The organism is Nonomuraea sp. NPDC005692, from assembly GCF_040631115.1.
In the GTDB taxonomy this organism is placed as follows: domain Bacteria; phylum Actinomycetota; class Actinomycetes; order Streptosporangiales; family Streptosporangiaceae; genus Nonomuraea.
Genome location: NZ_JBEXYU010000048.1, coordinates 1 through 54,996, shown reverse-complemented (window position 1 = coordinate 54,996; position 54,996 = coordinate 1). Strand labels below are relative to the sequence as shown.

The following is a 54,996-nucleotide window of genomic DNA, read 5'->3' as shown; positions in this document are numbered from 1 at the left end:
ACCCCCGCCTCACCCTCCTGGACGTGATCGCCGAGCCGCTCCGCGCCGCCCGCCGCCCTCTGGACCGGGCCTACGAGCTGGCCGAGGAGATGGGCCTGACCGGCGAGCTGTTCACCCGCCGCCCGCACGAGGTGTCCGACGGTCAGCTCCAGCGCGCCTGCGTCGCCCGCGCTCTCACCCTCGAACCCCGCTACCTCATCTGCGACGAGATGACCACCATGCTCGACGCCTCCACCCAGGCCCACCTCGTCGCCAGGATCGAGGCCTACCGCGAGCGCACAGGCGCCGGCGTCCTGGCCATCAGCCACGACGCCGTACTGCTCGACCGCTGGACAGGCGGAAACGTCCGCACCTGGCGGCAGCATCCGGAAGCGACGGTGAGCGAAACCGGCGGCCGGCCCGGAGTCGCCTCCCAGGACGCCCGCGATCCGCAGACCGCCGGCGAGCCGGGCCACACAGGCTGAAGGCAGCCAAGAAGATCGTCACCCTCAGGACCGAAACGCGCGAGTTTCCTTCAGCGATACGTCGAACCTCATGGTGGTTCGCCTCGTAACTGTCGACATAAGGGTTCTGGGGAATGGGGTTCGGGGGGCGAAGGCCCGTCGATTCTCCGACGGGCCTGCTCTCTTGTCGTCAGCCGTCAGCGCACAGGTCGTGCAGCCAATCGATCCCCTCCCCGCGCCGTGAAACGGGGCGAGCGGATGGCAGCGAGAAGCAGCGGATCTTCTGAGTTGACGGTGGGCGGCTGAACGATATACCGGGTTACACGGCCCGTACACAGAGCAATCAGCGAGCAACCAGCCGTGATCCAAAACGGGATCCGAGGCTGGCGAGAACCGAGAAATCCCAGGTCGGGCGCGGTTTTGAAGAGTAGGGCGGGTGGGACTTGAACCCACGACCCACGGATTATGAGTCCGATGCTCTGACCGGCTGAGCTACCGCCCCTGGATTCAGTTGTGACATGCGGTGTGCGGCAGGTGGATCTTGGTGAGGCTCGCGCATGTCAAGGCTAGAGCATCGGATCCGGGAGTGCCGCACGGCCGGATGGGGACGGGGTCCCGCGGACATCATTCCATGCCGGGCAAGGTTGGTGGAGTCGTGTCGATCATATTCGGGTCTCGGTTGGGGGTTGTGTTTGCTGTGGGCGGAATGGGAGGGCTTGGGAGGGGAGGTACGGTGCCGATATGGCGATCAAGGTGGTGTACGAGACCCACTCCATCACTGTGGACAACGAGATCGGTGTCGCCACGGGATGGCTGCCCGGGGAGTTGTCCGAGCGGGGGCGGGAGCTGGCCGCCGAGCTCGGGGTGCGGAGGCGGGGGGTGGACGTCGTCTACTGCTCGGATCTGCGCAGGGCGGTCGAGACGGTGGAGGTGGCGTTCGGGGGTGGGAAGGAGGTCCGGCTCGACGCGCGGCTCAGGGAGTGCGACTACGGCAGCTACAACGGACGGCCGGTGAGCGAGGTCGCGGCCCTGCGCAGGCGGCACATCGACACTCCGTGGCCGGGCGGGCAGAGCTATCGGCAGGTCGTGGCGGGAACGGTCGAGTTCCTTGAGGATCTGCGGGAGGAGTGGCAGGGGGCCACGGTGCTGGTGGTGTCCCATTCGGCCAATCGGTGGGCGTTGCAGCACCTGCTGGACGGCACTCCGATCGAGGACCTGGTGGACGCGCCGTTCGAGTGGCGCCCCGGGTGGGAGTACGAGGTGGCGTAGCACCTTGCCTGGAGGCGGGTGCGGGGTCAGGGTGGGGTGGGGCCCGGATGGTCCTGGCGGTCCCGGGGTCCTGGCGGTCCCGGGGTCCTCGCGGTCCTCGCGGTTCCGGCGGTCGTGGTGGCGGGTGGCGGGCCGCGGACATGGCTGATGCGCCGATCGCGTCCGCGATCAGCGCCGGCGGTGGAGCTGGGTTGTCTCCTGCCGCTGGGGGTGCCGTCACGGTAACGGCGGGCCCACGGGGCGAGGAGTTATTACTTCACTCCTATCAGGGTGTTATGGCGCGGTGCCGTACACCGGGTTGCGTACGAGCCAATCGGAGTAGACCGGACTGCGGCGTACGGCCTCGGTGTGCGCCTGTTTGGCCTGGGCGACCACCCAGGTGGCGTCGGGGGCGGTGGGGTGGCGGCCGAGGAGCTGCCGCCAGCGCAGCGGCGCGCCGGAGAGCGGGACCATGGCCAGCCCCGGCAGGGCCTGGTGGGTCGCCTGGCAGAGCACCACGGCGCGGCCCACCTGGGCGAGGTGGGTGCAGGTCGGGACGTCCGTCTCGTAGATCGTTCCGGGGGTGAAGCCGGCTCGGGCGCACGCCATGGCGAAGCAGTCGGCGAAGCAGCCGTCGCCGGGTGTGACGGCCCATTGTTCGCCGGCCAGGTCGGCCAGCTCCACCTCCTTCTCCTTGGCGAGCGGATGGTCCTCGCCGACGAGGGCGAAGACCGGGTCGACACTGATCGTCTCCCACAGGAGCGTTCCCGTGGGGGTGCCGGAGTCGCCGCAGGCGCCGGTCAGCACGTAGTCGAGGCGGCCGAGCTCGACCATGTTGATCAGCTCGTGCGTTGACCACGACGTGAACGTGGTGACCGTGCGCTCCGCGGCCAGCCGGTCGACCAGGCCGCCGAGTATCGGGCCGTTGGTGGCGCCGATGCGGAAGCCGGGGGAGGGGGTGTGGGCGAATCGTACGGCCTCGTCCTGCAATTCCTTGGCCGCGGGGAGCAGCACGCGCGCCCGGGCGAGCACCAGCTCGCCGAGCCGCGTGGGGCGCGCCCCGTGCCGGTCACGTTCGAACAGGGCGCCGCCGAGCACCCTCTCGATCCGTTTGAGCTGGGCGGTGAGGGCCGGCTGTGCCAGCCCGAGCAGGGACGCGGCCTTGCTCACACTTCCCGCGTCCGCTACCGCGCGGACGATCCTGAGGTGCCTGAGCTCGAGGTCCATACCGGGAAGGTAAGGCGACGAATCGCTCCCAAACAATGGCTATATGTCAGGAATTGTGACAGATATTGTCGGGGGTGTCTGGGGTAGGGGGAACCCATGACGACGATGGGAATAGATCCGGCCCAGCTCAGCGACGAGGATGTGGTACGCGAGCTGCGGCAACTCCATGCCACTCGTAGTGACACATTCTTCCATGGATCAGACGATGCTCTGGCACGTCACACTTCCCGTACCAATGAGCTAGAGGCGGAATACCTTCGCAGGTTCCCCGACCGCGAGGTCGATCCGGCCAGGCTGAGGGAGGGGGCGAGGCAACGTTGATGTCCGAGGGGCATGACGTGCAGGAGCTGTCGGACGTCGACATCCACGTCTACGAGGCGGTGGCCTCGCAGGCGGTGTCCGGCGGCGTGGCCGGCCTGGAGGCGGTGATCCGGGCGACCGGCCTGGAGGATGACGAGGTGCGCGACAGCCTGGCCGTCCTCGCGAACCAGGGGTACGTCGTCCCGCGGGGCGACGGGTACGGCCTCGGTCCCCACACCTTCGAGGTCGAGTACTGAACGGGCGCGGGCGGCTCCGCGCCGCCGCCGCAGCGGTGCCGGCGCGGAGCCCACAGGACGGACGCGGAGCCCACAGGACGGACGCGGAGCCCACAGGACGGACGCGGAGCCCACAGGACTGATGGGGAGCCCGCAGGCTGGGCGTACGGCCTGCGGGCTGTGGGGTGGATCGAGGGCGGCGCGGTCAGGGCTTGAGGGGCCGGAGGCGGGCCCACAGGACGAAGGCGGCGCCGAAGACGGCCATCGGCAGGCCCGTCCACAGGTTCACCGCGTCCCCCAGCAGGCCGGCCACGACGAGGATCACGCCGTACAGCAGGAACAGCCCGCCGATCACCATCCGGATGTCGCTCACAGGATCACTCCGTACAACAGGGCGGCCAGGATCACGGCGCCGGTGCCGAGCAGCACCGGCGAGCGGTACCAGCGTTTGTCGCCGGCGAGGGCGTCGTCCTCCAGGTCCGCGGCGCTCAGGCCGTGGACCAGGCCGCGCAGTTCCTGCTCCGGCTTGGGCGTGGTGACCAGCGTGACGATCACCGACACCAGCACGTCCACGGCGAAGGCGACGCCCGCGCCCCAGAAGCTGGCGTTCAGCTCGGTGCCGAAGTCCACCAGGCCGGCCTTGTAGGCGAAGTACGACGCGAAGGCGCTCAGCGTCCCCGCCAGCAGCCCCCAGAACCCGGCCCACGGCGTCATCCGCCGCCAGAACAGCCCGACGACGAACGTCGCGAACAGCGGCGCGTTGAAGAAGCTGAACAACGCCTGCAGGTAGTTCATGATGTTGGAGTAGCCGGCCGCGATGAACGCCGTGCCCACGCCGAGCGCCACACCGGCGACGGTGGCGATGCGTCCGACCTTCAGGTAGTAGCCGTCCGGCCGGTCGGGCCGTACGTGCGACTGCCAGATGTCGTTGGTGAACACCGTGTTGAACCCGCTGATGTTGGCCGCCATCCCCGCCATGAACGAGGCCAGCAGCCCGGTCACCGCGACGCCGAGCACGCCGTTCGGCAGCAGGTCGCGCATGAGCAGCGGGATCGCGTCGTTGTAGTCCCGGCCCTTGCCCAGGTCGCCGAAGAGCACCAGCGCGATCATCCCCGGCAGCACCGTGACCAGCGGGATCAGCAGCTTGGGAAAGGCCGCGATGATCGGCGTCATCCGGGCCGCGTTGGTGTTCCTGGCCGACAGGGCGCGCTGCACCTCGGCGAAGTTCGTCGTCCAGTAGCCGAAGGAGAGCACGAACCCCAGCCCGAAGACGATCCCGATCCAGTGGGCCTGCATCGGGTTGGAGCCGGCGGTCCCGGCCCAGGTGTGCAGGCCGCCCTCGCCGAGCGCGCTCTGCCGTACCTTGTCGAACAGCCCGGCCACGCCGCCGACCTTGGCCAGGCCGAGCACGGTCAGCGGGATCAGCCCCGCGAGGATCACGAAGAACTGCAGCACCTCGTTGTAGATGGCCGAGGACAGGCCGCCGAGCGTGATGTAGGAGAGCACGATCAGCGCCGAGACCACCACCGACACCGGCAGCGGCCAGCCCAGCAGGGCCTCCATGACCAGGGCGAGCGCGTACAGGTTCACCCCGGCGATGAGGATCTGCGCGACCGCGAACATGAGGGCGTTCAGCAGCTGGGTGGCGCCGTTGAAGCGCCTGCGCAGGAACTCCGGGACGCTGCGCACCTTCGAGCGGTAGTAGAAGGGCATCATCACGATGCCGAGGAACACCATCGCGGGGACGGCGCCGACCCAGTAGTAGTGCACGGTCATCGCGCCGTACTGGGCGCCGTTGGCCGCCATGCCGAGGATCTCGATCGCGCCCAGGTTGGCCGACACGAACGCCAGCCCGGTGATCCAGGCGGGCAGTCCGCGGCCCGCGAGGAAGAAGTCGAGGCTGGAGCTGATCCGGCGGCGGGCGGCGAACCCGATGGCGAGCACGGTGGCGAAGTAGACCGCGATGAGCAGGTAGTCGAGGAGGTTGACGTCTAATCGCACAACCGGCCCGCTACCCGGAAAACACCGCGATAGCCCCACGGCCGGCTGCCGTGGTGAGGTGCGTTGTGGACCGTGCGGGCCGGTCGCCATAGTGTCGAGAGGTGGACGTCGCCACCTTGACCCCCGCGCAGGCGCGGGCCCGCTTCCGCGTCGGCGAACGGGTGCCCACCGCGGGCTGGTGCCGCGGTTGGACGCAGGCCAACCTGATCGCCGTGCCCGCCGCGCTGCGGTACGAGCTGCTGCTGTTCGCCCACCGCAACCCCAAGGCCTGCCCCGTCCTGGACGTGGGCGAGCCGGGCGCCTGGTCGACCGCCCTGTTCCGCGGCGACCTGCGCACCGACCTGCCCGGTTACCGCCTCTACCGCGACGGCGAGCCCGTGGCCGACCTGGACGAGGTGACCGGGCAGTGGCGGGCCGACCTCGTGCCGTTCCTCATCGGCTGCAGCTTCACCTTCGAGGCGGCGCTGCTGGCCGCCGGCGTCCCGGTACGGCACCTGGAGCAGGGCAGGAACGTGCCGATGTTCCGCACGAACGTGCCGTGCGAGTCCACCGCCTCGCTGTCGGGGCCGCTGGTCGTCTCGATGCGGCCGGTCCCGGAGGAGCTGGTGCGCAGGGCCGTCGAGGTGAGCGGCAGGTATCCGCGGGTGCACGGCGCGCCGGTGCACGTGGGGGACCCGGCCGCGATCGGCGTGCTCGACCTGGGGCGTCCCGACTTCGGTGACCCGGTGGAGCTGCGGCCGGGCGACGTGCCGCTGTTCTGGGCCTGCGGGGTGACGCCGCAGGCGGCGGTCATGGCGAGCGGCGTGGAGTACGCGATCGGTCATCTGCCCGGTCACATGGCCGTGCTGGACGTCCGGGACGACGACTATCGAGTGACTTGACCAGATATTTCGCGGTATAGGTGGATGCTTCGGTCAGTTCGGCCGGGGTGCCTTCGAAGATCACCTCGCCGCCGTGCCGGCCCGCCTCGGGGCCGAGGTCGATGACCCAGTCGGCGTGCTTGACCACGTCGAGGTCGTGCTCGACGACGATGACCGTGTCGCCGCCGTCCACCAGCCGGTCGAGCAGGGCCAGCAGCGTGTCCACGTCGGCCATGTGCAGCCCGGTCGTCGGCTCGTCGAAGACGTACACCTGGCCGCGCTCGCGCATCCGGTGCGCCAGCTTGAGCCGCTGCCGCTCCCCGCCGGACAGCGTGCTGAGCGGCTGCCCGAGGGTCAGGTAGCCGAGCCCGAGCGCGCCGAGCCCGCCGATGCCCGGCAGGTCGAACAGGCCCGCGGCCTCCTCGGCCGTCATCGCCAGCACGTCCGCGATCGTGCGGCCCTCCACCGTGTACGACAGCGCCTCCGCGCTGTACCGGCTGCCCCCGCAGGCGTCGCACACCCGGGTCACCGGGTCCATGAACGCCAGGTCCGTCCTGATCTCGCCGCGCCCCTTGCACACTGGGCACGCCCCCGTCGAGTTGAAGCTGAACAGGCCCGGCCGCACCCCGTTCGCCCCGGCGAACAGCCTGCGCAGGGGGTCCATGGCGTCGAGGTAGGTCGCCGGGGTCGAGCGCGGCGAGCCGCCGATGGCCGACTGGTCGATGAGTACGACGTGCGGATGCCGGGCGACCAGCTCCTGGCGCATCAGCGTGCTCTTGCCCGACCCGGCCACGCCGGTGACCGCGGTGAGCACGCCGAGCGGCACGCGTACGGTGACGTCCTTGAGGTTGTGGGCGTTCGCGCCCTCGACGGTCAGCCAGCCGGCCGGGGCGCGCACGGCGTCCTTGAGCCCGGTGACCCGCCGCAGCATGCGGCCGGTCAGCGTGCCGCCGGACGTCAGCGCCGCCACCGTGCCCTCGAACACGACCCGGCCGCCCCGCGTGCCCGCGCCCGGCCCCATGTCCACCACGTGGTCGGCCAGCTCGATCAGGTCGCGGTCGTGCTCGACGACCAGCACCGTGTTGCCCTTGTCGCGCAGCTCGACCAGCAGGTCGCCGAGCCGGTGGACGTCGCGCGGGTGCAGCCCCACGCTGGGCTCGTCGAAGATGTACGTCATGCCGGTGAGGCTGCTGCCCAGGTTCCGCACGGTCTTGAGCCGCTGCGCCTCGCCGCCCGACAAGGTCGGCGTCCCGCGGTCGAGGCTGAGGTAGCCGAGGCCGATGGCGTCGATCCGGCGCAACGACTCCACCGCCGCCTCCGCCACCGGGTCGCCCAGGCCCTCCAGCACGCCGATGAGGTCGGTCACCTCCGTCGCGCAGTGGTCGGCGATGGACAGGCCGTCGATGCGCGAGGCCAGCGCGGCCGCGTTGAGCCGCCGGCCGCCGCACTCCGGGCACGTGGCCTGCCGCACGTACGGCGCCGCGGCCTTGTCGAGCTGGTCGAGGTCGCGTTTGAGGTAGACACGCTCGAACCGGGCGACCAGCCCCTCGTAGGTGTTGGTGTACTCGCCCCGGTTGACCTTGAAGCCGCCGCCGTACAGCAGCAGGTCGCGCTCCTGCGGCGTGAAGGCGCGCAGCGGCTTGCCGGGGTCGAACAGCCCGGACCTGGCGTAGAGCTGCCACACGTACGAACCCGGCGGGGCCATCCGGATCGCGCCCTCGTCCAGCGACAGGTCCTCGTCGAGCAGCTTGCCGACGTCGGCCTCCACCTTCTTCCCCAGGCCGTCGCAGACCGGGCACATGCCCTGCGGGTCGTTGAACGAGTACGCCGTCGCGGGCCCCGCCGACGGCTCGCCACGCCGCGAGAACAGCACCCGCAGGATCGCGTGCACCTCGGTCATCGTGCCCACGGTCGAGCGGGCGCCGCCGCCGACCGGCTTCTGGTCCACGATCACGGCGGCGGTCAGGCCGGACATGCGCTCGGCGCGCGGCCGCTCGTGCTTGGGCAGCCGGTTCCTGACGAACGCGCTGAAGGTCTCGTTGAGCTGCCGCTGCGACTCCGTGGCGATGGTGCCGAACACGATCGAGGACTTGCCCGACCCCGATACGCCGGTGAACACCGTCAGCCGCTCCTTGGGCAGCCGCAGCGAGACGTCCTTGAGATTGTTCTGCCGCAGGCCGATCAGCTCGATGTCGCGCGACACGTGCCACACCCCCAATAGCTTTGGCTACTACCTATAGCTTAAGCTAATTCATGTGGCTGACATTCCCGACCGGCGAGCACGACGGCGAGCCGAGACACAGGCCGAGATCCTCGGCATCGCCCTCGACGTGATGGCGGAGGAGGGCGTCGCGGGGCTGAGCCTGGCGACCGTGGCCAGGCGGCTCGGCATCCAGCCGCCGTCGCTGTACAAGTACTTCCCGTCCCGGCACGCGGTCTACGACGCCCTGTTCAGGCGCGGGCAGGAGGGCTACCTGGAGGCCGTGCGGCGGGGGGCCGAGCCGCATGAGCCGGGGCTGGCGGCCATGGGGCCGTCCCTGGAGGCCGGAGCGCGGTGGATCATGGAGAACCAGGTGCTGGCCCAGTTGATGTTCTGGCGGCCGGTGCCGGGGTTCGCGCCCTCGCCCGAGGCGTACGCGCCCGCGCTGGCCGTCCACGAGCACTTCGCCGAGCTGATCAGGGCCGCCGTCGAGCGCGGCGAGCTGCATCCCGACGCCGCGGGCGAGGAGGGGCTCGCCCTGGCCGCCAGCCTGATCGCCGGGCCCGTCTCCCAGCAGCTCAGCAACGAGCCGGGCGCCTCCTACGAGGAGGGGCGGTTCACCCGGCTCGTCCCCCGGCTGCCGGCCGTGTTCGCGGCGGTGTACCCGCCGCCGTGAGCTGGTCGCCGACCGGCGGCGCGCCCCGCCGGTTGTCGATCTCCAGATGCGGCACGACGGGCGGCTCGTCCACCCGGATGTTCCTCAGGTAGTCGGCGAAGGCCGCCAGCTTGCCGGCGTCCCTGGCCAGGCCGCGCGCCTCCAGCCGGGCGCGCAGCGTCGGCCCGTCCGAACGCACCCACAGCAGGCGTACGGGCGGGCCGCCCAGCTCCGCCACCCACCGCGCCCACCGGGCCGCGTCGTGCACCTGCGTGGTGAACGGGCCGTCGAGCAGCACCGGGCAGCCGTGGCCGCGGATCTGCGCGGCGATCCTGGTCAGGCCGGTGTACTCGTGCCGCTTGACGTGCCGGTCGTACCAGGGGCCCTCGCGCTCGCCCTGGTCGCGGCCGTGGGCCCGCAGGACCTCCGCGACGAGGTCGCCGTAGACGGTGTCCTTGTCGAGCAGGGCGGGCACCGGCGACAGGCGGGCCAGCAGCTCGGCCGCCACCGTGGACTTGCCCGCCCCCGGCGGCCCGCTGATCACCCACACGGTCGTCATGCGCCCAACCTACGCGGATCTGCGTACACGGGTGCCTCGCCTGGGCGGACGACGCGAGGCGCGCCCGCGGACAGACTTCCTGCTCATGCTGACCGTCTTCGCCAGAGCGTTCCGGGTGCCGGAGCTGCGCAGGAAACTGCTGTTCACCTTGGGGCTGATCGTGCTGTTCCGCCTCGGCCAGATCATGCCCGCGCCCGGCGTGGACGTCGTGGCCGTGCGGCAGTGCGTGGGCTCGGCGAGCGGCGGCGTCTTCGACATGATGCAGATGCTCAGCGGCGGCGCGATGCTCCAGCTGTCGGTGTTCGCGCTGGGCGTCATGCCCTACATCACGGCCAGCATCATCCTGCAGCTGTCCGCCGTCGTGGTGCCGCGGCTCGACGCCCTCAGGAAGGAGGGGTCCAACGGGCAGGCGCGGATCACCCAGTACACCCGTTACCTGACCGTCGGCCTCGCCGTCCTGAACGCCACCACCGTCGTCACCCTGGCCCGCTCGGGGAACCTGCTGCCCGGCTGCGCCCGTCCGCTGCTGCGCGACCAGGGGCTGCTCGCGGTGTCGGTGATCGTGATGACGATGGTCGCGGGCACCTGCGTGGTCATGTGGATGGGCGAGCTGATCACCGACCGGGGGATCGGGAACGGCATGTCGATCCTGATGTTCACGCAGGTCGTGGCGGTGTTCCCGGGGTACATGGCGAAGATCTTCGTGCTCACGCCGTTCGGGTTCGCGGTGATGCTGGCGTCCGGGCTGTGCCTGGTGGCGGCGGTGGTGTTCGTCGAGCAGGCCCAGCGGCGGGTGCCCGTCCAGTACGCCAAGCGCATGGTGGGGCGGCGCATGTACGGCGGGAGCAGCACGTACATCCCGCTCAAGGTCAACCAGGCGGGGATCGTGCCGGTGATCTTCACCTCGTCGCTGCTCTACGTGCCGACGCTGGCCGCGCCGCTGCTCGGCGCGGAGGCGGGCGCCTGGGTCTCGCGCAACCTGACCGCCGGCACCCATCCGCTCTACATGAGCGTGTACGTGCTGCTGATCGTCTCCTTCGCCTACTTCTACGTCGCGATCACCTTCAATCCCGTCGAGGTGGCCGACAACATGCGGCGGTTCGGCGGGTTCGTACCGGGGATCCGGCCGGGCGCGCCGACGGCCCGCTACCTGGCGTACGTGTTGTCGCGGCTGACCGCGCCCGGAGCCGTCTACCTCGGCGTGCTGGCGCTGCTGCCGCTGGTGGCGTTCGCGATCCTGCGCGACCCCGGCACGCAGCAGAACTTCCCGTTCGGCGGGACCAGCGTGCTCATCATGGTCGGCGTCGGGCTGGACACGGTCAAGCAGATCGAGGCCCAGCTCCAGCAGCGCAACTACGAGGGCTTCCTGCGGTAGGCCGGGGGCCCGGCTCGGACCGGCGGCACGAGGACTGTCTCAGGTGGGCCGCGAGCCCGGCTCAGACCGGCGGCGCGAGCCCGGCCCGCATGGCGAACACCACGAGCTGGGCCCGGTCGCGGGCGCGCAGCTTGACCATGGCCCGGCTGACGTGCGTGCGCACGGTGTCGGGGCTGATCACCAGCTCCCTGGCGATCTCGTCGTTGGACCGGCCCGTCGCCACCCACGCCACCAGCTCGCGCTCGCGCGGGGTGAGCGTGCCCAGGCCCTCGACGGGCTCGGCGCCGCCGCGGCCGAACAGGCCGATGACCTTCCTGGTGATGGACGGCGACAGCAGCGCCTCGCCCGCCGCCACCACGCGCACGGCGTTGACCAGCTCGTCGGGAGCGCTGTCCTTCAGCACGAAGCCGCTCGCCCCGGCCTGGAGGGCGGCGAAGACGTACTCGTCGACGGCGAACGTGGTCACCACGACGATCCGGGTGCCGGCCAGCGTGGGATCGGCGGCCACGGCGCGCAACGCGGACAGGCCGTCGGTGCCGGGCATGCGGATGTCGAGCAGCAGCACGTCGGGACGGGTATGGCGGATCAGGTCGAGCGCCGCCGCGCCGTCGGCCGCCTCGCCCACGCACTCCATCCCGGGCTCCCGCTCCAGCAGCGCCCGCAGCCCCATCCGCACGACCGCCTGATCGTCGGCGATCGCCACCCTGATCGCCCGGCCCTCGGCATCGTTCCCGGCCAGGTCCGCGGGGGCGTGCGCGTCCGGGCCCGGGTGGGGGCCGGGGGCGGTCATGCCTCGGACCGGGGGAAGCGGGCGGTCACCTGGAAGCCGCCGCCTACGCGGGGCCCGGCGGTGAGCCGGCCGCCCGCCTCGGTGACGTGGGCGCGCATCCCGGCCAGCCCGCGGCCCTCGGCGGCGCCGTTCCAGCCCGCGCCGCGGTCGGCCACCTCCAGGACGAAGGCGCACGGGCCGTCCGCCAGGCGCACCGACGCCCTGGTCGGGCCGGCGTGCCGGAGCACGTTCGTGAGTGACTCGCGGACCACCCGGTAGACGGCGGCCCTGAGGTGGGCGGGCACGGCGGGATCGGCAGGCTCGACGTCGACCGGCAGGCCCGCGGCGCGTACGCCCGCGATGAGACCGGGCAGGTCGGCGGCCGGCGGGTCGATGCCGTCGAGCGCGGCGCGCAACTGGGCCAGGGCGGTGGTGCTGGTCTCCCTGATCGCCCGGAGCGAGGCCCGCGCCTGCTCGGGGTCGTCGTCGAGGGCGACGAGCGCGAGCCCGGCCTGCATGGCGATGGCGGCGAGCCCGTGACCGGCGGCGTCGTGCACCTCCCCGGCGATCCGCGCCCGCTCGGACGCCACCACCTCGCCCCCACCGATGGCCGCCTCCGGCCACCCGAGCACGGTGTCCACCTGCCCGAGCGCGGCCTCCGTCCGCTCGTGCACGGCCTCCGCCGTGTGCGGGACGGCCTCGGCGGTGTGCGGGACGGCCTCCGCTGTGTGCGGGGCGGCGGTCGCTGCGTGTGGGGCCAAGGTCGCGAAGGCGTCGGCGGTGGCGACGGGGCGGGCGGGACGAACGGTGGCGGCGGGGCGGGCGACCGCGGGCGCCGGGATCCCCCAGGCCGCACCCGCCGGCCGGCCCCCGAGCCCCGGAGCCGCACCCCCGGCCACCAGGCCGCACAGCGCCCCACCCTCAGCAACGGGCGCGGCCGAGCCGAACGCGGACGGCGGCGTGCTGTGCGAGGCGAGCGCGGTTTGGGAGGCGAGCGCGGACGAAGGCGTGCCGTGGGAGGCGAGCCCTGACGGCGGTGGGGCGGTGTCGGAGGCGTGGGACGAGGGCGGGGGCTCGGCGGCGGCCGCCGCTGCCGCGGCCCTGGCCTGCGCGAGACCGTTGAACGACCACGGGACGGCCAGCCACCCGGCCCAGGCCAGCATGACCACGACCGGGATGTCACCCACCCGGCTCAGGCGCGACAGCGCCGCGAACGGCCTGCGCAGGCGCCCGCCGCGTTGCGTGTGCTCGCTCACCATCCCCCACCCGGCCAGGCTCGTGTCGCCCCTGATCCTAGCGAGTTCTGGGCGGCACGGTCCGGTCACCGCCCGCCCGTCCGCCCCGAGACGATCTTGACGGCAGGGCCCGGATCAGAGCCCCGGGCATGCGCATGCCGCTCGACGGCGAAGCGCATGCCGGCCAGGAGCAGCACATCCCGTTGGCCAGCCGGCGCAGGGATGCCGGCCGGAGTCAGGACATCCCGTCGGTCAGCGGGCGCGGGCCGGGGTCAGCGCATGCCGTCGGTCAGCCAGCGCAGGGGGTTGTCGTGGGTGATCTGGCGGATGACGTCCTCGCCGGTGCCGGCCTCGCGCAGGCGGGGGAGCAGGCTGTGGAACAGGTGGGCGTAGCCGCAGCCGCCGTAGCGCTGGACCTGGGCCACGCGGCTCAGCCCGGTGCTGAGGAGCAGGCGGTCGGCGTGGCCGTCCTCGATGAGGCCGAGCGCGATCCTGGCCGCCTGGTCGGGGCCGAGCGTCAGGACGCTGAGGCTGACGTACGCGCCCGCCTCGGCGATCTTGCGTGCGCCGCCCAGGTCGCCGGAGTAGCCGGCGGCCACGCGGGAGCCGGGCAGGTTCTCGCCGAGCAGGATCTCCAGCAGCGCGGGGGCGTTCTGGCCGTGGGTGGCGACGGGCAGGCGCGACTGCCGGGAGGCGCGGGCGGCGGCGCGCAGGCAGCGCTCCTCGCGGGCGGTGGGCTCGGGGCCCCAGCTGCCGACCTCGCCGATCACGCCGGGGAAGACGCCGGTGCCGTCCACGCCGCTGGAGATCTCGGTCATCAGGCGCCGGGTGAGCTGCTCGACGTCCTCGTCGCCGACGTCGGTGAACGGCTGGGCGAAGAAGCCGGTCGAGGCGATCACCGGCACCCGGCTGCCCGCCGCGATGCGGGCCAGGGCGGCGGCGTCGCGGCCCATGCCGAGACAGGTCAGCTCGACCACCAGGTTGAGCTCGTCGGACTGGCGCAGCTCGCGGAGCTCCGCGGTGACAGTGGTCTCCTCGTCGAGCCAGCGGTGGGGGTCGGAGTCGATGCCGACCGCCCAGCGCATGTCGTTGCGCAGGTGCTCGTGGGGGAGTACGGCGCCGTTCACCGCGGCCGCGCGAATCGGGCCGGTGACGGTGCGAAGGATGACCTCGGGCATAGCAGACATTAACCGATAGTTGCCGGAATCCCCTTCCTTCTGGCGGGAAATTTTACTCTTCGTCCTGTTTGGCGAACTGCTAGTGGTCTGCAAGTGTTCCTGCCGATGTGAGCCGTATCCTGAAAGGCAGCCGACGACACGGGGGAGACGTGCCGATCCAGAACTCCGAGACGGGCGACGCCGACGTGATGAAGGACGAGGCCGCCGACCGCTCCGCCATGCCCGCCCGCCGCAGCGGCCTGAGAGGCCGGCTCGACGGCATACGGTCCACCCGCGCGGGCGCGCTGACACTGAAGATCGTGGTCGGCGTCATCGGCGCGGTGATGGTGGTCGGTGGCCTGATCATGGTGCCGTTCCCCGGGCCCGGCTGGCTCGTGGTGTTCGCCGGGCTGGCGGTGCTGGCCACCGAGTTCCACTGGGCCCATCGGGTGCTGGAGTTCGGCAAGCAGACGCTGCACGCCTGGACGCAGTGGTACAAGCGGCAGGGCTGGACGGTGCGCATCCTCGTGCTGCTGGTCACCGTGGCCGCCGCCGCGGTGATCGTCTACTTCGGCATGCTGACGCTCGGCATCGACCTGCTGGAGATCGCGCAGCGTTTCGTCTAGTCCGGGAGGGGCTTTCAGACCGGGTCGTTATCGTTCCCGGAATCGCCGCCTTTCCCTGCCTATTCTGCGGGCGTGCTCGCTCACCTCGCCGTCGCGCTGTCGCTGACGTTCCTCGCCCCGGCCGCCGCTCGGGCCGACCTGGTGTTGCCGGAAACCGGTGGCATGAAATATCAGGAGAAATCGGGAGACCCGGTACGGCTCAGCGCGTACGGCCTCGGCACCGGCCGCACGTACCTGCGCGCCGCCACCGGCGACGCCTTCACCCGGCAGAAGGGCCTGTCGGAGGTGGCGGTCTCGCCCGACGGCCGCCTGACGGCCGGGGTGCCGTCCTCGTACCGGGCGGGCCACGACTCCGTGGTCGTCACCGACCGGGCCACCGGCAAGACCGCGCGGATCCGTACCGTCAAGAAGCCCATGACGGCCGCCTACGCCTCCTGGTCCAGGGACGGCAGGAAGGTCGCGCTCACCGTCGAGCAGAAGAGCGGCGGGACGTGGCGGGTGCTCGGCTTCACGGTGGTGGACGTGCGCGCGGGCACCGCGAGCACGGTCCGCGTCGCGGGCCTCGCCCGGCGGGCCGGCTTCTGGTGGAGCCCCGACGGCAACCTCGTCAGCATGTACGGCACCGGCCTGCGCGTCTACCGCCCCACGGACGGCGCGGTGCTGCGCACGTACGCGGACGTGGGCCTGCCGACCGGCCCCGAGGACTCCTACGCGCCCTCGGGCAAACGGCTGACGACGTGGTGCCCCTCGCGGTTCAAGGAGCAGGTGTGCCTGGTCGACCTGGCCACCGGCACGATCGCCCAGCGCGTGGCCGTCAAGCCGGCGGCCCTGTTCGGCTGGTGGGACGACACCCATCTGATCGCCGTCACGACGGCCGGGAAGGGCCGCCGCCTGTCGGTGCTCGACCTGACCGGCCGGACGACGCGGGTGCTCGCGGACGTGCCCGCCGCCACCTGGGACGCCGAGCTGTGGGTCAACTTCGCCAGGACCCGCGTGTCATAGGTACAGGCCCGTGCCGTGGTCGGTCTCCTGGGTGGCCACCGCGTGCAGGTCGCGCTCGCGCATGACGAGGTAGACCCGGGCGTGCACCTCGACCTCGAACTGGTCTTCCGGGTTGAACAGCACCTTGTCGCCCACCTTGACCGCACGCACGTTCGTGCCGACGCCGCAGACCTCGCCCCACGACAGCCGGTTGGCCATCTTGACCGTCGCGGGGATGACGATCCCGGAGCCGCTGCGCCGCTCCTCGGCCTCCTGCTCCAGCCGGATCATCACTCGGTCGTGCAGCATCTGAATCTCGAACTTGGGCGCTTCCACGGGTCACAGTTTACGAGCCGCCGCAGCTCCGGAATCCCGCGATCGTCCCAGGTCCCGCCTTCCCCCAGCGCCGGGTCACGAGAGCGGGGTCACGGGAGCAGGAGCTCGGCGTACACCGGACGGTGGTCGCTGCCGACCGGCGCGAGCACCCGGAAGTCCCGCACCGCCATGCGGTCGCCGGCCAGCACGTGGTCGATCGCCACGCCGGGCAGCGGCCCCCAGCCGCCCCACGTCGTCGACAGGCCCCGGCCCATGGCGTCGGCCGCGTCGCGGTAGCCGGCGGCCAGCAGCTCGCGGAGCGGAAGGTGGTCGAGGGTGGCGTTGAAGTCGCCGGCCAGCACGCGCAGCCGTCCGCCGCCGCGCGGCAGGCGGTCCAGCCCCGCCAGCCAGCACGGCAGCCTGCCCATCCGCTTGGGGGCACACGGATGCACCGAGACGATCTCCACCCGGGCCCCGCCGGGGTGCTTCAGCACGGCCGTGGCCTGGCCGAAACCGCCCGACTCGATCAGCTCACCGGCGGCGAGGGGATGGCGGGCGTACACGGCCGAGCCGCCCGCGCCCTCGGTGGGCCGGGTCACCGCGTACGGCAGCAGCTCGCGCAGCCCCGCCGCCTCCAGCCGCCGCTCGGCGAGGGGCGTGAACTCCTGCAACGTCAGCACGTCCGGCCGCAGCGACCTGACCAGCCCCGCCAGGTCCGTCGCGTCGGCCCTGCCCACCAGCAGGTTGGCGGCCAGCACGCGCAGCGGCGCGCCGCGGCCGGACGGCGCGGGATCGGGCAGCGCGCGGGGCAGCACCGCGAAGCCCAGCGCCAGCACCGTGACCAGCGCGACCGCCCCCGCCGCCCACCGCCGCAGCAGCCCGGCGAGTGCCAGGGCCAGCGCCGCCCCCACCGCCGCGTGCGGCGTGAACGCGACCACCGGCACCCACGGCCAGTCCGGCTCGAACCCGCTCAGGCGCACCGCCGCCCAGACGGCGAACGGCGTCACCGCGATCCAGCTCATCCAGCTCATCCAGCTACGCACGTCTTGTATCGCCATATGTCGTGAAAGGCGTTCACGGCGTGAGAAAGTGTGCTGCATGCGCGACGTGGAAGCCCGGGTCCTGGACGCCATCGACGAGGCGGAGACCGTCGGCCTGCTGGCCGAGACGGTACGCGTCCCGAGCGTCACGGGGACCGACGCCGAGTCCGATCTCCAGCACCGCTTCGCCCGCCTGCTCACCGAGGCCGGCCTGGACGTGGACGTCTGGAAACTCGACCTCGCCGACCTCACCGCGCGCGCCGGTTTCCCCGGCACCGAGGCCCCCAGGCAGGAAGGCTACGGCGTCGTCGCCGTGACCGAGGGCGAGGGCGTGCCGGCGCTGGCCCTCCAGGGCCACGTGGACGTCGTCCCGACCGGTGACCTGGCCAAATGGGAGGGCAGCGACCCGTTCGCCGCCCGGATCACCGGCGACGTGCTGCACGGCAGGGGCGCCTGCGACATGAAGGCCGGCCTGGTGGCCAACCTGGCCGTCGTGCGGGCGCTGAAGCGGGCGGGGGTGCGCCTGGCCAGGCCCCTCGCGGTGCACTGCGTGATCAGCGAGGAGGACGGCGGCCTCGGCGCGTTCGCCACCCTGGCCAGGGGGCACACGGCGGAGGCCGCGGTGATCACCGAGCCCACCAGCGGCGCGGTCATCACCGCCAACGCCGGCGCGCAGACCTTCCGGCTGGAGGTCGCCGGCCGCGCCGCGCACGGCGCCACGCGGTACGAGGGCGTCAACGCGATCGAGGTCTTCTGGCCGGTGTTCGAGGCGATCAGGCGCCTGGAGGCCGAACGCAACCGGGACGTGCCCGAGCTCTTCGGCGGCAACCCGATGCCGTACCCCATCGAGGTCGGCACCGTGCGGGCGGGCGACTGGGCGAGCACCGTGCCCGACCTGCTGGTCGCCGAAGGGCGCCTCGGCGTGCGGCTGGAGGAGGACCCGGCCGCGGCGCGGGCGGCCTTCGAAGAGGCCGTCGCCTCGACCGGCCATCCGTGGCTGCGGGCCAACCCGCCCACGGTGACCTGGCCCGGCGGCCAGTTCGCCAGCGGCCGGCTGCCCGCCGGGCACGAGCTGCTCGGCGCGGTCAACGAGGCCGTCGCCGACGTCGCGGGCCGCCGTCCGGCCGAGGCGGCCGCGCCGTACGGGAGCGACCTGCGCCTGTACGCGGCGGGTGGCGTCCCGACCCTGCACTACGGCCCGGGAGACGTGCGGTTCGCACACGCCCCCAGGGAGCAGGTCGAGCTGGCCGAGCTGCGCGAGGTCACCCGCGCGCTGGCGCTGCTCGCGGTGCGCCGCTGCGGCACTCTCTGAGGGACCCCCAAAGGACGGTCACAGGGACGACTCGACCGGCAGGCCGGCCCCGACCCAGTCCTCGATGCCCTCGGCGTACCGGCGCACGTCGGTGTAGCCGAGCGCGGTCAGCCGGTTGGCCACGGCCTTGCTGTTGCCGCAGGCGGGGTTGGAGCAGTAGGTGACGATGGTGGCGTCCTTGTCGGGCAGCAGCTCGGCGGCGCGCTCGGCGACCTCGCTCTCGACCAGGGCGATCGCCCCGGGCAGGTGCTGCTGGGCGTAGTAGGAGCCGCCGAGCGTGTCGAGCACGGTCACGCTGCCCAGACGGGCGTGCAGCTCCTCGCGGGTGATGGTCATTGTGGCCTCCAAGCGAAATGGACTAAAGTCCGGATGTGTGGATGGCCAGGAAACTAACGGACCACAGTCCGGTTCGTCAAGCGAGCCGCTGGAGCTGCTGACCGGCAAACCGGTCAGGGAACGCGCGGACGCGGCGCGCAACAGGGAGAAGGTGCTCGCGGCCGCCGCGCGGCTGTTCGCCGAGAAGGGCGTGGAGGCCGTGTCGATGGACGCGGTCGCCGCCGAGGCCGGCGTCGGCAAGGGCACGCTGTTCCGCAGGTTCGGCGACAAGTCGGGGCTGGCGGTGGCGCTGCTGGACGCCCGCGAACGCGACCTGCAACAGCGCGTGTTGTCCGGGCCGCCACCCGTCGGCCCCGGCGCGCCGGCCGCCGAGCGCCTGACCGCCTTCACGGCCGCCTACCTCGACTACCTCTACGCCCACCTCGACCTGGTGCGGATGTCCGAGACGGCCAGCCCGGGGGCCCGCTACCGCATCGGCGCCTACCGCTTCTGGCACCGTCACGTGGCGATCCTGCTGGCGCAGGCCCGGCCCGGCGCCGACGCCGACGTGCTCGCCCACACCCTGCTGGCAGCGATGGGCGCGGAGGCGGCCGGGGTGCTGCGCGAGGAGTACGGCCGCGAGCGCGCCGCCGCGGGCGTCACCGCCCTGGCCGCCGCCCTCGCCCGGCCGGTCTAGCGCAGACGGTCCGGCTCAGGCGGGGGCGGCCACCCGCCGCCGCGCCTCGGGCACGATCATCGGCGTGCCCGACTGCGGGTCCTGGATGATCTCGCACCGCAGGTCGAACACCCGGTGGACCAGCTCGGGCGTGACGACCTCGGCCGGCACGCCCTCGGCCACGACCTCGCCGGCCCGCATGACGATCAGGTGGGTGGCGTACCGGCACGCCTGGTTGAGGTCGTGCAGCACGGCGACCATGGTCCGGCCGGCCTCGTGCAGGTCGGCGCAGAGGTCGAGCACCTCGATCTGATGGGAGATGTCCAGGAACGTGGTGGGCTCGTCCAGCAGCAGGATCGGCGTCTCCTGGGCCAGCGCCATGGCCAGCCACACCCGCTGCCGCTGCCCGCCGGACAGCTCGTCCACGATCCGGTCGGCCAGCCCGGCGACGTCGGTCGCGCGCATGGCCTCGGCCACGGCCGCCTCGTCGGCCCTCGACCACTGGCGCATGAGCCGCTGGTGCGGGTAGCGGCCGCGGGCCACCAGGTCGGCCACGCTGATCCCGTCGGGCACGATCGAGCTCTGCGGCAGCAGGCCCAGCCGCCGGGCCACCTCCTTCGACGGCAGCGCGGTGATCACGCTGCCGTCCAGGTGCACGGCGCCCTTCCTGGGCTTGAGCATCCTGGCCAGCGCGCGCAGCAGGGTGGACTTGCCGCACGCGTTCGGGCCGATGATCACGGTGAAGGACTCGTCCGGGATCGCCACGCTGAGCTCGGTGGCCACGACGCGCTGGTCGTAGGCGAGGGTGAGGCCGGTGCCCGACAGGCGGTGGTCAACCATCAGTGACGGTCCTTTCGCAGGAGCAGGGCGAGGTACGTGCCGCCGACGGCGGCGGTGACCACGCCGACGGGAAGCTGGGTCGGGGCGAGCAGCCGCTGGGCGACCAGGTCGGAGGCGGTCAGCAGCACCGCGCCCATGAGCGCCGAGGCGCCCATGGTGACGCCGGGGGAGCGGGTCAGCCTGCGGGCGATCTGCGGCGCGGCCAGCGCGACGAAGACGACAGGCCCGGCAGCCGCGGTGGCCACGCCGGTCAGCAGCACCCCGGCGGTGATGGCCGCGGCCCGTACGGCCTCGACCTTGACGCCCATGGCCCTGGCCGCGTCGTCGCCCATCTCGATCATCCGCATCGGCCGTGCCACCAGCGCGCACACCGGCAGCAGGACGGCCAGCGCCACCGCGACCGGGATCGCGTGGTCCCACCCGCGCCCGCCGAGGCTGCCGGTCAGCCACGCGCCCGCGGTGGCCGCGTCGTTGATGTTGGCCCTGGTCAGCAGGTAGTTGTTGACCGCCAGCAGCAGCGTGTTGGCGCCGATGCCGACCAGCACCAGCCGGTAGCCCTGCACGCCGCGCCGGAAGGCCAGCGCGTAGACCAGGACGGCGGTGACCACGCAGCCGGCCAGCGCGCCGCCCGCGATCGTCATGGCCGAGCCGCCCGCGACGACGGCGAGGATGCCGCCCGTCGAGGCGCCGGCGGTGAAGCCGATGAAGTCGGGGCTGCCCAGCGGGTTCTTGGTCAGGCTCTGGAAGATCGCGCCGCCCGCCCCGAACGCCGCTCCCACCAGCAGCCCGGTGACCACGCGCGGGGCCCGCAACTTGCTCACGATCAGCTCGGCGACCGGCGTGCCCTGGCCGAACAGGGCGTCCAGGATGTCGGGGACGGAGACGGTGAACTCGCCGGTGGCGATCGCCGCCACGCCCACCCCGCAGCCGATGGCCACGAGGGCGGCGCAGACGAGCAGGGACCGGGGCGCGAGCCGTACGGACCAGGGGCCGAGACGTACGGTCACAGCGCCGCCACCCGCCTGCGCCGGGCCAGCAGGATGAAGATCGGCGCGCCGATCACCGCCCACACGATGCCCACCTGCACCTCGCCCGGCCGCGCGATCAGCCGCCCGACGACGTCGGCGCCCAGCAGCAGCACCGGCGCGGCCAGCGCCGAGTACGGCAGCACCCACCGCTGGTCGCCGCCCACCAGGGCGCGCACGGCGTGCGGCACGACCAGCCCGACGAACCACAGCGGCCCGGCGGCGGCGGTCGCGGCCCCGCACAGCAGCGTGACGGCCACGCCGGTGAGGACGCGCGTCCTGCCGACCGCGACGCCCAGCGAGCGCCCGGCGTCGTCGCCGAGCGAGAGCATGTTGAGCGGCCTGGCCAGCGTCAGCCCGAGCGCCAGCCCCGCCACCATGAACGGCGCCAGCCGCACCAGCGTGTCCGCGTCCTGCCCGGCCAGCGAGCCGGTCAGCCAGAACCGCATCCGGTCGAAGGTCTGCGCGTCCATGCGCAGGATCGCCGAGGCGACGGCCGTGAACACCATGCCGAGCGCGACCCCGGCCAACGCCAGGCGTACCGGGCCGGCGCCGGAGCGGCCGGCCGCGGCCAGCGCGTAGACGACGACGGAGGCCACCGCGGCGCCGCCGAAGGCGAACCAGACGTACACGGCGGGGTCGGAGAGGCCGAACAGGCCGAGCGCGAGCGTGACGCCGAGCGCGGCGCCCTCGTTGATGCCGAGCAGCCCCGGGTCGGCCAGCGGGTTGCGGGTCAGGCTCTGGATGAGCGCCCCCGCCAGGCCCAGCGTCGCGCCGACGCCGATGCCGAGCAGCGTGCGCGGGATGCGCAGCTCGCGGATGACGACGTGGTCGCTGGAGCCGTCCGGGGCGAGCAGCGCGTCGATCACCGTCGAGAACGGCACCGACCGCGCCCCGAGCGCCACGCTCGCCATCGCCACCAACGCCAGCACCCCCGCGGTCACGACCAGCCCGGTCACCAGCGCGGACGCGGACCGGCGCGGTCGCGGGCCCTCCCCGGCCGCCGGCGCGGAACCGGACCGGCGTGGTCGCGGCCCCTCCACGGTCACCGGCGGACGCCCGCCGGCGGGCTCAGCCGTGTCCTCAGCCGGGCGCACCCGACCCCCTCTCGTCGCGGTCAAACTTAGGCAAGGCTAATCTAATGTCTCTGTAAGAAGGCAAGCGTAACCTTAGGAGATGGACATGTCGGGACCGGTATTCGCGCGCAGAGGCTTCCTGGCCGCCACGGCAGGGCTCGCGGCGGCCCTGACACTGTCGGCCTGCGGCGGCGGCACCCCGGCGGCGGGCGGGGGCGGCGCGACCGCCTCCGCCGCGCCCGCCTCCACCGCCGCGCAGGGCTGGACGTTCACCGACGACCGCGACAAGAAGCTGGACCTGCCCGAGCGCCCGTCCCGGGTGGTGGCCCAGGTGGGCGCCGCCGCCGCGCTGTGGGACTTCGGCGTGCGCCCGGTCGCCGTCTTCGGCCCGCACAAGCTCGCCGACGGATCCAGGGACCCGCAGGTCGGCAACGTCGACATCGCCGAGGTCGAGGGCCTGGGCAACGTCTGGGACGAGTTCAACGTCGAGAAGTACATCTCCCTCCAGCCCGACCTGCTGGTCAGCAGCATGTACGTCAAGGGCGACCTGTGGTACGTGCCGGCGAAGTCGAAGGAGACCATCGAGCAGGTCGCCCCCACCGCCGGCGTCATGCTCACCGGCCGCAGCGCCACCCAGGTGATCGGCAAGTACGAGGAACTGGCCAGGTCACTGGGCGCCGACCTCCAGGGCGTGCCCGAGGCCAAGGCCCGCATGGAGGCCGCGACCAGGGAACTGGCCGCCTTCAAGGACCTCAAGATCCTCATGATGTCCGGCGGCGCCGACGCCATGTGGGTCGTCAACCCGCCCGAGTACCCCGACATCGTGCATCTCACCGAGAACGGCCTGAACATCGTCAAGCCCGCGAAGGTCGACGACGGCGGCTTCTTCCAGACCCTGAGCTGGGAGAACGCCGACACCTACGACGCCGACGTGATCCTCTACGACACCCGCACCCAGTCGCTCAAGCCCGAGGAGATGCTGAAGAAGCCCACCTTCGCCAAGCTCCCGGCGGTCAAGGCGGGCCAGTTCTACCCGTGGCGCGCCGAGGCCCCCTTCAGCTACCAGGGCTACGCCACGTTCCTGGAGGAGCTGGTGTCGAACCTGAAGAAGGCCAAGAAGCTTCAGTAGGCCCCGCGCACCTCGACGATCTCGGCGAGCGGGAACTCCAGGTAGTCGCCCGCCTCCTCGCACCAGGCGTCGAGCGCCCCGGCGCGCAGCTCGCCGTGGCTGATCGTGGCCGTCAGGCCGTCGGCCAGGGTGATGCCGGCCCGCACCCCCCGGTCGACGACGAAGCCGAGCAACGACTGCTGGGCGGTCGGCAGCCTGGTCGCCATCCTGCCGATGACCGCCCAGGTGCGGCCGTGCTTGCCGGAGTCGTCCCGGCCGGCCGCTACCAGGCGGCGGGCGTGCTCGTGCGGGTCGGGGGCCGGCTCGGCGATCACGTACTGCGCGTGCGGCTCCGAGCCGGGCGTGAACTCCGACAGCTCGGCCACCTGCCCGCCGGGCAGCAGGATCAGCTTGCCGTGGTGCGGCTCCTCGGCCCTGGCCCGGTGGATGGTGATCTCGCCGGTGTCGGAGACGGGCACGGGGGAGTAACCGTTCTCGCGCAGGGCGGCCAGCGTGCGCTCGGCCGGCGCCGCGCTGATCAGCACCGTGGGGGCCAGCAGCCGCAGGCCCAGCCGGGCCAGCCGGCGGTGCCCGGCGATCTCGGCGAGCAGCGCGGTGTCGCCGGCCTGCACCACGCAGCCGACCGTGGAGACCGTCACCTCGCCGTGCCGGCGCGCGGTGTCGCGGACCAGGTACTCGAGGGGCTGCGGGATCGTGCCGACCGTGGCCAGCTCGTCGAGCAGCTCGTCGGCGTCGTAGCCGTGGTCGAGCGCGCCGCGCACGCTCTCGGTGGTGAAGCGCCACACCGAGGCCGCGCCGCGCGACTCGCGCTCGGCCACCCGGTCGAGCAGCGCCGCCAGCTCGGCCGACGGCGGCCCGGTCACCACCGCGGTGAGGTCGGGGCCGAACAGCGCGCTCCTGCGCACGCTGGCCAGCGCCCTGGTGGACGCCTCGGCCAGCACCGGATCGTGCTCGACCTGCGGGACGGCGTCGTCGTTCTCGTCGCCGGGGTCGGCGGTCAGCCCGGCCAGGGCGCGGCCGAGGTCGGTGAGCGCGCCGTTGGCCAGCAGGCCGAGCAGCGTGGCCTCCTCCAGCACGGCCGGCGCGCACTCGGCCAGCAGCGCCTGGTCGAGCAGCGGGGCGTGCCAGTGGACGTTGCGCACGAGGCTGTCGCGGTCGGCGAAGGCGGTGCCGGCGGGCAGATGGGCCAGCGCCGCCAGCACGGCCCTGCGCACCCTGGCCACCGCGCTGCCCGAGGGGTCGTCGCCGAGCACGGTGGCGTACTTGCCGTCGACCTTGCGCAGGGACGAACGCTCCATCCGCCACCACGCCGACAGCAGCACCCGCAGCCGGGCCGAGCCCTCGTCGAGCCGCCAGCGGTCGAACCGCTCGGTGGGGATCATGCCGCCCGACTGCTCGTCCCAGGCCAGCAGCCTGGCCACCGCGCAGACCTCCAGCAGCAGGCGGGTCTCGTCCTCGTCGCAGCCGGTCTCCTTGGCGACCCTGCGGACCTCGCGCACGCCCACGCCACCGGTCTTGAGCAGCGGCAGCGGGGTCTTGGAGGTGTTGTCGAGCAGGGCCGCGCAGCGCTCCACCACGTGCGGGGCGGCCAGCGTCATCAGGTGGTCGACCTCCTCGGGGTCGACCGGGATCGAGGCCACCTCGGGCGCCTCGGGCTGGAACGGCGGATGGTAGCCGGGGCCGCGCAGGCACAGCGCCACCTCGCGGGGGATCTCGGCGACGTGCCAGCTCGGGCGGAACAGCAGGCCGTGGTCGGCACACCACTTCTCCGGCGTGCCGGGGGTGACGAACCGGCCGCCGTCGACGTCGCGGGCGGGGCCGTCCCAGGCGAGGCGGCCGAGCAGCGCGAGCGTGCCGTCAGGGGCGGTGGCCGTCAGCCGGTCGAGGCGGCCGGGATCGGACAGCAGCTCGATGACGCGGGCGATCGTGCGTCGCTTGTTGCCGTGGGCGGGCAGGCCGAGCATGCGGGCCAGGGCGCGCAGGGCGTCGTTGCTGATCGTCCAGGAGTTGAGGTAGTGCTCCAGCGGCTCGCCCAGGCCGAGCGGCGCCGCCCACCAGCGCGCCACGCCCTCGGCCAGATGGATCACGCCGTCGGCGTCGGGCCAGGCCAGCGCGTGGTCGTACAGATGGTCGAGCCAGGGGGCCACCGTCTCGCCCGGGACGCCGAGGAAGGCGGCCAGCCCCTCGGGCGTCGGCCGGCTCATGGTCAGGCCCGCCTCGGCCAGTTGCAGGGCCGGCAGCGGCAGCCCCCGCATGGCCTCCATGACGGCGAAGCCGTTGCCCAGGCGCTGGGCCAGCGTGTCGAGCCTGCGGGGCCAGGGCGGCGCGATGGCGTCGGGCCTGTTGGCCAGGATGCGGGCAAGCCGGTTTTCGTCTAGTGTGCGCAGCCAGCCGAGCAGGTGATCTTCCATCTGTCAGCACTCTCATGGGGTCGCGTGGGACTCACCGTGAGCCATGACCATCCACGGTAGTGCAGAGCACCCCTCCGTCAGGAGAGGACTGCCCAGACGATCTTGCCGTGGGGCGCGAGTGCCGACCACCCCCAGCGGAGGCTGAGTGATTCGACGATGTGGAGACCCAGGCCGCCGGTGTCAAGGGGGCCAGGGTATCGCAGCACGGGCACCGAGGTGCCGGGATCGGTGAACGCGCTGGTGACGAGCGAGCCGCGGCGCACCAGGGACATGTGGACCGGGCGCTGGCAGCGGGGCTCGTCGAGGCGCAGGCCGTGGCGCAGGGCGTTGGTGGCGAGCTCGGAGACCACCAGTTCCATGTTCTCGACCAGCTCGCCGAGCCCCCAGCCGGCCAGGGTGCCCTTGGTGAAGCTGCGTGCGGAGTGGACCGAGGAGGCAGTGGGCGGGAGCACGTACGTGGCGCTCGCGGACGGGCCGGTCACCAGGAGATCGCGAGCCGCCTCCGGCCACCAGCCGACGGGCGGCCACCAGTCGAACGTGGTCCACTGGCCGGGCGCCGTGGTGGATTGCACGTGATCATTCTGCGGCAATCTCTCGTGCAGGTGCAAGAGCGAATGCACGTGCAGACAACTCGTGCAACCGCTACGGTTCTCCTCAAGTGGTCAATATGGGGGAAAGGGGATCTTGTCCGCGGCCCATGATCTTTCGGCCGCTAAGTGACAGACTGTGTCTTCAAGGAAACGACACAAGGAGCAGCACGTGTCCATTGATCCGCCCGGCTCCGGCTCGACAGTTCGGCGCATCATGCTGGGTGCGAGCCTCAGGCGCCTGCGCGAGGCCTCTGGGCTCGACCGCGGCCAGGCCGGGTTCCACATCCGGGCGTCCGAGTCCAAGATCAGCCGCATGGAGCTCGGGCGTGTCGGATTCAAGACACGTGACGTGGAAGACCTGCTCACCCTGTACGGCGTCGTCGACGATGCCGAACGCCGTGCCCTGCTGGAGATGGTCCGCGAGGCCAACACCCCCGGGTGGTGGCACAAGTACTCCGCCGAGCTGCCCTCGTGGTTCACGACGTACGTGGGCCTGGAGGAGGCCGCGAGCGTGATCCGTACCTATGAGGTGCAGTTCGTGCCCGGCCTGCTGCAGACGGCCTCGTACGCGCGATCGGTCTTCCAGCTCGGCAACCCCGACGCGAGTCCGGACAAGATCGAGCGCCGCGTGCACATGCGCATGCAGCGCCAGGAGCGCTTCACCCAGAAGGACGGCCCCAAGCTGTGGGCCGTCATCGACGAGGCGGCGCTCAAGCGGACCATCGGCGGGCGAGAGGTCATGTCCGAGCAGCTCCAGCATCTGCTGGAAGTCGCCGCCCTGCCCAACATCACCCTCCAGGTGATGCCGTTCAGGTTCGGCAAGCACGCCGCCGAGGGGGGCGCGTTCAGCATCTTGCGGTTTCCCGAATCCGACTTGTCGGACGTTGTCTACGTCGAGCAGCTCTGGGGTGCCCTGTACCTGGACAAGCGTGAGGACATCGACCCGTACCTCACCGCCATGGAGCAACTGTGCGTGGAAAGCACCACGCCAGGGGGCACCGTCGAGCTCATCGGCGGTCTTCTCAGAAAGATGTAGATGAACCACACCTACAACGGCATGCCCGCGGCCGACCTCACCCAGGTCGCCTGGCGCAAGAGCCGCTACAGCAACTCGCAGGGCAACTGCGTGGAGCTCGCGAAGCTTCCCGACGGAGGGATCGCGGTCCGCAACTCGCGCTTCCCCGACGGTCCTGCTCTCATCTATACCCGCGACGAGATCCGGGCCCTGGTGCTCGGCGCGAAGGACGGCGAGTTCGACGGCCTTCTCGTGTAACAGCCTGTTCACCTCCGGCGCGCTCCCTTAACGGGGGCGCGCCGGTGGCGTAACCGGCGGGGACTTTCCGCCGGTCAGGATGTCGGACATGCTCGACCGGATGAATCTGTACCCGATCGCCGACGACGTGCTGCTCGCGCCGGGCGGCAAGGTCGTGGTCCGCACGTACGGCGTGGCGCCCGCGGGCGCCGCCATCTCCTACCGCACCTGGGTGACCGGCCTGCGCGACCAGCCGCGCTACTGGCACTGGGGCCACTTCGAGGACGCCGCCTCCGGGCACCGCCGGGTGCTGGAGTGGCTGACCGGCAGGGGGCCGCGGCCTTCCCAGGCGCTGACCTGATCGCTATCCTCGTGCCAAGCAAATGCTTGGTAGAGGAGGCGTGGTGCGGCGCGCGATCCACCTGCTCGAAGAGGTCGACTTCCGGCCGATGAACTCCAGGCGTCCGCTGGAGTACCTGACCTGGCTGACCCGCTACAAACGCGAGGACGAGAGCCGCGCCGAGCCCGCCCTGACCGCCGGCATGTCCATCAGGTCGCGCGAGATCGACCTCGTCGGCGCCTTCTACGCCGTGGGCATCACCGGCCACCCCCAGTTCAAGGCCGTCACGCTGTGGGACTGCCACGGCGGGTGGGACGGCGGCTGGCGCCAGATGATGGGCATCTACCAGGGCGTGGACGAGCGCCTGTTCCTGTCCGACATCGACGACCTGCGCTTCTCCGCCTTCTCCAGGCCGCTCGGCGCCGCGCCGGGCTGCCCGCCGCTCGCCGAGGCGCCCGCCGCCGAGTTCTACCTGTTCGAGAGCGCCCGCGTCCGACCCGGGGCCGCGCTGGACTACCTGGAGGCCGTCCGCACCGAGCGCGCCCCGCTGCTGGCCGAGCACGGCCACACCCTGACCGGCCTGTACGAGGTGCTGTTCTGCGACACCGAGGCCGTCACCATGTGGGCCGTCTCGCTGGAGGACCACCTGGCCACCCAGCGGGCCCGCGACGCCGCCCTCGGGCTCGACGACGAGGTCCCGCCCGATTCCCGGCTGCTCGACTGGGGCAGGCGGGCCCGCGGCTATCTCGAAGGCCCCTGGCGCGAGACCCTGCTCGCGCCGTTTCCCGGCAGCCGTCTGGCGCGGGAACCGCGGCCGGGTTAGCGTCGGCTGCGGAGGCAGCCATGACGGACCCGTACCTCTATGGCGAGGATGAGGGCGACCTCCTCGCCGCACACCCGGAACACGGCACCGCCGTCGCGCCCGTGGGGCCGCCGCCGGGGCTGCGCGCGGCCGTGCTGTCGGGAGCCCGCCGCCGGCGCGCGCCCGCCGCCGGGGGCGTGGCGTCCGTGACCGTGCCGTACGCCGAGCAGGTGGCGCTCATGGACGACCTGCTCGCCGAGCTGAGCCCGCCCCAGTGGGACGCCCCGATCGCCCGGCACGGCACGGTCCGTGACCTGGTCGGGCACCTGGCCGCCAACGACGCCACCGTGGCGTCCTTCATGGGCCTGCCCGGCGCGGGCGCGGCCCGGGAGCACCGGCGCTGGCGGGAGCAGGCCGGGGCGTTGCTGGAACGGCTCTCCAGGGCCGGGGAGGTGCTGCTCGGGGTCGAGGTGGCGCTGGCGGGGGTGCGTCCGGCCCGCGCGCCGCTGCGCCAGGCCCTGGTCCAGCGCACGTTCGAGACCTGGACGCACGCCGACGACATCAGGGCCGCGACCGGCCGCCCGCCCGCGCCGCCGCGTGCCGGGCACGTGCGCCTGATCGCCGAGTTCGGCCTGGCGCTGCTGCCCCGGGCGCTGCGGGGACCGCGCCGCGACGTCTCGGTCACCGTCGTGCTGACCGGGCCCGGAGGCGGCACGTGGGCGGTCCCGCTCTCGCGCACCCCGGGCCGGGACGCCGGGCTGATCTCGGCCGGCGCGGTGGACTTCTGCCGCCTGGTGGCCGGCCGGTGGCCCCCGGACGCCTTCCCGCACGCGTCGGAGGGCGACCGCGACCTGGTCCGCGACCTGATCCGCGCCGCCGCCACCCTCGGCTGCGACTGACGAGCCCTTCTCAGGCCACCGGCGAGTTCCAGCTCAGCAGCACCGGTTCGGCGTGCTCGAAGCCGAGCCGGGAGTAGGTGCCGGTGTCGAGCCTCAGCAGCCGGCCGTCCGCCGGGTCGAGGCCGAGCCAGCGGGCGGCCAGCACGCGCAGGAAATGGCCGTGCGCCACCAGCACGACCCGCCCCTCGGCCCCGCGGGCCCGCTCGATCACCCGGTCGGCGCGCGCGGCCACCTCGGCGGCACTCTCGCCGGGATGCTCGGCGTCGCCGGGGATCACGCCGTCACGCCACAGGTACCAGCCGGGCCGGGTCTTCCTGATGTCCGGCGTGGTGATGCCCTCGTAGCCGCCGTAGTCCCACTCCCACAGGTCGGGGTCGACCTCGTAGTCCGTCAAACCGGCCAGCTCCGCCGTACGGCGGGCCCGCTGCGCGGGGGAGACCAGCGCCAGCCCGAACGCGGACTCCTTGACCAGCGGCGCCAGCGCCCTGGCCTGGTCCTCCCCGTCGGGCGTCAAGGGCAGGTCGGTACGGCCGGTGTGCCGGCCGGCCGTGCTCCATTCGGTGGCTCCGTGCCTCAGCAACAACATCTCATCCATGAGGTCCATCATCCGGCAGAGCCGCCAGCTCCTCGACGACAGGGGTGAAGGCGGCCAGGTCGCGCTCGTGGTGCAGCACGAAGTAGGAGACGCCGTGCGCGTCGCGCCAGTGGCGCAGCTGGTCCGCGATGTCGCGGCGGGTGCCGAGCAGCACCTGCGGCGTGTCGCCGAGCCCCGAGCTGTCGGCGGCGCTCCACGACTCCTCCGGCTTGCGCTCGCCCACCTGCATCACGCTGGTGCCGATCTCAAGCAGGTGGTGGCGGGGGCTCCGCCGCAGCAGCGCCAGCTTGGCGAGGAACGCCTCCGGCCCGGCGTCGCGCGGGTCGGGGCCGGTGCCGTCCGGTTTGACGCGGGTGCCGAGGTTGACGATGTCGGCGTGCTCGGCGGCCAGGGCCAGCATGCGGGGGCCGCCGCCGCCCAGCAGGATCGGCGGGTGCGGGCGCTGCACCGGCCGGGGCTCCTGTTCCAGCCCGGCCAGGCGGTAGTGCGCGCCCTCGTAGGTCAGCGGGCCGTCGCCCCACAGGCCCCTGATCACCTCCAGGGCCTCGCGCAGCCGGTCGATGCGCACGCCGGGCGGGTCCAGCCGCAGCCCGGCCCGTTCGTACTCGTCGGCCATCCAACCGGTGCCGAGGCCCAGCTCCAGGCGTCCGCCGGAGAGCAGGTCCAGGGTGGCGGCCTCCTTGGCCAGCACGGCAGGGTGCCGGAAGTCGTTGGCGAACACCAGCGTGCCGACGCGCAGCCGGGTGGTGGCGCAGGCCGCCGCCGTCAGCGCCGCGACGGGCGCGAAGCGCGGGCCGACCAGGTGGTCGGGCACCAGCAGCACGTCGAAGCCGGACGCCTCCAGCCGCCTGGCCCGCTCGGCCCACTCCTTGCCGGACCGCGCCTCGCGCAGCACCGCACCGAACCTGAACCGTCGCACGGCAGCCTCCTCGCCCGGGATCTTACCAAGCGCTTGCTTGGAGTGGCACACTGGTGGCCATGGAGATCCCGGTACGCCAGGCGACGGACGACGAGGTGGCGTTCTTCGGCGAGCACGGCTGGGTCCGCCTGGACCGGCTGGTCGCCCCGGACACGGTCGGCGAGCTGCGCGAACGGGCCCGCGAGCGCCTGCGGTCGCGCAGCCGGGCCGGGAACACGCCGGTCGACCGGGCCTTCGGGCAGTCCCGCGACGTCGCCGCCGAGGACGAGCTGTTCGGCGCGCTGAGCACCAGCCCGGCCATGGGCCGCAACGCCGTACGGCTGCTGGGCGGGGTGCGGGCCGTGCGCGTGCAGGTCACCAACCTGCTGGTCAAGGAGCCGGGCGAGCACGGCGCCACCGAGTTCCACCAGGACTTCCCGTGGATGCCCATGGACCGCTCGGCCATGCTGACCGTGTGGCTGGCGCTGGCCGACGTGCCCGCCGACATGGGGTCGCTGCGCTTCTACAGCGGCTCCCACCGCTGCGGCCTGCTCGGGCGCAGCTTCACCCGCGCCGGGGACGACCAGCTCAGCCAGCATCCCTGGATCGCGCAGCTGGAGCTGTCGCCGCCGCTCGACCTCGAAGCCGGGGACGCCACCGTGCACCACGCGCTCACCGTGCACGGCGCGCCCGCCAACAGGCGCGACGCCGCCCGCCTGTCGTTCACCGTCACCTACTTCGACGCCGACGCCCTCTACACCGGGCTGCCGTACCGGCAGACCGACGGGCTCGGCCTGGAGGTCAACCGGCCCTTCGAGCACGAGAGGTTCCCGTGCCTGAGACCGTGACGGGGCCGGTCGCCGACCTCGGGGCGACGCTGATGCACGAGCACGTGTTCGGGCTCAGCCCGGAGATCCTGTGGAACTGGCCGGACGTCCCCGAGGGCTGGGACCTGGAGCGGCGGGCGCGGGAGGCGGCGGCCAAGCTCGACGCGCTCAAGGCCGAGGGGATCGACACCATCGTCGATCTGACCGTCGTCGGGCTCGGCCGGTACGTCCCGGCCGTCCAGCGGGTGGCCGAGCTGACGTCCGTGAACATCGTGGCCGCCACCGGGCTCTACACCTACGACGCGCTGCCGCCGTACTTCGGGAACCGGGGGCCGGGGTCGCTGTTCGGCGGCCCGGACCGGCTGGCCGAGTTCTTCGTCCGTGACATCGCCGAGGGGATCGGGCGGACCGGGGTGAAGGCGGCCATGCTGAAGTGCGCCTCCGACCACCTCGGCATGACCAAGGGCTGCGAGCGGGTGTTCCGGGCCGTGGCCGAGGCCCACCTGGCCACCGGCGCGCCGATCACCACGCACTCCCACAGCGCCTCCAGGGGCGGGCTGGAGCAGCAGCGGCTGCTCGGCTCGCTCGGCGTGGACCTGGAACGGGTGGTGATCGGGCACGCGGGCGACTCGACGGACCTGGCGTACCTGGAGGAACTGGTGGCGGGCGGCTCCTACCTGGGCATGGACCGGTTCGGCATCGAGACGATCAGCTCGTTCGAGGACCGGGTGGCGGTGGTGGCGGCGATGTGCGAACGCGGCCACGCCGGAAAAATGGTGCTAGGTCACGATTCGTACTGTTTCAACGACCGGTTCGACCCCGACGTCGTACGGCGTCGCCACCCGAACTACCACCTCCTGCACATCTCCCGCGACGTCGTGCCCGAACTGCGCAGCCGCGGCGTCACCGGCGACCAGCTCCACCAGATGCTCGTCGACAACCCCAGGAGGATCCTGCGATGACCCCTGCGACGACCCCTGCGACGACCCCCGCGCTAGCCGAGGACTTCGACGTCGCCGCCGACTGGCACGTCGCCGCGCCGTACGACTTCCTGCGCCGCCTGCGCGCCGGACAGCCGGTGTTCCGCAGCGAGCACCTGGGCGCGTACGTGCTGACCCGCCACGCCGACGTGCGCGCCGCGTACGGCGACCCGGCCCGCTTCTCCTCTGAGGGGTCGCTGACGATCTCCCGCAGCCTCACCCCCCAGACCCGCGCCAAGCTGGGCGAGCACGGCTCGTTCCTGTCCAGCTTCGTGGCCAACGTGGACCCGCCCGACCACACCCGGCTGCGCCGCTCGGTCTCCCGCGCCTTCACGCCGCGGGCCGTCGCCGCCATGGAGGAGCGTTTCCGGCGGCTGAACGAGGACGTCCTCGACCGGATCGCCCCGAGGGGCCGGGCCGACTTCGTCGCCGAGATCGGGCACGAGCCGTCGGTCAAGCTGACCGCCCGCTTCATCGGCGTGCCCGAGGCCGACGAGGCGTTCGTCCAGGCGCACGTCAAGGACTGGTTCATGCTGTTCCTGTCGCCGCAGCCGCCCGCCCGCCAGCTGGAGCTGGCCGACAGCTTCCTGGCCTACCTCGACTACGTCGACCGCCTGGTGGCCGCCCGCGCCAAGGACCCGCGGGACGACTTCACGTCCCTGATGACCTCGCTGATCGGCGACGAGCTGAGCCATCGGGAGGTCGTCGAGCTGATCTCCACGATCCTGCTCGGCGGCAACGACACCGTCCCGAACCAGCTCGGCAACAGCGTCCTGCGGCTGCTGCGCGAGGACGCCTGGCCGGTGGCCCCTGCGTCGATCCCGGGGGCGGTCGAGGAGTGCATGCGGATCGACGGCGCCTCGCTGGGCTCCTTCCGCCACGCCGTCCAGGACGTCGTCCTGCACGGCGTGACGATCCCGGCGGGCTCGCTCGTCCTGCTGTCCACCGACTCCGCCGGGCACGACGAGACCGTCTTCCCCGACCCGGAACGGTTCCTGATCGACCGTCCCAACGCCGCCGACCACCTGGTCTTCGGGTACGGCATCCACTTCTGCGTCGGCGCGGCGCTCGGCCGCCTGCAACTGCGCACCGCGCTCGACGTCCTCGGGCGCCGCCTGCCCGGCCTGCGGCTCGCCCCGGACGCGTCCGTCGCCTACCGCAGGTCGCTGGTGGGCCGCGGGCTGAGCGCGCTGGAGGTGGAGTGGTGACCGCGGGTACCCCCGACGGGCGGTTCGGCGGGCGGGTGGCGCTGGTGACGGGGGCGGGGTCCGGCATCGGCGCGGCGTGCGCGGCCCGGCTGGCCGCCGAGGGCGCCCGGGTGGGCGTGCTCGACCTGCGCGCCGCCCCGGCCCGGGCCACCGCCGCCGCCGTACGCGCCCGGGGCGGCGCCGCCATGGCGCTGACCTGCGACGTGTCGGACGAGAAGCAGGTGGAGGAGTCGGTGGCCGCGCTGGTCGCCGCCTTCGGCCGGGTGGACGTCCTGCACTCCAACGCCGCCTGCCTCGACCGCGACGTCTACGGCCGCGACGGCGACCTGACCGCCATGGACGCCGCCGTCTGGGACCGCACGATGGAGGTCAACCTGCGTGGCGCGATGCTGCTGGTCAAGCACGTCGTGCCGGTGATGCGCGACGGCGGCGCGATCGTCCTGACGTCCTCGGTGTCGGGCCTGACCGGCGACGTGGACCACGCCGCGTACGGCACCTCGAAGGCGGCCCTGGTCGGCTTCACCCGCTACGTCGCCACCATGTACGGCGCCCGCGGCATCCGCTGCAACGCCGTCGCCCCCGCGCTGGTCATGGCCGCCGCCGCCGAGCGGGCCCTCACCCCGGAGCAGCTGGCCGACAAGGCCGCCGAACGCCTCCTGCCCTGGCCCTGCGCCCCCGACGACGTGGCGGACCTGGTCGGCTTCCTGGCCTCGGCCGAGTCCCGCTGCATCACCGGCCAGACCATCGCCCTCGACGGCGGCACCCTCGTCCACCGCCCGGAACACGCCATCCACCGCTCCCGCGCCTGACCGGAGGGGGCGGTGGACGGGAGCCCGGACGAGGGATCTAAGGTCTGGAGAAAAGCGGACTAAGGGGGACGGATGGAGCCGGTCGCGGTCGGGCTGATCGGGGCAGGGCCCTGGGCGGAGATGGCGCACGCGCCGATGCTGGCCAGAGGTCCCCACACCCGGCTCGCCGGCGTCTGGGCCCGCCGCCCCGAGCAGGCCGCCAGGCTCGGCGCCCCCGTGTACGAGCGGGTCGAGGAGCTGTTCGACGCCTGCGAGGCCGTGGCGTTCTGCGTGCCGCCCGGTGTGCAGGCCGAGCTGGCCGTCCGCGCCGCCCACGCGGGCAAGGCGCTGCTGCTGGAGAAGCCGCTCGCCGACTCCGTCGAGGGGGCCATGCGCGTGGCCGAGGCCGTGGCGGAGACGGGCGTGCCCTCGCAGATGATGCTCACCCTGCGCTACGCCACCCCGACCCGCACGTTCCTGGCCCGCTGCGCCGAGATCCAGCCGTTCGGCGGGCACGCCGCCAACATCTCCGGCGCCCTGCTCGGCGGCAACCCGTTCGCCACCCCGTGGCGGCTGGAGCGCGGCGCCCTGCTGGACGTCGGCCCGCACGTGATCGACCTGCTCGACGCCGCGCTCGGCCGGATCGTCGGCGTGCGCGCGCACGGCAACCCGCTCGGCTGGACCGGCCTGCTGCTGGAGCACGAGGGCGGCGCGGTCAGCGAGGCGTCCCTGTGCATGGCGGCCGTCGGCGACCTGCCGCCCTCGACCTTCGAGGTGTACGGCAGGACCGGCAACGCCGTCCTGCTGCCCGGCGACGAGGACCCCTTGGAGGTCGTGGCCGAGGAGTTCGCCCAGACCGTCCGGCGCGGCGGCGGCCACCCGCTGGACGCGGCGCACGGCCTGCGCCTCCAGGAGGTCATCGCCGCCGCGGAGGCGCAGCTCGCCGCCTGACCCACAGCTTCGACGCGGGGGCCCGCGCCCCCTTGACGTCGAGGACTTCTGGGGCATTGATAACGTTTGTCCGACGCGCAGTGCTGCAGCGAAGTCCGGTGCGAATCCGGCGCTGTCCCGCAACTGTCATAGCCAGGTCGCCTGCCTCTGCGCCGACGTCATCAACCCTCGTGGAAAAGGGTGATCCGTCGCTCAACGCGGGTCTCTCGGTTCCGACAGTGTGAAAGGACTACTCGTGAGGCCCGTACGCACGGCCTTCGCGGGCGCGCTGCTGGGAACGCTCGTCCTGGCCGGATGTGGCCAGACCGGCGCCAACGTCGCCCCCTCCAACACCCCCGCCGGCCCCCCCGCCACCACCGCGGCGAGCACCGGGGACTTCCCGGTCACCGTCGAGGCGGGCAACGGCAAGGTCACCCTCGCCAAGAAGCCCGAGCGCATCGTCTCGCTCTCGGCAACCCACACCGAGACGCTGTTCGCGGTCGGCGCCGGCCCGCAGGTCGTCGCGGTGGACGACCAGTCGAACTACCCGCCGGAGGCGCCCAAGAGCGACCTGTCCGGCTTCAAGCCGAACGTCGAGGCGATCATCGCCAAGAAGCCCGACCTGGTCATCCTCTCCAACGACCAGGACAAGATCGTCGCCGAGCTGGCCAAGGTGAACGTCCCCGTCCTGCTCGAACCGGCCGCGACCGGGCTGGAGGAGGCGTACGAGGAGATCAGCGAGATCGGCGCGGCCACCGGCAACAAGGCCAAGGCCGACGAGGTCGTCTCCGGCATGAAGGCGGCCATGGCCAAGCTGGCCGCCGACGCCCCCAAGGACAAGAAGCTCACCTACTACCACGAGCTCGACCAGACGCCGTACGCCGCCACGTCCAAGACGTTCATCGGCCAGGTCTACGCCATGTTCGGGCTGACCAACATCGCCGACCAGGCCCCGGACGCGGCGGGCGGCTATCCCAAGCTGTCGGCCGAGTTCGTCGCCCAGGCCGACCCCGCGCTGATCTTCCTGGCCGACGTCAAGTGCTGCCAGCAGAGCAAGGAGACGCTGGTCAAGCGGCCCGGCTGGAAGAACCTCTCGGCCGTCAAGAACGACCAGGTGGTCCAGCTCGACGACGACCTCGCCTCCCGCTGGGGCCCGCGCGTCGTGGACCTGGCCCAGGCGATCGGCGCGGCCGTGGCCAAGGCCGGCGGCGCGGGCTGAGCGTGACAGGCAAGGCGCAGCCGTCGAGGGCGCGTCCCGTCTGGGTGGCGGGCGCCCTCGCCGTGCTGGCCCTCACGATGGTCGCCGGGCTGCTCGGCGGCGCGGCGGACATCTCGCCGTGGCAGGTGGTCCTCCAGGTGGCGGACTGGTTGCCGTTCGTCTCGGCCGACTCGGGCCTCGCGCCGGTCGAGCAGGGCCTGCTGTACGAGCTGCGCCTGCCCAGGGTGCTCGTCGCCGCGGTCGTGGGCGGCCTGCTGGCCATGGCCGGCGCCGGGTACCAGGGCGTGTTCCGCAACCCGCTGGCCGACCCGTACCTGCTGGGGGCCGCCTCCGGCGCCGGGCTGGCCACGACGCTGGCCATCGTGCTGCTGCCCGGCGCGAGCGCCAGCATCCCCGTCGCCGCCTTCGCCGGGGCGGTGGGCGGGGTGTTCCTGGCGTACACGCTGGGCAACGCGGCCGGCCGCTCCGGCGGCACCGGCGGCGGCACCGCGACCCTGGTGCTGGCCGGGGTGGCGGTCACGTCGTTCCTGACCGCGATCCAGACGTTCGTCCAGCAGCTCAAGGTCGAGGAGCTGGAGCGCATCTACTCCTGGATCCTCGGCGACGTCGGCGGCGGATGGGACCAGCTCCTGCTGGTGCTGCCGTACGCCGCGGTCTCCTCCGTCCTGCTCCTGCTGCACGGCCGGATGCTGGACGTGCTCAGCGTCGGCGACGAGGAGGCCGGCAGCCTCGGCGTACGGGCCGGCCGGGTACGCCTGACCGTCCTCGTGGCCGCCTCCCTGGCCACCGCGTCGGCCGTCGCGGTCAGCGGGCTCATCGGGTTCGTCGGCGTGGTCGTGCCGCACGTCGTCCGGCGGCTGGCGGGCGGCTCGTACCGGATCGTGCTGCCGCTGTCGCTGATCGGCGGCGCGGCCTTCCTGGTGGCGGCCGACCTCATCGCCCGTACCGTGATCGCACCGGCCGAGCTGCCCATCGGGGTCGTCACGATGTTCGTCGGGGCGCCGTTCTTCGTCGGCGTCCTGCGCATGACCAGGCGGGTGGCCACGTGATCGGCGTACGGGGCCTGTCGGTGCGCCTGGGCGAGCGCGACGTGCTGACCGGCGTCGACGCGCACGTGCGGCGCGGCGAGTGGCTGGCGATCATCGGGCCCAACGGCGCGGGCAAGTCCACGCTGCTCAAGACCGTCATGGGCGCGATCGTCCCGCAGCGGGGCGAGGTCGTCCTCGACGAGCGCCCGCTCGCCGCGCTCAAGCCCCGCGAGCGCGCCAGGCTGCTGGCCTACGCCCCGCAGACGCCCGCCCTGCCGCCCGACATGACGGTCTTCGACTACGCCCTGCTGGGGCGCACGCCGTACATCCCCTACCTGGGACGGGAGAGCCGGCACGACCGCGAGGTGACCGCGTCCGTGCTGGACCGGCTGGACCTGACCTCCTTCGCCGGACGCCGCGTCGGCGAGCTGTCCGGCGGCGAGCGCCAGCGCGTCGTGCTGGCCAGGGCGCTGGCCCAGCAGGCCCCCGTGCTGCTGCTCGACGAGCCCACCACCGCGCTCGACCTCGGCCACCAGCAGCAGGTGCTGGAACTGGTCGACCGCCTGCGGCGCGCCGACGGCCTGACCGTCGTCACCACGCTGCACGACCTGACCGTCGCCGGCCTGTACGCCGACTCCCTGATGCTGCTGGCCGACGGCCACGCCGCCGCCACGGGCCGCCCCGAACAGGTGCTCACCGAGGCGCTGATCGGACGGCACTTCGACGCCCGTGTCAAGATCGAGCCGGGCCCCGACGGGCGGCCCGTGGTGCACCTGGTGCGAGGTGGGACGTGCAGCTGACCTATCGCGTGGAGGAGGGGACCCGGCTGGGGTCCCTGCTGTGGGAGTTCGGCCCCGGCTTCCGCATGATCTCCTCGGCCATGCTCGGCGGTGGCATCGGCCCCCGCGAATGGGTGCTGAACGCCCAGGTCGTGGCCGGTTACGCGCGGATGGACCCGGTGGACCACCTGGTCGAGCTGGGCCCGCCCGGCCCCGGCGTCGGCATGCTGACCGCCGCCTCCGTCGACCGGTACGTGCGGGCCGCCGACGGGGGAGCGGAGGCCGTGGCCACCGTCGGGCTGCGCGTCCCCACCTGGGCCGCCGCCCCTGATGGCGCCGCCGACCCCGAGCTCGCCCCCATGCGGGCGGGCACCGTCAACATCGTGACCGTCCTGCCCGTCGCCATGACGGACGCCGCCCTGGTGAACCTGGTCATGACGGTCACCGAGGCCAAGAGCCAGGCGCTGATCGAGGCCGGCTACCCCTGCACGGGCACCGCCTCGGACGCCGTCTGCGTGGTCGTCCCGCAGGACGGCCCCGAACAGCTCTTCGGCGGCCCCCGCTCGGAGTGGGGCGCCCGCGCGGCCCGCGCCGTCCACACCGCCGTCCGCCGCGGCGCCGAAGCGTGGCGGCCCGCTGACTACAAGTGACTATCTTCGGGAAGTACGATGTCGACGAGGGCGTGACTCCCGATACTGAGTGGGTGACCGCATTGGCGATCGAACCGACAACGAGGCGCACCGTTCTTCCCGGCGCGCCGCCGTTCACAGTCGACGACCTGCTCAGGTTCCCCGACGACGGGAACCGTTACGAGCTCTTCAATGGGAGCCTAGTAGTGAGCCCTGCCCCCACCCCCCTGCACCAGCGAGTGATCTCTCGGCTACTGGTGATCCTCGACGACGCGGCCCCCCTCGGGCTGGAGGCGTTGACGACTGTCAACGTGCGTCCCGGCGAGAAGGACTTCTACATCCCCGACCTCGCCGTCGTGCCGGAGAAGGCGTGCGAGTCGGTGTCGCTCATGTTCGCCCCCAGCGACCTGCTGCTGGCAGTGGAGGTGGTCAGCCCCGGCACCCGGGCCTTCGACAGGACCACCAAGGCGGCGGCCTACGCGGCAGCCGGAATCCCCGTCTACTGGCGCGTTGAGCCTGATGAGGGGCCGACGCTTTACGTCTACGAGCTCGACGAAGACTCCTACAAGGGCCCGGTCGCGTATGAGGCGGGCACCACGGTCAGTCTCTCGGCGCCCTATCCGGTGAGCTTCGACCCGGCCGTCCTGGTCGCCCCGCGAGGGTCGAAGCCGTAGTCGGTCGCGGCACCTTCGGCGGTGATGTGGCCGGACTCCAGGTCGGCCAGGATCGCCGCCGGGTCCCTTTCCGACGGGGGGCCGAGGCCGCCGCCGCCCGTGGTCTCCACGATGAACGCCTCGCCCGCCGCGAACCGCACGTTGTTGACCTTCGAGGCCAGGCGTTCCACCCGCCCGTCCAGGTGGCGCCTGTGGAAGCCGCCCACCCTGCCCGGCAGGCCGCCGTCCCGGCCCGGGGGCGGGAGGCGGAGGCGGTCGCCGCGGGTGGTGACGTGGCAGTCGGCCAGGAAGCGGTAGACGGTACGCGAGCCGAGCCCGCCCCGGAAGCGGCCGGGCCCACCGGAGTCGGCGATCGTCTCGACCGACTCCACGATCAGCGGGCAGCGGCTCTCCACCGGCTCGGCCTGCGGCACCGAGTTGCGGCCGATGCCGAAGTGCACGCCCGTCGCGTCCGGCCCGTCCAGCCCCTGCCGGGCGCCCACCCCGCCGAAGTCGTAGGACAGGTGGATCCAGTACGGCGCCCCCACCGCGGCGATCGAGAACGGCTGGAGGATCCCGCTGGCCGCGATCGCACGGTCCGGCATCGCGTCCGACATCGCCTGGAACACCGCTTCCATGGCAGCGTAGATGGGGACGTACCGGCCGCCGCACGGATAGGGGGAACGGGCGTTCAGCAGGGAGCCCTCCGGCAGGACGACGTCGATCGCGCGCAGGCAGCCGTCGTTCATCGGGATCGTCGGGTCCAGGAAGCAGCGCACCGCGAAGACGGCCGCCGCCAGCGACTGCGACGCCGAGGCGTTGATCGCGGCGGGCACCTGCGGCCCGGTGCCGGTGAAGTCGAGGACGGCCGCGTCCCCGCCGAGCGTGACGGCGACCCGTACGTGGTGCGCCACCCCCGGCCGCACCCCGTCGTCGTCGATCGGGTACGACGCCTCGAACCGCCCCCGGGGCAGCTCCGCCAGCGCCGCGCGGGTCCTGGTCTCGGTGTGGTCCAGGTAGTCCTCGACGCCCGCGGCCAGGCCAGCCACGCCGTACTCGGCCATCAGGGCCTCCACGCGGGCGGCGGCCACCGCCGTCCCGGCCACCAGCGCCCGTACGTCGCCCATGACCTTGTCGGGCGTGCGGCTGTTGGCCCGCAGGACGGCCTCCACGGCCGGTTCGAGGCCGTCCCGGGTGGCCAGGCGGACCGGCGGGAGCTGGAGCCCTTCGAGGAAGATGTCGGTGGCCAGCGGCGCCATCCCGCCGGCCGACAGCCCGCCCAGGTCGGAGACGTGGATCATGGTGGCGGTGAAGTACGCCGGGACCCCGCCGGCGAACACCGGCCGGTAGACCAGCAGGTCGTTGGTGTGCACGCCGCCCCGGTAGGCGTCGTTGAGCGCATATGCCTCGCCGGGCCGCATGGTGTGCGGCGGGACGTCCTTCAGCAGTTCGGGCAGCGCGGCCTTCAGGGCCATGCTGTTCATCAGCGTGGTCGCCATGGACTGCGCGACCAGGCGGCCCCCGGCGTCCAGGATCGCCGCCGAGGCGTCGGAGCCCTCCACGATGAACGTCGAGTACGCCGACCGCACCACCACGATGCTGGCCTCCTCGGCGGCCACGACCAGCGCGTTCCTCAGCACCTCGGCGGTCAGCGCGTCGTTCACCGCGCACCCTCCAGGGTCAGGCGCACGGCGCCGGACGGGCCGGCCGCGGCCCGCCAGCCGGGCGGGACGACGATCGTGGACTCGGCGTCCTCGACGATCGCCGGGCCGCGCACCCGGTCGAGCGTCCGCCGGGTGTGCACGGGGACGTCGAGCCACCCCCCGGCCTCGGGGAAGTACGCCCTCCTGCGGCCCTCCGCACCGCCGCCCGGCGAGTCAGGCCCGGCGGGCGCGGCGGCGGGGGCGGGCGCGGCGGCGTCGGTGACGCGGACGCGGTAGCTGACCAGCTCGATCTCTCCTTGCTGGACAATCCCATACACCTGGGCATATTTCGCGAAGAATCGTGACGCCAGCTCCTCCCGCGACTCCGCCCAGTCCACGGTCAGGTCGTGCGACTGCCCCTTGAAGCGCACGTCCACCGACCGGGCCACCCGCACCCGGGCGACGCCCAGATCGGCGGCGGCCTCGGCGGCCAGCGCGGCGAAGACCTCCTCCGGGTCGGCCGCGTCCAGCCGCGACAACACCCGGTCCGTCGAGAGCGCCCCCGCCAGCAGCCCGGCCGCCGAGGCCACCCCGCAGTACGCGGGCACCACCACCGTCGCGATCCCGAACCGCCGCGCCACCCCGGCCGCGTGCATCGGCCCCGCGCCGCCGAACGCCACCAGCGCGAACCCCCGCGGGTCGATCCCGCGCTGGACCGTCACCACGTGCACGGCCGCGGCCATCGAGGCGTTGACGATCTCGTGGACGGCGTGCGCCGCCTCCTCCCGCGACACCCCGAGCGGCCCGGCCAGCCGGTCCACGGCCTTGGCCGCGAGCGGCGCCGACAGCGGCATCGAGGCCGAGGAGAGGTAGCCGAGCACGAGGTCGGCGTCGGTGACCGTCGGCTCGCCGCCGCCGAGCCCGTAGCAGGCGGGACCGGGGGAGGAGCCCGCCGACCGGGGCCCGACGCGCAGCGCGCCCGCCGGGTCCAGCCACGCGACGCTGCCCCCGCCCGCGCCGACCTCGGCCAGGTCGATGGCCGGCGTCTTGATCGGCACGCCGGTGCCCGCGCGCCGCCCGCCGAAGCTGCCCTTGCCGCCCACGTGGAACTCGTGGGTGATCTCCGGGCGTCCCCCGCGCACCACGCACGCCTTGGCCGTCGTGCCGCCCATGTCGAACGAGATCACGTCCGGCAGCCCGGTCCCCGCCGCCGCCAGCACCCCGGCGGCCGGGCCCGACTCGATGGTGGACACCGCGCGCCGGGCCGCCAGCTCGGCCGAGACGACCCCGCCGCCGGACTCCATGACGTGCACGGGCGCGTCGATCCCGATCGCGGCCAGACGCTCGCGCAGGCGCGACAGGTAGGAGGTCATCAGCGGGCCGATGTAGGCGGACATGATGGTGGTGGTGGCGCGCTCGTACTCGCGGATCTCGGGCCAGATCTCGCAGGAGGCCACCACGTGCGGCACGTGCTCGCGCAGGATCGCCGCGGCCCGCCGTTCGTGGGCGGGCTCGGCGTAGGAGTGCAGCAGGCAGACGGCCGCCGAGGTGATGCCGCGCCGGGCGATCTCCGCCGCGGCCCGCCGTACCGAGCCGGGGTCCAGCGGGGTGAGCACGGCGCCGCGGGCCGAGACGCGCTCGTCCACCTCGAAGCAGTCGCCGGGCGCGACCGGGGGAGGGGGCGGCGTGAAGCGCAGGTCGTACCGGTCCTCCTCCACGCGGGCGTAGCGGCCGAGCGGGACGGCGGCGCGGAAGCCGCGGGTGGTCACGAACGCCACCCGCGCGCCGGTGCGTTCGAGCACCGCGTTGGTCGCCAGCGTGGTGGCGTGCACGACCCGGGTGACCCGGGCGGGGTCCACGGATCCGAGCGCGCGAGTAACGCCGGTGAGTATGCCCGCGATGGGGTCGTCGTGGGTGCTCAGACACTTGGCCACGGCGGTGACCCCGCCGGGGCCGCTCAGGACCACGTCGGTGAAGGTGCCGCCGACGTCGACGCCGATCGCGAACGCCATCCCGGTACGGTAACTCCCCGAGCAAGCGCTTGTCTATGTATCGATCTATTGACTTACGACATCTGATTGGGAACCTGGACCTATTCAGTGTTTGGAGCCAAGATGGCGCGCATCACAGCTCTGGCGGGCAGCGTGGCGGCGGCGCTCGTGCTGCTCGCGATCCCCGCGGCTCTCCCCGCCGCGGCCCACAACCATCCCAGCGGCATCACCGACCTGGTGACGCCGGCCGTGGTGCGGGTGGAGGCGGTGTCCCATGTGGAGATCACCCTGCTCGACCACATCGGCGAGCTGAAACACGTGGAGCGCTCCTACGACATCCCGTTCGCGTCGGGCACGGGGACCGTCGTCAACCCCGAGGGCGACGTCGTCACGCTCAGGCGCAACGCCGTCAACCCGAACGACGTCGCCGTCTACGCCGCCAACAAGATCTTCGCCGAGCACCACAAGGTGAAGATCCCGCTCGACTACCAGAAGCACAAGCTCAAGGACGACCTGCTCGACCACCACCTGCAGGAGTGCTACCCGCCCAAGACCAGCACCGCCACCTGCATCATCGACGTGACCACCGACATCACGGTGTTCACCAACGTCTCGCCGCCCGGCCAGGGCCTGAAGTACAAGTGCATCAAGGCCGGCAAGACCCCCGACACCCCCGCCGTGCTGATCCCGCTCACGCCCGCCGCCGGCAGCGTCGGCATGCCGACCGCGCCGCTCGCCGACAAGGTGCCCGAGCAGGAGGGCTCGCCGACCAACGTGGCCGGCTTCCTCGGCCGGCCGGGGCCCGGCGTCCAGGAGACCGTGCAGATCGCCCACCTGGCCAAGGGCGGCCAGGCCGGCGTGTCCGGCAGGCCGTTCGCCGACCCGGAGAAGAAGGTGGACGAGCCGGTCAAGCTGGGCGCGCTGGCCGACCAGGGCCTGGCCGGGGCACCGGTGATCGGCGACAAGGACGGGCACATCATCGGCATGCTCATCGGCGGCGGCAAGTCGGCCACCATGCTGGGCGTCAGGGAGATCACCGCCACCCTGGCCGCGGCCAAGGTCGCGCCGCGCAGGGGCGCGATCGACACCGCCTTCGAGGCCGCGCTGACCCGCTACCACACCAAGTACTACACCGAGGCGGCGCCGGGCTTCCAGCGCGTGCTGGAGCTCTATCCCGGCAACGTGGTGGCCGCCACCCTGCTCAAGACGTCGCTGGCCAAGCGCGGCGGGCCCGAGGACCAGGGCACCAAGCAGGCGGCGGCGCCGCCGTCGCGCTCCACGCCGCTGTGGCCGTTCCTGGTGGCGGCCGGGCTGCTGCTCATCGCCGGCGCGGGCCTGGTGTTCCTGCTGTGGCGGCGGCGGGCGCCGGAGAGACCGATCGAGCTGCCGGAGACCCTGCCGGTGCCCTCGCCCTTCGACGAGGGCGCCAGCCAGACCGTCGTCGTGCGCCGCTCGCAGCCGTTCCAGGCGGTCCCGCAGCAGCAGCAGGTGATGACCGCCCCCGACTCGCCGCCGGTCAAGTACTGCACCTCGTGCGGCATGAGGCTCGGGCCGGCCCATCGTTTCTGCGGCTACTGCGGCCATCCCATCGAGACGTGATGCAATTGAACGACAGATCGCTCATCGGCCAGGAGGTGGCCGGGTACTACATCGAGGACATCGTCGGCAAGGGCGGCATGGCCGTCGTCTACCTGGCGCTCGACCCCCGGCTCAGCCGCCGCGTGGCGCTGAAGATCCTCAACCCGGTGCTCTCGGTGGACGACAGGTTCCGCCAGCGCTTCATCCTGGAGTCCAGGACGGTCGCCAGCATCGAGCACCCCAACATCATCCCCATCTACGAGGCCAACGCCGACGCCGACGGCGTGCTGTACATCGCCATGCGCTACGTGGACGGCCTCGACCTGCGCAGGCTCATCTACGACCGGGGCCCGCTGCCGATCGCCCAGGCCAACCAGATCTTCGCCCAGACGGCCGCCGCGCTCGACGCCGCGCACGCCCACGACCTGATCCACCGCGACGTGAAACCGGCCAACATCCTGCTGGCCGGCGACCACGTCTACCTGACCGACTTCGGCATCACCAAGCACCGCTCGTCGATCTCCGGCCTGACCCAGACCGACCAGTTCATCGGCACGCCCCGGTACATGTCGCCCGAGCAGATCAACAAGGAGCACATCGACGGCCGGTGCGACCAGTACGCGCTGGCCTGCGTGGTCTACGAGGCGCTGAGCGCGCGGCTGCCGTTCCAGCGGGAGAACGACATCGCGCTGCTGTGGGCGCACCTGGCCGAGGAGCCCGTGCCGCTGTCGCAGCTCCGTCCCGAGCTGCCGCCGCAGGTGGACGTCGTGATGGCACGCGCGCTGGCCAAGGCGCCCGAGCAGCGTTACGCCACCTGCGCCGAGTTCGTGACCGCGCTGCGCGACGCGATCAGCGGCCAGGAGGCCGAGCCGGGCGGCCGGCATCCCTCGGGGCCCCATCCCGTCCCGCACGCCGTCCCCCGCACCGGCCCGCACGCGGCGCCGGTCCCGGGAGCGGCGGCCGGCCCGCTGACCGGCCCCCGTACGGGGCCTCAGGCCGTCCCTCGGACCGGTCCGCAGCAGAGCCCGTACGCGGTGCCCGGGACGGGCCCGCACGGCCTGGGACAGCCCTCTGGGCCGCACGAGGCCCATTCGCGGCGCGCGGCTCCCACCCATCCCACCGCCCCGGCAAGGCGTCCGGGGCGGCTGCCGATCGTGGCGGTCACGCTGGTGGCCGCAGTGGCCGCGCTGACGCTGGTCGCGATGATCATCTTCAACCACCGCGGCGACACCTGGTCCCGCTACGCCGCCAGCGCCGCCGCGCCGCTGGCCTTCGAGTACCCCGGTGACTGGACCGCGCGCACCCACCAGGACCTGTTCGCCGTGGCCTCGCCGCACGCCACCGAGTTCGAGTCGCTGTTCGTGGCCGGTCCGGGCGCCGACTGGTCGGCGATCTCCCAGATCGTCGCCGACGACCCCGACAGCGCCGTGGGCGTGTACGTCCAGGTCTCCGACACCCTCGACGCGGGCGGCGACTCCGAGCAGATGAAGAGCAAGATGGACAACCTGCTGCCCGGCCAGGTGGACCTGGGCAAGCCGGTCCAGGACCAGGCCGGCAGCAGCCCGGCCACCCGCTTCGACGGCGTGCTGCACGACCCGGCCGGCGGCACCCGGCTCGGATTCGTCAGCTACGTCATCGACCGCCGCCCCAAGACCATGCTCGTGATGTACTTCTGCGCCAAGAACACCTGCGACGACGCCGTCCAGACGCGCATCAGGCAGAGCGTGCGCCCTTCGTAGACTTGTAACTGACTTGTGCCCGGCTTGACCTGGGTGTCCAAGCCGGGCATCGGCCGTCTACCCTCCGCCTGTGGGCATACGAATCGTCATCGCCGACGACCAGGCGATGGTCAGGGCCGGGTTGCGCATGGTCGTCGAGAGCGACCCCGGCATGGAGGTCGTCGGCGAGGCCGGCGACGGACGCGAGGCCATCGCGGTGGCCCGCCGCACGAGACCCGACATCGTCCTCATGGACATCTCCATGCCCCGGCTCGACGGGCTCGCCGCGGCCAAGGAACTGCTGGACACGCCCTCGCCGCCCAAGGTCATCACGCTGACGACGTTCGACACCGACGAGAACCTCTACGCCGCGTTGCGCGCCGGCACCAGCGGGTTCCTGCTCAAGGTGTCGCCGCCCGAGCAACTGCTGGAGGCGATCAGGGTGGTGCACGCCGGCGACGCGCTGCTCGACCCGGCCGTGACCAGCCGGGTCATCGCCACGTTCGCCGGGCGCGCCGACCCGACGCCCTCGCCGATGCTGGCCGAGCTGACGCCGCGCGAGCTGGAGGTGCTGCGGCTGCTGGCCAGGGGGCTGACGAACGCCGAGATCGCCAGAGACCTGTACGTCGGCGAGGCCACGGTCAAGACGCACGTGGCCAGGGTGCTGATGAAACTGTGCCTGCGGGACCGGGCCCAGGCGGTCGTGTTCGCCTACGAATCCGGCGTCGTGCGCCCTGGTGCGGCCTGAGGTTTGACGGACAGGGGGGTACGTATGTGTATATTTTCCGTGAGAAGGCGGTAGTAACAGGAGATATTTCATGCCATCGTTCCCCCGAGTGCTGTTCGACGAGGCCCACAGCGAGTCGTGGACCATCCGCCGCGACGTCGCCGAGACCATCAACCCCGCCCATCCCGACGACAACAGCTACGCGCGCGCGGCCGCCGCGCTGCGCCATCTGGGGCACGACGTGCTCGCCCACACCGAGGGCGCCCTCACGGCCGAGGACCTGGCCGGCCAGGACGTCCTGGTGATCGCCCACCCGTCCGGCGACCGGTGGGAGCGCACCACCGGCCACGGCAGCCCCGTCTTCGCCGCCGGCGAGCTGGACGCCGTCGAGTCGTTCGTGGCCGAGGGCGGCGGTCTCGTGGTGCTGGCCGAGGAGGAGCAGGACAAGTACGGCAACAACGTCGCCGAACTGCTCGCCCGCTTCAGTGTCGGCGTCGGTCACACGACCGTCCGCGACCCGAGGAACGCCCACCGCGAGGTCGCCACCTGGGTGCTCGCCGAGCGCGCCACGGGCGACGGCGTGCTGGCCGGCGTCCAGCGGGCCTGCTTCTACCGATCCGGCGTCCTGACCGCCCCGAAGGAGGCGACGGTCCTGTTCGCCACCTCGGCCACCGCCGACCCGGCGGGCGCGCCGCTGGCCGTCGCCCTGCGGCACGGCAAGGGCCGGGTCGTCGTGTTCGCCGACTCCGACCTGTTCGGCGACGACTCGATCGAGGACTACGACCACCGCAGGCTCTGGGGCAACGTGATCACCTGGGCCGCCCGCGTCCCCGGCGGCGACGAGGCCGCCGGATCCCGGGACGAGGCCAAGGCCGCCCTGTTCGCCCGGCTCAAGGAGGCCGTGGAGGAGCTGCGCCCGCTGCAGGTCAAGGACGGCTCGGTGCCGGAGGAGAAGGAGCGGGCCAAGGCGCTGGTCGCCGAGATCGGCCGCCGCGTGGGCGAGATCTCGCCGTACTTCCCCCATGACGCCGCCTACCTCCAGGCCGTCCAGGACGACCTGGCCGCCTGGGCCGAGCAGGACCTCGGCGTGCCCGACTTCCTCGGCGCCCTCGACCTCTTCCACCCCGACACCCAGCGCGTGGACGGCCTGGAGCACGTCGTGGTGTTCCCCATGTACACCCAGAACGGCAACCTCAACCGCAACCTCGAAGCCGTCTGGATCCGGACCATCTGGCCCGACTGGCTGGCCGCGCTGGAGGCGGGCGGCTACGACAACCCCATGTTCGTGCCGATCGCGTTCGAGGACTTCACCTCCGGCTACGACACCCACTCGGCCGTGCTGTTCCCCGAGACGGTCGCGGTGCGTCAGGCGCCGGCCCGCTTCACCTGGGGCGGCATCTTCGCCGACCGCGAGGCCGCCCGGTTCCGCCGGGTCTCGGCGGCGGCCGCCGCCACGCTCCGGCTCGACCTGCCGCCGGACGCCGCCCGCCTGCTGGACTCCCAGCAGCTCGCCCAGGACACGTTCGTGTTGTGGGACCTGATCCACGACCGCACGCACAGCCACGGCGACCTGCCGTTCGACCCGTTCATGATCAAGCAGCGGATGCCGTACTGGCTGTACTCGCTGGAGGAGCTGCGCTGCGACCTGACGGCGTTCGGCGAGGCCGTGGAGCTGGAGGGCAAGGGCGTGCCGCACGCCCGGTACGTGCAGCTCGCCATCCTGTTCGACCGGCTGTTCAGGTTCCCGGTCACCGGTGACCGGGTGCGCAACTACGACGGGCTCGGCGGCCAGCTGCTCTTCGCGTACCTGCACCGCAACGACATCATCCGCTGGACCGACAACCGGCTCACGATCGACTGGGAGCGGGTCGCGGGCGGCGTGGCCGACCTGCGGGGCGAGGTCGAGAAGTTGTACCGCGACAGCATCGACCGGTCCAAGCTGGCGCACTGGCTGGCCGCGCACGAGCTGGTCGGCGCGTACGTGCCGTCGGCCCCCGGCTCGGTGTGGGCCAAGGGCGTCCAGGCCCTGCCCGAGGAGCAGAAGGCCAAGGTGGACGCGGTGCTGCCGGACGAGTTCCCGCTCAGCATGTTCTACGAGGCCCTGCGCCGTAAGCTGACAGACGTGGTCGAGTCGACTAAGGGGATCCGCGCATGATCATCCTGGTGACCGGGGCCGGCGGCCCCACGGGTGAAGCCGTTTCCGAGCACTTCCGCAAGCAGGGGCACACCGTGATCGGGGTCGACAAGGACGACGTCGACCTGCTCGACCGCGCGGCCGTCCAGGACCTCGCGGCCCGGATCGACGCCGAGCACGGCCGGGTCGACGGCGTGGTCCACCTGGTCGGCGGCTGGCGCGGCTCGCGCACGTTCGCCGACACCCGCCTGGAGGACTGGGACGCCCTGCACGACCTGCTGATCCGCACGCTCCAGCACGTGTCGCTGGCCTTCGAGCCGCTGCTGCGCAAGAGCGACAACGGCCGGTTCGTGATCATCTCGGCCAAGGCCGCCCAGCGCCCCACGGCGGGCGGCGCGGCCTACGCGGCGGCCAAGGCGGCCTCGGAGGCGTGGACGCTGTCCCTGGCCGACGCGCTGTCCGGCACCAATGCGGCAGCGGTCATACTGGTGGTGAAGGCCCTGGTCAACGACGCGATGAGGGCCGCGAAGCCGGAGGCCAAGTTCCCCGGCTTCACCGACGTCGGCGACCTGGCGGAGGCGATCGCCGGCCTCTACGACCGCCCCGCCGCAGACATCAACGGCACCCGATTGGACCTCACTTCTTGATCCCCCGGCACGACCCCCAGCTCAAGGCGTTCGCCAGCGACAACTACGCCGGCGTGCACCCGGAGATCCTCCAGGCCATCGTCCAGGCCAACGGCGGTCACCAGATCGCCTACGGCGACGACGTCTACACCGAGGCGCTGCAGCAGGTCTTCCAGCGGCACTTCGGCGACGGGGCGCGGGCCTGGCCGGTCTTCAACGGCACGGCGGCCAACGTGGTCTCGCTGCGCGCGATGACCGCCCACTGGGAGGCGGTCATCTGCGCCGAGAGCGCCCACATCCACACCGACGAGGGCGGCGCCCCCGAGGTGGCGGGCGGCATCAAGCTGCTCACCGTGCCCACGCCCGACGGCAAGCTCACCCCCGAGCTGATCGACCGCCAGGCGTGGGGCTTCGGCGACGTGCACCGGGCCCAGCCCAAGGTGGTGTCCATCTCCAACACCACCGAGTGGGGCACCGTCTACACGCCCGAGGAGATCGCCGCGATCTGCGCCCACGCGCACGAGCTCGGCCTGCTCGTCCACCTCGACGGCTCGCGGCTGACCAACGCCGCCGCCGCGCTCGACGTGCCGATGCGGGCCCTGACCACCGACGCGGGCGTGGACGTGCTCTCCTTCGGCGGCACCAAGATCGGCCTGCTGTACGGCGAGGCCGTCGTGGTGCTCAACCCGTCGGCGGCCACCGGCGTCGACTACATCCGCAAGACGTTCATGCAGCTGTCGTCCAAGATGCGGTTCGTCTCGGCGCAGTTCGAGGCGCTGCTCTCGGGCGACCTGTGGCTGCGCAACGCGCGGCAGGCCAACGCCATGGGGCGGCGGCTGGCCGAGGCCGTGGGGCGCATCCCGGGCGTCACGCTGCCCCGGCCCGTGGAGGCCAACGCGGTCTTCGCGATCCTGCCGGCGGACGTGACCGAGCGGCTGCAGAAGCGCTTCCGCTTCTACACCTGGAACGAGGCGACCGGCGAGGTGCGCTGGATGTGCGCCTTCGACACCACCGAGGCGGACGTCGACGCGTTCGCGGCGGCGGTCGCCGAGGAGATGCGGGCCTGACCGGCGGTCAGGAGGCGTGCCGCTCCGCCTGCGTGGCCAGGCGGGCGGCCTGCCAGCCGCCCATCCCGTGCACGCCGGGCCCCGGCGGCGTCGAGGACGAGCAGAGGAACACCCCCGGCAGCGGGGTGCGCCACGGCGCAGGCGACCAGACCGGCCGCCGCACCAGCTGGACGAGGTCGTTGAGCCCCCCGCCGATGTCGCCGCCGACCAGGTTGGGGTTGACCGCCTCCAGGGCGGCGGGGCCGGTCGCGTGCCTGGCCAGCACCCGGTCGCGGAAGCCGGGCGCGTACCGCTCGATCTGGGCCTCGACGGCGTCCGTCATGTCCGCCGCCGAGCCGTTGGGGACGTGGCAGTAGGCCCACAATGTGTGCCCGCCCCTGGTCGGATCGGCCGCGTACGGCTGCACGACCAGCACGTACGGGCGGGGCGAGTGCCGTCCGGCGGCGACCTCCGCCTCGGCGAGCGCGATCTCCTCCAGCGTCCCGCCGAGGTGCACGGTCCCGGCCCGCGCGACCTCCGGATCACGCCAGGGCACCGGGCCGTCGAGCGCCCAGTCCAGCTTGAAGACGCCGGGCCCGTACCGGTAGCGGCGCAGGCCGCGGCGGTAACCGGCGGGCAGGTCGGCCATCGCGAGGAACTGCCGGGGCGTCACGTCGAGCACCACCGTACGGGCGTCGAGCTCGTCGAGCCGTTCGACCCGGTGGCCGGTCACCGCCTCGCCGCCCAGCGACCGCAGCTCGGCCACCAGCGCGTCGGCCAGCACCTGCGAGCCGCCGCGCACCACCGGCCAGCCCACCAGGTGGGCCAGCGCCCCGAGCACCAGCCCGTAACCGGCGCTGACGGGGGAGCGCAGGTCGAGCATGGAGTGCGCGGCCAGCCCGGCCAGCAGCGCCCGCCCCTCCACGGTGCGCAGCGCCCCACGGCCGAACGTCGTGGCCGGCAACACGGCCGCCGCCCCGAACCCGGCCGCCCGCGCGAGTGTGCGCGGCCCGGCCCGCCACGGACCGAGCGGGCTGAGCAGCAGCTCCACGAGCGGGAACCCGGCCCGCGCCGCCGCGCCCGCGGTCGCCTGCCAGACCCGGCCGTCCCCGCCGAGCCCTTCGGCCGTACGGGCCGCGTCGCGGTGCAGCAGCACGGCCGGACGGTCGTCGAGCGGATGGGCCGCGGCCACCGGGGGATGGGCGAACTCGACACCCTTGAGATCGAGCGCCCGGAACGCCGGCGAGGCCAGCGCCATCGCCATCACGGTGGCGCCCAGGTCGTGCACCCGGCCGGGCAGCGTCAGCTCGCCGGAGCGCAGCCCGCCGCCGAACCGGCCGGCCGCCTCCAGCAGCAGCACCTCGCGCCCGGCGCGGGCCAGCATGACGGCGGCGATCAGCCCGTTGGGGCCCGACCCCACGACGACCGTCTCAGCCCTTGCGGTGATCATGGCGCCCGCCCTTCCGCACTCCGCGGTGCCAGCCTCTCACGCCGCCCCGCGCGGGGGCTCAGGAGGCCAGGATCGACGGGTACGGCTGCGCGCCCCGCTGCCTGAGCAGGTCGGTCATCAGCTTGATCTCACCGCTCTGCCCCTGGACGATCTTCTGGGCCATGCCGGCCACCTCGTCCCGCTGGGACAGCTTGAGCAGCCCCTCGGCCATCTCGACGCCGCCCTCGTGGTGGCGGATCATGAGCTGCAGGAACAGCACCTCGGCCTGGACGCCCTGCAGCTCCTTGAGCTTGGCCAGCTCCTGCGGCGAGGCCATGCCCGGCATCGCCCCCGGAGCCGTGCCCGGCGCCGCGGGCGTGGCCCCGTGGCCGTGGCCCGCCATCCAGGCCATCGGGCGCTGGTCGGTCGCCTGGTCGAGACCCCACTGCTGCAACCAGCCCTGGAACATGCCGCGCTGGTTGGACTGCGTGGTGATGATGTCGAAGGCGAGGTTCCTGATCTCCTTGGCCGGGCCCTTGTCCCGGATGACGAACGCCATCTCCACGGCCTGCGCGTGGTGCGTGGCCATGTCGCGGGCGAACCCGGCTTCGGGCGAGGAGTCGCCGGGCGTGCCGTCCCTGCCGAACAGCAGGAACGCCGCGGCGAGGAGCACCAGCACGGCGCAGACGATCAGGACGGGTTTTCTGGCGGGCTTTTCCATGGCCCGTCCAGCGTACCCATCCCTGCGCAAGCTGTGATCCGACGCTTATGCGCCTCTTATTCTCCGCATACGCCGGTAGGGCATAGGGTGACCGGAGTCAGGCACGCCGATGGAGGGACGATGACGAAGGAGAAGGCGCAGGCGAGGCGCGAGCATCTGCAGAAGATGCGGGCCGAGCAGCAGCGCAAACAACGCCGCGCCGCACTGCTCATGTGGGGGACGGGCGGTCTCATCATCGTGCTCCTCGTCGGCGTGGTCGGCTTCTACCTGGTCAACCAGGCGCGCGCGACCTCGCTCGACGCGGTGGCCAACTACAAGTACGAGGCCGGCCAGCACGTCGCCAAGACGGTCACCTACAAGGAGACCCCGCCCGTGGGCGGCGAGCACAACAACTACTGGCAGCAGTGCGCGGTCTACGACAAGCCGATCCACAACGAGCACGCGGTGCACTCGCTGGAGCACGGCGCGGTCTGGATCACCTACCGCCCCGACCTGCCCAAGGCGCAGATCGACGCGCTGAAGGAAGTGGCGACCTCCACGGGTCAGCAGGACTACATGCTGGTCAGCCCCTACCCGGGCCTGCCGGCGCCGGTCGTCGCCTCGACGTGGGGCCACCAGCTCAAGCTCCAGGACCCGTCCGACCCCAAGCTCACGGCCTTCATCAAGAAGTACCAGAACGGCCGGGACACCCCCGAGCCGGGCGCCGTGTGCGGCGGCTCGGACGCCATCACCACCACGTCCGACCAGGCCCCGCTGCCGCCCGCGCCGACGGGCAACACCCCGATGGAGACGCTGGCGCCCTCGCCCAGCCAGTCCAAGTAACACCCCTTCGCGACACGTCGAGGGCCCGGCTCCGGCCGGGCCCGCCACCTGAGGGCCGGGGGGGCGCGAGGGGGGGGCGCCCAGAGGAAGCAAGAGGGGGGGGGGGGGGCAGAGGGGGGAGAAGGAGGGGGAG

At 72.7% G+C, this 54,996-nt stretch carries 56 protein-coding genes, 1 tRNA gene and 1 riboswitch (1 of these 58 only partly in view); of the genes, 34 read left to right on the top strand and 23 right to left on the bottom strand.

The annotated features are described in order from the left end of the window. Positions 1 to 464, top strand: the 3' portion of a protein-coding gene (locus tag ABZ459_RS48910) for an ATP-binding cassette domain-containing protein (protein WP_357987078.1). The gene continues 268 nt to the left of window position 1, outside the view; only the last 464 of its 732 coding nucleotides appear in the window; the start codon falls outside the window, past its left edge; the stop codon is at positions 462 to 464. Positions 465 to 871: 407 nt separating this feature from the next. Here ABZ459_RS48910 and ABZ459_RS48905 read toward each other — a convergent pair. Beyond that, positions 872 to 945 (bottom strand) — tRNA-Ile (locus ABZ459_RS48905). 239 nt (positions 946 to 1,184) lie between these two features. On the opposite strand from ABZ459_RS48905, the gene ABZ459_RS48900 reads away from it, so the two are divergent. Next, the gene (locus ABZ459_RS48900; RefSeq protein WP_357987075.1) at positions 1,185 to 1,712 is read left to right on the top strand and encodes a histidine phosphatase family protein; all 528 of its coding nucleotides are present in this window, start codon (positions 1,185 to 1,187) and stop codon (positions 1,710 to 1,712) included. Positions 1,713 to 1,985: 273 nt separating this feature from the next. On the opposite strand, the gene ABZ459_RS48895 is transcribed toward ABZ459_RS48900, so the two are convergent. After that, a complete protein-coding gene (locus ABZ459_RS48895) occupies positions 1,986 to 2,918 on the bottom strand; it encodes a LysR family transcriptional regulator (protein ID WP_357987072.1) in 933 nt (310 codons plus the stop codon). A 96-nt stretch (positions 2,919 to 3,014) separates the two neighbouring features. Between ABZ459_RS48895 and ABZ459_RS48890 the strand changes: the two genes are divergently transcribed. Together ABZ459_RS48890 and ABZ459_RS48885 are read left to right on the top strand one after the other, a co-directional pair. Continuing rightward, complete coding sequence (locus tag ABZ459_RS48890) at positions 3,015 to 3,239, top strand: DUF6158 family protein (RefSeq protein WP_125631040.1); 225 nt, start codon at positions 3,015 to 3,017, stop codon at positions 3,237 to 3,239. After that, positions 3,239 to 3,475, top strand: a complete 237-nt coding sequence (locus ABZ459_RS48885) for a hypothetical protein (RefSeq protein WP_357987069.1) — start codon at positions 3,239 to 3,241, stop codon at positions 3,473 to 3,475. The genes ABZ459_RS48890 and ABZ459_RS48885 overlap by 1 nt, the downstream gene beginning before the upstream one ends. A 184-nt stretch (positions 3,476 to 3,659) precedes the next feature. Here the strand turns inward: ABZ459_RS48885 and ABZ459_RS48880 are convergent, their stop codons facing one another. Together ABZ459_RS48880 and ABZ459_RS48875 are read right to left on the bottom strand one after the other, a co-directional pair. Then, positions 3,660 to 3,827, bottom strand: a complete 168-nt coding sequence (locus ABZ459_RS48880; RefSeq protein WP_352353608.1) for a hypothetical protein — start codon at positions 3,825 to 3,827, stop codon at positions 3,660 to 3,662. Beyond that, a complete protein-coding gene (locus ABZ459_RS48875; RefSeq protein ID WP_357987066.1) occupies positions 3,824 to 5,455 on the bottom strand; it encodes a sodium:solute symporter family protein in 1,632 nt (543 codons plus the stop codon). The genes ABZ459_RS48880 and ABZ459_RS48875 overlap by 4 nt, the downstream gene beginning before the upstream one ends. A 101-nt stretch (positions 5,456 to 5,556) precedes the next feature. On the opposite strand from ABZ459_RS48875, the gene ABZ459_RS48870 reads away from it, so the two are divergent. Further along, complete coding sequence (locus ABZ459_RS48870; protein ID WP_357987063.1) at positions 5,557 to 6,336, top strand: putative hydro-lyase; 780 nt, start codon at positions 5,557 to 5,559, stop codon at positions 6,334 to 6,336. Here the strand turns inward: ABZ459_RS48870 and ABZ459_RS48865 are convergent. Then, positions 6,245 to 8,518, bottom strand: coding sequence for an excinuclease ABC subunit UvrA (locus ABZ459_RS48865; RefSeq protein ID WP_357987061.1), 2,274 nt, complete (start codon positions 8,516 to 8,518; stop codon positions 6,245 to 6,247). The genes ABZ459_RS48870 and ABZ459_RS48865 overlap by 92 nt on opposite strands. Positions 8,519 to 8,570: 52 nt before the next feature. Between ABZ459_RS48865 and ABZ459_RS48860 the strand changes: the two genes are divergently transcribed. Then, positions 8,571 to 9,191, top strand: a complete 621-nt coding sequence (locus ABZ459_RS48860) for a TetR/AcrR family transcriptional regulator (RefSeq protein ID WP_357987058.1) — start codon at positions 8,571 to 8,573, stop codon at positions 9,189 to 9,191. On the opposite strand, the gene ABZ459_RS48855 is transcribed toward ABZ459_RS48860, so the two are convergent. After that, a complete protein-coding gene (locus tag ABZ459_RS48855; protein WP_357987055.1) occupies positions 9,133 to 9,729 on the bottom strand; it encodes an ATP-binding protein in 597 nt (198 codons plus the stop codon). The two genes, ABZ459_RS48860 and ABZ459_RS48855, sit on opposite strands and share 59 nt — an antisense overlap. An 85-nt stretch (positions 9,730 to 9,814) precedes the next feature. Between ABZ459_RS48855 and secY the strand changes: the two genes are divergently transcribed. Next, the gene (secY, locus tag ABZ459_RS48850) at positions 9,815 to 11,104 is read left to right on the top strand and encodes a preprotein translocase subunit SecY (protein ID WP_357987052.1); all 1,290 of its coding nucleotides are present in this window, start codon (positions 9,815 to 9,817) and stop codon (positions 11,102 to 11,104) included. Positions 11,105 to 11,165: 61 nt separating this feature from the next. On the opposite strand, the gene ABZ459_RS48845 is transcribed toward secY, so the two are convergent. The 3 genes from ABZ459_RS48845 to ABZ459_RS48835 form a co-directional block, all read right to left on the bottom strand. Further along, positions 11,166 to 11,894, bottom strand: coding sequence for a response regulator transcription factor (locus ABZ459_RS48845; protein WP_357987049.1), 729 nt, complete (start codon positions 11,892 to 11,894; stop codon positions 11,166 to 11,168). Further along, on the bottom strand, positions 11,891 to 13,132 hold the full coding sequence (locus tag ABZ459_RS48840) for a sensor histidine kinase (protein WP_357987046.1): 1,242 nt from the start codon (positions 13,130 to 13,132) through the stop codon (positions 11,891 to 11,893). Before ABZ459_RS48840 ends, ABZ459_RS48845 begins: the two co-directional genes overlap by 4 nt. Before the next feature lie 248 nt (positions 13,133 to 13,380). Then, positions 13,381 to 14,286: an aryldialkylphosphatase gene (locus ABZ459_RS48835; protein ID WP_357987043.1), complete on the bottom strand. Its 906-nt coding sequence runs from the start codon at positions 14,284 to 14,286 to the stop codon at positions 13,381 to 13,383. A 149-nt stretch (positions 14,287 to 14,435) separates the two neighbouring features. On the opposite strand from ABZ459_RS48835, the gene ABZ459_RS48830 reads away from it, so the two are divergent. Together ABZ459_RS48830 and ABZ459_RS48825 are read left to right on the top strand one after the other, a co-directional pair. Next, entirely contained in the window at positions 14,436 to 14,891 is a 456-nt protein-coding gene (locus tag ABZ459_RS48830) for a TIGR02611 family protein (protein ID WP_357987040.1), read from the top strand. Between the two features lie 72 nt (positions 14,892 to 14,963). Then, on the top strand, positions 14,964 to 15,893 hold the full coding sequence (locus tag ABZ459_RS48825) for a hypothetical protein (protein ID WP_357987037.1): 930 nt from the start codon (positions 14,964 to 14,966) through the stop codon (positions 15,891 to 15,893). Here the strand turns inward: ABZ459_RS48825 and ABZ459_RS48820 are convergent. Both ABZ459_RS48820 and ABZ459_RS48815 read right to left on the bottom strand, forming a co-directional pair. Beyond that, a complete protein-coding gene (locus ABZ459_RS48820; RefSeq protein ID WP_357700902.1) occupies positions 15,888 to 16,208 on the bottom strand; it encodes a co-chaperone GroES in 321 nt (106 codons plus the stop codon). The genes ABZ459_RS48825 and ABZ459_RS48820 overlap by 6 nt on opposite strands. An 89-nt stretch (positions 16,209 to 16,297) precedes the next feature. After that, the gene (locus tag ABZ459_RS48815) at positions 16,298 to 17,230 is read right to left on the bottom strand and encodes an endonuclease/exonuclease/phosphatase family protein (RefSeq protein ID WP_357987034.1); all 933 of its coding nucleotides are present in this window, start codon (positions 17,228 to 17,230) and stop codon (positions 16,298 to 16,300) included. 55 nt (positions 17,231 to 17,285) lie between these two features. Between ABZ459_RS48815 and ABZ459_RS48810 the strand changes: the two genes are divergently transcribed. Continuing rightward, positions 17,286 to 18,539: an ArgE/DapE family deacylase gene (locus tag ABZ459_RS48810; RefSeq protein WP_357987031.1), complete on the top strand. Its 1,254-nt coding sequence runs from the start codon at positions 17,286 to 17,288 to the stop codon at positions 18,537 to 18,539. A gap of 18 nt (positions 18,540 to 18,557) precedes the next feature. Here the strand turns inward: ABZ459_RS48810 and ABZ459_RS48805 are convergent, their stop codons facing one another. Continuing rightward, entirely contained in the window at positions 18,558 to 18,875 is a 318-nt protein-coding gene (locus ABZ459_RS48805) for a rhodanese-like domain-containing protein (protein WP_357987028.1), read from the bottom strand. A gap of 37 nt (positions 18,876 to 18,912) precedes the next feature. Between ABZ459_RS48805 and ABZ459_RS48800 the strand changes: the two genes are divergently transcribed. Further along, a complete protein-coding gene (locus tag ABZ459_RS48800) occupies positions 18,913 to 19,551 on the top strand; it encodes a helix-turn-helix domain-containing protein (RefSeq protein ID WP_357987025.1) in 639 nt (212 codons plus the stop codon). A 15-nt stretch (positions 19,552 to 19,566) separates the two neighbouring features. On the opposite strand, the gene ABZ459_RS48795 is transcribed toward ABZ459_RS48800, so the two are convergent. The 3 genes from ABZ459_RS48795 to ABZ459_RS48785 are packed head-to-tail and all read right to left on the bottom strand — an operon-like array spanning position 19,567 to position 22,492. Next, positions 19,567 to 20,370, bottom strand: a complete 804-nt coding sequence (locus tag ABZ459_RS48795) for an ABC transporter ATP-binding protein (protein ID WP_357987022.1) — start codon at positions 20,368 to 20,370, stop codon at positions 19,567 to 19,569. Continuing rightward, a complete protein-coding gene (locus ABZ459_RS48790; RefSeq protein WP_357987019.1) occupies positions 20,370 to 21,377 on the bottom strand; it encodes an iron chelate uptake ABC transporter family permease subunit in 1,008 nt (335 codons plus the stop codon). The genes ABZ459_RS48795 and ABZ459_RS48790 overlap by 1 nt, the downstream gene beginning before the upstream one ends. Further along, entirely contained in the window at positions 21,374 to 22,492 is a 1,119-nt protein-coding gene (locus tag ABZ459_RS48785; protein ID WP_357987016.1) for an iron chelate uptake ABC transporter family permease subunit, read from the bottom strand. The genes ABZ459_RS48790 and ABZ459_RS48785 overlap by 4 nt, the downstream gene beginning before the upstream one ends. A gap of 85 nt (positions 22,493 to 22,577) precedes the next feature. Here ABZ459_RS48785 and ABZ459_RS48780 point away from each other — a divergent pair, with 85 nt between their 5' ends. Further along, the gene (locus ABZ459_RS48780) at positions 22,578 to 23,600 is read left to right on the top strand and encodes an ABC transporter substrate-binding protein (RefSeq protein ID WP_357987013.1); all 1,023 of its coding nucleotides are present in this window, start codon (positions 22,578 to 22,580) and stop codon (positions 23,598 to 23,600) included. On the opposite strand, the gene ABZ459_RS48775 is transcribed toward ABZ459_RS48780, so the two are convergent. Further along, positions 23,594 to 26,011, bottom strand: coding sequence for a helicase-associated domain-containing protein (locus ABZ459_RS48775; protein WP_357987010.1), 2,418 nt, complete (start codon positions 26,009 to 26,011; stop codon positions 23,594 to 23,596). The genes ABZ459_RS48780 and ABZ459_RS48775 overlap by 7 nt on opposite strands. 77 nt (positions 26,012 to 26,088) lie before the next feature. Then, complete coding sequence (locus ABZ459_RS48770; RefSeq protein ID WP_357987007.1) at positions 26,089 to 26,583, bottom strand: ATP-binding protein; 495 nt, start codon at positions 26,581 to 26,583, stop codon at positions 26,089 to 26,091. 232 nt (positions 26,584 to 26,815) lie between these two features. On the opposite strand from ABZ459_RS48770, the gene ABZ459_RS48765 reads away from it, so the two are divergent. The 5 genes from ABZ459_RS48765 (at position 26,816) to ABZ459_RS48745 (ending at position 29,894) form a co-directional block, all read left to right on the top strand. Further along, positions 26,816 to 27,637 carry a helix-turn-helix transcriptional regulator gene (locus ABZ459_RS48765; RefSeq protein ID WP_352323686.1) on the top strand — a complete coding sequence of 274 codons (822 nt, stop codon included), beginning with the start codon at positions 26,816 to 26,818 and terminating at the stop codon, positions 27,635 to 27,637. Next, positions 27,638 to 27,874, top strand: coding sequence for a DUF397 domain-containing protein (locus ABZ459_RS48760; RefSeq protein WP_189648211.1), 237 nt, complete (start codon positions 27,638 to 27,640; stop codon positions 27,872 to 27,874). Between the two features lie 100 nt (positions 27,875 to 27,974). Further along, the gene (locus ABZ459_RS48755) at positions 27,975 to 28,214 is read left to right on the top strand and encodes a hypothetical protein (RefSeq protein ID WP_352323674.1); all 240 of its coding nucleotides are present in this window, start codon (positions 27,975 to 27,977) and stop codon (positions 28,212 to 28,214) included. 43 nt (positions 28,215 to 28,257) lie between these two features. After that, a complete protein-coding gene (locus ABZ459_RS48750) occupies positions 28,258 to 29,016 on the top strand; it encodes a hypothetical protein (protein ID WP_357987002.1) in 759 nt (252 codons plus the stop codon). Between the two features lie 20 nt (positions 29,017 to 29,036). Next, on the top strand, positions 29,037 to 29,894 hold the full coding sequence (locus ABZ459_RS48745) for a maleylpyruvate isomerase family mycothiol-dependent enzyme (RefSeq protein ID WP_357986999.1): 858 nt from the start codon (positions 29,037 to 29,039) through the stop codon (positions 29,892 to 29,894). Positions 29,895 to 29,904: 10 nt separating this feature from the next. On the opposite strand, the gene ABZ459_RS48740 is transcribed toward ABZ459_RS48745, so the two are convergent. Both ABZ459_RS48740 and ABZ459_RS48735 read right to left on the bottom strand, forming a co-directional pair. Then, positions 29,905 to 30,489: a histidine phosphatase family protein gene (locus ABZ459_RS48740; RefSeq protein WP_357986996.1), complete on the bottom strand. Its 585-nt coding sequence runs from the start codon at positions 30,487 to 30,489 to the stop codon at positions 29,905 to 29,907. Then, positions 30,482 to 31,408, bottom strand: coding sequence for a TIGR03621 family F420-dependent LLM class oxidoreductase (locus tag ABZ459_RS48735; RefSeq protein WP_357986993.1), 927 nt, complete (start codon positions 31,406 to 31,408; stop codon positions 30,482 to 30,484). Before ABZ459_RS48735 ends, ABZ459_RS48740 begins: the two co-directional genes overlap by 8 nt. A gap of 59 nt (positions 31,409 to 31,467) precedes the next feature. On the opposite strand from ABZ459_RS48735, the gene ABZ459_RS48730 reads away from it, so the two are divergent. The 10 genes from ABZ459_RS48730 (at position 31,468) to ABZ459_RS48685 (ending at position 40,449) form a co-directional block, all read left to right on the top strand. Then, complete coding sequence (locus tag ABZ459_RS48730) at positions 31,468 to 32,235, top strand: phytanoyl-CoA dioxygenase family protein (RefSeq protein WP_357986990.1); 768 nt, start codon at positions 31,468 to 31,470, stop codon at positions 32,233 to 32,235. Continuing rightward, entirely contained in the window at positions 32,220 to 33,176 is a 957-nt protein-coding gene (locus tag ABZ459_RS48725; protein ID WP_357986987.1) for a phosphotriesterase-related protein, read from the top strand. Before ABZ459_RS48730 ends, ABZ459_RS48725 begins: the two co-directional genes overlap by 16 nt. After that, positions 33,173 to 34,402, top strand: a complete 1,230-nt coding sequence (locus ABZ459_RS48720; RefSeq protein ID WP_357986984.1) for a cytochrome P450 — start codon at positions 33,173 to 33,175, stop codon at positions 34,400 to 34,402. The genes ABZ459_RS48725 and ABZ459_RS48720 overlap by 4 nt, the downstream gene beginning before the upstream one ends. Beyond that, the gene (locus tag ABZ459_RS48715; RefSeq protein WP_357986981.1) at positions 34,399 to 35,211 is read left to right on the top strand and encodes an SDR family oxidoreductase; all 813 of its coding nucleotides are present in this window, start codon (positions 34,399 to 34,401) and stop codon (positions 35,209 to 35,211) included. The genes ABZ459_RS48720 and ABZ459_RS48715 overlap by 4 nt, the downstream gene beginning before the upstream one ends. Positions 35,212 to 35,283: 72 nt before the next feature. Then, a complete protein-coding gene (locus ABZ459_RS48710; protein ID WP_357986978.1) occupies positions 35,284 to 36,141 on the top strand; it encodes a Gfo/Idh/MocA family oxidoreductase in 858 nt (285 codons plus the stop codon). A 56-nt stretch (positions 36,142 to 36,197) separates the two neighbouring features. Then, positions 36,198 to 36,305: riboswitch (cobalamin riboswitch) on the top strand. 71 nt (positions 36,306 to 36,376) lie between these two features. Beyond that, positions 36,377 to 37,339, top strand: a complete 963-nt coding sequence (locus tag ABZ459_RS48705) for an ABC transporter substrate-binding protein (RefSeq protein ID WP_357986975.1) — start codon at positions 36,377 to 36,379, stop codon at positions 37,337 to 37,339. A gap of 2 nt (positions 37,340 to 37,341) precedes the next feature. Continuing rightward, a complete protein-coding gene (locus ABZ459_RS48700; protein WP_357986972.1) occupies positions 37,342 to 38,388 on the top strand; it encodes an iron ABC transporter permease in 1,047 nt (348 codons plus the stop codon). Beyond that, positions 38,385 to 39,167, top strand: coding sequence for an ABC transporter ATP-binding protein (locus ABZ459_RS48695; RefSeq protein ID WP_357986969.1), 783 nt, complete (start codon positions 38,385 to 38,387; stop codon positions 39,165 to 39,167). Before ABZ459_RS48700 ends, ABZ459_RS48695 begins: the two co-directional genes overlap by 4 nt. Beyond that, positions 39,158 to 39,796: an adenosylcobinamide amidohydrolase gene (locus ABZ459_RS48690; RefSeq protein WP_357986966.1), complete on the top strand. Its 639-nt coding sequence runs from the start codon at positions 39,158 to 39,160 to the stop codon at positions 39,794 to 39,796. The genes ABZ459_RS48695 and ABZ459_RS48690 overlap by 10 nt, the downstream gene beginning before the upstream one ends. Next, positions 39,793 to 40,449: a Uma2 family endonuclease gene (locus ABZ459_RS48685; protein ID WP_357986963.1), complete on the top strand. Its 657-nt coding sequence runs from the start codon at positions 39,793 to 39,795 to the stop codon at positions 40,447 to 40,449. The genes ABZ459_RS48690 and ABZ459_RS48685 overlap by 4 nt, the downstream gene beginning before the upstream one ends. On the opposite strand, the gene ABZ459_RS48680 is transcribed toward ABZ459_RS48685, so the two are convergent. After that, entirely contained in the window at positions 40,392 to 42,092 is a 1,701-nt protein-coding gene (locus tag ABZ459_RS48680; protein WP_357986960.1) for a hydantoinase B/oxoprolinase family protein, read from the bottom strand. The genes ABZ459_RS48685 and ABZ459_RS48680 overlap by 58 nt on opposite strands. Continuing rightward, positions 42,089 to 44,083, bottom strand: a complete 1,995-nt coding sequence (locus ABZ459_RS48675) for a hydantoinase/oxoprolinase family protein (protein ID WP_357986957.1) — start codon at positions 44,081 to 44,083, stop codon at positions 42,089 to 42,091. Before ABZ459_RS48675 ends, ABZ459_RS48680 begins: the two co-directional genes overlap by 4 nt. A gap of 102 nt (positions 44,084 to 44,185) precedes the next feature. Between ABZ459_RS48675 and ABZ459_RS48670 the strand changes: the two genes are divergently transcribed. The 6 genes from ABZ459_RS48670 (at position 44,186) to ABZ459_RS48645 (ending at position 51,912) form a co-directional block, all read left to right on the top strand. Further along, positions 44,186 to 45,661: a hypothetical protein gene (locus ABZ459_RS48670; RefSeq protein WP_357986954.1), complete on the top strand. Its 1,476-nt coding sequence runs from the start codon at positions 44,186 to 44,188 to the stop codon at positions 45,659 to 45,661. Then, positions 45,661 to 47,379, top strand: a complete 1,719-nt coding sequence (locus ABZ459_RS48665; protein WP_357987107.1) for a serine/threonine-protein kinase — start codon at positions 45,661 to 45,663, stop codon at positions 47,377 to 47,379. Before ABZ459_RS48670 ends, ABZ459_RS48665 begins: the two co-directional genes overlap by 1 nt. Positions 47,380 to 47,449: 70 nt before the next feature. Then, positions 47,450 to 48,106, top strand: a complete 657-nt coding sequence (locus ABZ459_RS48660) for a response regulator transcription factor (protein ID WP_125630960.1) — start codon at positions 47,450 to 47,452, stop codon at positions 48,104 to 48,106. Between the two features lie 70 nt (positions 48,107 to 48,176). Then, positions 48,177 to 50,240, top strand: coding sequence for a DUF6421 family protein (locus ABZ459_RS48655; protein ID WP_357986951.1), 2,064 nt, complete (start codon positions 48,177 to 48,179; stop codon positions 50,238 to 50,240). Then, positions 50,237 to 50,866, top strand: coding sequence for an SDR family NAD(P)-dependent oxidoreductase (locus tag ABZ459_RS48650; RefSeq protein WP_357986948.1), 630 nt, complete (start codon positions 50,237 to 50,239; stop codon positions 50,864 to 50,866). Before ABZ459_RS48655 ends, ABZ459_RS48650 begins: the two co-directional genes overlap by 4 nt. Then, a complete protein-coding gene (locus tag ABZ459_RS48645; RefSeq protein ID WP_352353523.1) occupies positions 50,863 to 51,912 on the top strand; it encodes a low specificity L-threonine aldolase in 1,050 nt (349 codons plus the stop codon). Before ABZ459_RS48650 ends, ABZ459_RS48645 begins: the two co-directional genes overlap by 4 nt. A 7-nt stretch (positions 51,913 to 51,919) precedes the next feature. Here the strand turns inward: ABZ459_RS48645 and ABZ459_RS48640 are convergent, their stop codons facing one another. Both ABZ459_RS48640 and ABZ459_RS48635 read right to left on the bottom strand, forming a co-directional pair. Further along, the gene (locus tag ABZ459_RS48640; RefSeq protein ID WP_357986945.1) at positions 51,920 to 53,341 is read right to left on the bottom strand and encodes an NAD(P)/FAD-dependent oxidoreductase; all 1,422 of its coding nucleotides are present in this window, start codon (positions 53,339 to 53,341) and stop codon (positions 51,920 to 51,922) included. Positions 53,342 to 53,399: 58 nt separating this feature from the next. Beyond that, complete coding sequence (locus tag ABZ459_RS48635; RefSeq protein ID WP_357986942.1) at positions 53,400 to 54,041, bottom strand: DUF305 domain-containing protein; 642 nt, start codon at positions 54,039 to 54,041, stop codon at positions 53,400 to 53,402. Between the two features lie 120 nt (positions 54,042 to 54,161). Between ABZ459_RS48635 and ABZ459_RS48630 the strand changes: the two genes are divergently transcribed. After that, positions 54,162 to 54,863 (top strand): DUF3105 domain-containing protein, encoded by a 702-nt coding sequence (locus ABZ459_RS48630; RefSeq protein ID WP_357986939.1) that lies wholly within the window; start codon positions 54,162 to 54,164, stop codon positions 54,861 to 54,863. The last annotated feature ends 133 nt before the right edge of the window (positions 54,864 to 54,996 follow it).

What these genes read in the sequence shown, in the direction of transcription:
- ABZ459_RS48900 (WP_357987075.1), top strand. Translation starts at nt 1,185, where the DNA reads ATGGCGATCAAGGTGGTGTACGAGACCCACTCCATCACTGTGGACAAC.
- ABZ459_RS48895 (WP_357987072.1), bottom strand. Translation starts at nt 2,918, where the DNA reads ATGGACCTCGAGCTCAGGCACCTCAGGATCGTCCGCGCGGTAGCGGAC.
- ABZ459_RS48890 (WP_125631040.1), top strand. Translation starts at nt 3,015, where the DNA reads ATGACGACGATGGGAATAGATCCGGCCCAGCTCAGCGACGAGGATGTG.
- ABZ459_RS48885 (WP_357987069.1), top strand. Translation starts at nt 3,239, where the DNA reads ATGTCCGAGGGGCATGACGTGCAGGAGCTGTCGGACGTCGACATCCAC.
- ABZ459_RS48855 (WP_357987055.1), bottom strand. Translation starts at nt 9,729, where the DNA reads ATGACGACCGTGTGGGTGATCAGCGGGCCGCCGGGGGCGGGCAAGTCC.
- secY (WP_357987052.1), top strand. Translation starts at nt 9,815, where the DNA reads ATGCTGACCGTCTTCGCCAGAGCGTTCCGGGTGCCGGAGCTGCGCAGG.
- ABZ459_RS48845 (WP_357987049.1), bottom strand. Translation starts at nt 11,894, where the DNA reads ATGACCGCCCCCGGCCCCCACCCGGGCCCGGACGCGCACGCCCCCGCG.
- ABZ459_RS48840 (WP_357987046.1), bottom strand. Translation starts at nt 13,132, where the DNA reads ATGGTGAGCGAGCACACGCAACGCGGCGGGCGCCTGCGCAGGCCGTTC.
- ABZ459_RS48835 (WP_357987043.1), bottom strand. Translation starts at nt 14,286, where the DNA reads ATGCCCGAGGTCATCCTTCGCACCGTCACCGGCCCGATTCGCGCGGCC.
- ABZ459_RS48810 (WP_357987031.1), top strand. Translation starts at nt 17,286, where the DNA reads ATGCGCGACGTGGAAGCCCGGGTCCTGGACGCCATCGACGAGGCGGAG.
- ABZ459_RS48805 (WP_357987028.1), bottom strand. Translation starts at nt 18,875, where the DNA reads ATGACCATCACCCGCGAGGAGCTGCACGCCCGTCTGGGCAGCGTGACC.
- ABZ459_RS48795 (WP_357987022.1), bottom strand. Translation starts at nt 20,370, where the DNA reads ATGGTTGACCACCGCCTGTCGGGCACCGGCCTCACCCTCGCCTACGAC.
- ABZ459_RS48780 (WP_357987013.1), top strand. Translation starts at nt 22,578, where the DNA reads ATGTCGGGACCGGTATTCGCGCGCAGAGGCTTCCTGGCCGCCACGGCA.
- ABZ459_RS48775 (WP_357987010.1), bottom strand. Translation starts at nt 26,011, where the DNA reads ATGGAAGATCACCTGCTCGGCTGGCTGCGCACACTAGACGAAAACCGG.
- ABZ459_RS48765 (WP_352323686.1), top strand. Translation starts at nt 26,816, where the DNA reads ATGCTGGGTGCGAGCCTCAGGCGCCTGCGCGAGGCCTCTGGGCTCGAC.
- ABZ459_RS48760 (WP_189648211.1), top strand. Translation starts at nt 27,638, where the DNA reads ATGAACCACACCTACAACGGCATGCCCGCGGCCGACCTCACCCAGGTC.
- ABZ459_RS48755 (WP_352323674.1), top strand. Translation starts at nt 27,975, where the DNA reads ATGAATCTGTACCCGATCGCCGACGACGTGCTGCTCGCGCCGGGCGGC.
- ABZ459_RS48745 (WP_357986999.1), top strand. Translation starts at nt 29,037, where the DNA reads ATGACGGACCCGTACCTCTATGGCGAGGATGAGGGCGACCTCCTCGCC.
- ABZ459_RS48740 (WP_357986996.1), bottom strand. Translation starts at nt 30,489, where the DNA reads ATGGATGAGATGTTGTTGCTGAGGCACGGAGCCACCGAATGGAGCACG.
- ABZ459_RS48730 (WP_357986990.1), top strand. Translation starts at nt 31,468, where the DNA reads ATGGAGATCCCGGTACGCCAGGCGACGGACGACGAGGTGGCGTTCTTC.
- ABZ459_RS48720 (WP_357986984.1), top strand. Translation starts at nt 33,173, where the DNA reads ATGACCCCTGCGACGACCCCTGCGACGACCCCCGCGCTAGCCGAGGAC.
- ABZ459_RS48710 (WP_357986978.1), top strand. Translation starts at nt 35,284, where the DNA reads ATGGAGCCGGTCGCGGTCGGGCTGATCGGGGCAGGGCCCTGGGCGGAG.
- ABZ459_RS48675 (WP_357986957.1), bottom strand. Translation starts at nt 44,083, where the DNA reads ATGGCGTTCGCGATCGGCGTCGACGTCGGCGGCACCTTCACCGACGTG.
- ABZ459_RS48670 (WP_357986954.1), top strand. Translation starts at nt 44,186, where the DNA reads ATGGCGCGCATCACAGCTCTGGCGGGCAGCGTGGCGGCGGCGCTCGTG.
- ABZ459_RS48665 (WP_357987107.1), top strand. Translation starts at nt 45,661, where the DNA reads ATGCAATTGAACGACAGATCGCTCATCGGCCAGGAGGTGGCCGGGTAC.
- ABZ459_RS48655 (WP_357986951.1), top strand. Translation starts at nt 48,177, where the DNA reads ATGCCATCGTTCCCCCGAGTGCTGTTCGACGAGGCCCACAGCGAGTCG.
- ABZ459_RS48650 (WP_357986948.1), top strand. Translation starts at nt 50,237, where the DNA reads ATGATCATCCTGGTGACCGGGGCCGGCGGCCCCACGGGTGAAGCCGTT.
- ABZ459_RS48640 (WP_357986945.1), bottom strand. Translation starts at nt 53,341, where the DNA reads ATGATCACCGCAAGGGCTGAGACGGTCGTCGTGGGGTCGGGCCCCAAC.
- ABZ459_RS48635 (WP_357986942.1), bottom strand. Translation starts at nt 54,041, where the DNA reads ATGGAAAAGCCCGCCAGAAAACCCGTCCTGATCGTCTGCGCCGTGCTG.
- ABZ459_RS48630 (WP_357986939.1), top strand. Translation starts at nt 54,162, where the DNA reads ATGACGAAGGAGAAGGCGCAGGCGAGGCGCGAGCATCTGCAGAAGATG.